Below are 51,350 nucleotides of genomic sequence, written 5' to 3' on the forward strand. Positions count from 1 at the left end.
ACAGAAACGGGGCAATCCCAAAGGTGAACGCCCCTCGTGCCGCACGATGCAGGACGAGTCCGGTCACCAGCCAAACGAGACTCGTCGGCCAAGCGCTTCTTCGGCCAAGCGCCTCTTCGGCCAAGCGCCACTTCGGCCAAGCGTTCGTCAGGTCGGCGACCGTCGGAATGATGACCCCGGCGCCGATGACACCGAGGGCCAGGGCATCGAAGAAGCCCGCGAGCAGCTTCAGCCGCTCGCTGGTGCGCTTGGCCGCGAGCTTGCGCGCCTTGATTCGGGCCGCCTCGTCCAGAGCCTACACCGCCACCCCGTGCAGGTCGTAGGCATCCGCCGACTCGATCTTCACCGTCACGATGTCGCCGACCCGGACCGGGCGGCGGAAGGCGACGTGGACGTTGCCGTCGATCTCGGGCGCGTCGTATTTCGAGCGGCCCTTGGCCACCGTCGGGCCGGCGGCGTCGATGATGACCGGCAGGCGCTTGCCGACCTTGGCCTTCTGCAACCGCAGCGAGACGGCCTGCTGCGTCTCCATGAACCGGCGCTGGCGCTCGGCCTTGACCGCGTCCGGCACCGCCTCGGCGACCGCATTGGCCGGAGCGCCGCGGACCGGCTCGTACTGGAAGCAGCCGACGCGCTCGAGCTTGGCTTCCTTGAGCCAGGTCAGCAGCTCCTCGAACTCCTCCTCCGTCTCGCCCGGGAAGCCGACGATGAAGGTCGAGCGGATCGCGAGGTCCGGGCAGGTGGTGCGCCAGGAGCGGATGCGCTCCAGCATCTTCTCCTGGTTGCCCGGGCGGCGCATGCGCTTGAGCACCGCGGGGCTCGCGTGCTGCAGCGGCATGTCGAGGTAGGGCAGCACCTTGCCCTCGGCCATCAGCGGGATGACCTCGTCGACGTGCGGGTAGGGGTAGACGTAGTGCAGGCGCACCCAGGCGCCGAGCTCGCCGAGCTCCTTGGCGAGGTCGTAGAACCGGGCCCGCACCTCGCGGTCGCGCCACGGGCTCGTGGCGTAGCGGGTGTCGATGCCGTAGGCGCTGGTATCCTGCGAGACGACGAGCAGCTCCTTGACGCCGGCCTTCACCAGCTTCTCGGCCTCGCGCAGCACGTCCGCGGCCGGGCGGCTGACGAGGTCGCCGCGCAGCTGCGGGATGATGCAGAAGGTGCAGCGGTTGTTGCAGCCCTCCGAGATCTTCAGGTAGGCGTAGTGCCGCGGCGTCAGCTTGACGCCCTGGGGCGGGACGAGGTCGAGGAACGGGTCGTGCGCCGGGGGCACCGCCTCGTGCACCGCCGCCACCACCGATTCGTACGCCTGCGGCCCGGTGACCGCGAGCAGGTTCGGGTACTTCTCGCGGATCTCCTCCGGCTGCGCGCCCATGCAGCCGGTGACGATGACCCGGCCGTTCTCCGCCATCGCGTCGCCGATCGCCTGCAGCGACTCGGCCTTGGCCGAATCGAGGAAGCCGCAGGTGTTGACGATCACCACGTCGGCGCCGTCGTGCTTGCGCGCCAGCTCGTAGCCCTCGGCCCGCAGGTGCGTGAGGATGCGCTCGGAATCGACCAGGGCCTTGGGACAGCCGAGCGACACGAAGGAGATTTTCGGAGCAGGTGCGTTCATGGCGGGGGCGGGAATGCGGGCCGGCCCACCGCCGAAGGAGGCTGCGAGCGGGATCAAGGATTTAGGGAAGGGTGCTGGGGCAGGCCCATAGCACGGGGGAGGACGGGCGTCACGGGGCGGTCGGGATGCGGCGCGCCGCCGTTGCCCGGCGACGCCGCAGATCGCCGGCCCACGATGTTGGGACTTCTTGTCGCGTTTGCGCTACGGAACCTTTTGTAATTCACCTGAAAGCTTCCCGTGCCGACGCCGTGATTTTGCGCTTGCCGTCAATTATTTCATAGTTCGCTTTGAGATCATGCAAAAACACCAGCAATAAGATAGTACGTCCGCGCCTCGAAAAGGGCTGGACGATCCGCGATACTTGGATCTAGATTGTCAAATCCTACGCATTCGACGTAGCCTGCAAACCGCGGAAACTTTCGTACACCAGAGACATGCGATGAGCTCAGATCACGACGGCCATATTTCCTCGAATCGCTTTATAGAAACCGAACTGTGTACAAAGATCAAGGATATCGGAGATTATATCAAGGCCGATGTCATCAGCCTAATGGCGCCGATGCAGCACAATATCGTCGAGTGGGTGCGAGAGTGCATCGAAGAAATCAAGGAAAAAAGAGATAGACTGATCGTCATCCTCGAGACGGAGGGCGGATCGATCCAGGTCGTGGAGCGAATCGCCGACCTCCTGAGGCATCACTACCCGAACGAGGTATCGTTCCTGATCCCGAGCCACGCGATGTCGGCCGGCACCGTTCTCGCCATGTCCGGCGACAACATCTACATGGATTACTTCTCGATTCTCGGCCCTATCGATCCGCAAATCGTCAGCAGATCAAAGGGCGACATATATATTCCGGCGCTTGGATATCTTCAAAAATACGAAGAACTGATTTCAAAATCCAAGAAAAATACTATCACTGATGCAGAAATAGCGTTCCTGATTGCAAAGTTCGATCCCGCGGAGCTGTATCATTTCGAGCAGGCCCGGGACTTGTCCGTGGAACTCTTAAAGAAATGGCTGGTTAAATACAAATTCAAAAACTGGGTTACGACCCGGACGAAGAAGATACCGGTCACCCCGGATATGAAGGAAGAGATGGCGGACTCGATTGCAAAGAAACTTAACGATATTCGCAGATGGAAATCGCATGATCGCGGCCTGACGATGCGAGTTATCGATAAAGAGATAAATCTTTCGATCGAGGATTTTGGCCTAGATAAAGATCTCAACGATAAAATTAGATCTTATTATCGACTGCTTCAGGATTATATGATAACCGTACGGCAATCGATGGCCATCCATACCGCCGAACGATACAGAGGAAATTGACATGATTCACAAATCAGGAATGGAAAGAATGATCCGAAAAATCAAGGAACAGCCATCGGGACATGAAAAAATAGAACGCGCGATAAAAATCGTCGAGAAATTACGCGCAACTGGTGTCAAGCTACATACATACGATCTGCGCCATCCCTTCAGCAGTGATGTCCAACCCAATACACGATCGATCAATACATTCAAAGTCAATCGGAAAAAGATCTAGGAGCATCGACAAGGATTCACCCTGGCTTTTCATCCGGCGTGCCATGAGCTGAACTGCTCGATGGGCCTCGCCGTCGATCGTGCGCGGGTGCGCATGTCCCGGTCATCGTCTCGGCCCGACCCTGCCTATCGTCCGCCTTCAGTCCGAACACCCGCTCGGCTATGAAGGCCGCCATGTGGAGCCGCCCTCTCTCGCCCCTCGATCCCGCCGCCGCGGCCGCCCGCCTGCGCGGCCGCCACGCCGGCCTCGCGCTCCTCGACAGCGCCATGCGGCACGATGCCCTCGGGCGCCACTCCTACCTCGCCGCCGACCCGTTCGGGACCTTCCGGGTGCGGGGGCCCCAAGCGTATTGGAACGGCGCCCCGGTGCCGGGTGCGCCGCTGGCCGCGCTCCGGGCGGTGCTGGCGCCCTACCGCACCGCGCCCGATCCCGACCTGCCGCCGTTCCAGGGCGGGGCGATCGGGTATGTCGCCTATGATTTCGGCGCCAGCCTGGAACGGGTGACGCCGCCCGCACGCCGGGCCGGCCTCACCGACGACCTCGCCGTCAACCTCTACGCCTCCGTCGTCGCCTTCGATCACCGCACCGGCACCTGCCGGCTGATCGCCACCGGCTTCCCCGAGACCGACCCGGCCGCCCGCGCGCGACAAGCCGCCGCCGACCTCGACGCCCTGGAGGCGGCGCTCGCCGGGCCGGAGCCGGCGACGGAGACCGCGCCGGTGCCGCCCCTCGACTGGCGCTCGAACTTCACGCCCGACGCTTACGCCCGCGCGGTCGAGCGGGTGCGGGACTACATCCGGGCCGGCGACATCTACCAGGCCAACATCGCCCAGCGCTTCGAGGCGGCCCTGCCGCCGGGCTTCGACGCCTTCGCGTTCTACCGCCGCCTCAGGGCGCGCAACCCGGCGCCGTTCGCCGCCTATCTCGAGGTCGACGGGCTGACGATCGCCTCGTCCTCGCCCGAGCGCTTCCTGCGCCTCGACGGCCGGTCGGTCGAGACCCGGCCGATCAAGGGCACGGCGCGCCGCTCGACCGATCCGGCCGAGGACCGGGCCCGGGCCGAGGCGCTCCGCACCGACGCCAAGGAGCGGGCCGAGAACGTGATGATCGTCGATCTCCTGCGCAACGACCTGTCGCGGATCTGCGCCCCCGGCAGCGTCGCGGTGCCGAGCCTGTGCGGGCTCGAGACCTATGCGGGGGTCCACCACCTCGTCTCGGCGGTGACCGGCACGCTCAAGGACGGGGCGGACGGGCTCGACCTCCTGGCCGCGACCTTCCCGGGCGGCTCGATCACCGGGGCGCCGAAGCTGCGCGCCATGGACATCGTCACGGAGATCGAGGGCGATGCCCGCGAGGCCTATTGCGGCGCGATCGGCTGGATCGGGTTCGACGGCAGCCTCGACACCAGCATCGCCATCCGCACCGTGCTGATCGACGCAAGCCGCGCCGTGCTCCAGGCCGGCGGCGGGGTCACGCTCCTGTCGGACCCGGAGGCCGAGTACCGCGAGACCCTGACCAAGGCCGAGCGGGTCTTTTCCGCCTTCGCGACCGGGGAGGGCGCATGATCCTCGTCATCGACAACTACGATTCCTTCGTCTTCAACGTCGTGCGCTACTTCGAGGAACTCGGCGCCGAGACCCGGGTCGTGCGCAACGACGCCCTCGACGTCGCGGGGATCCGGGCCCTGGCGCCGCAGGCGGTGGTGATCTCGCCCGGGCCGTGCAGCCCGGCCGAGGCCGGGGTGTCGCTCCCGGCGATCCGCGCGCTGTCGGGGGCGATACCCCTGCTCGGGGTCTGCCTCGGGCATCAATGCATCGGCGCGGCCTTCGGCGGCCGGGTCGCGCGGGCCATGCGCCCGCTCCACGGCCACGCGACGCCGATCGACCATGACGGGCAGGGGCTGTTCCGCGGCCTGCCGGCGCCGCTCACCGTCGGGCGCTACCACTCGCTGATCGTGGCGCCCGAGCCCGGCATGGCGGAGCACCTGCGCGTCGACGCCGTCTCGCCCGAGGGCGAGGTGATGGCGCTCTCCCACCGCCGCCACCCGACCTGCGGGGTACAGTTCCACCCGGAATCGGTGCTGACCGAGCACGGCCACGCCCTGTTCGGCAATTTCCTCGAACTGGCCCGGCGCTGGCACGACGAGGGCGGGGCGCATCGTGCTGTGGCGTGACGGGCGCCTGCAGGAGGACACGGTCGCGCCCTTCGACCTCGCCGACCGCGGCCTGCTGCTCGGCGACGGGGTGTTCGACACCGCGATGGCGCTCGGCGGCACGGTGGTGGCGGAAGCGGCGCACCTGGCGCGCCTCGCGGCCTCCGCCGCCGCCCTCGGCTTCGCCTTCGACGAGGCGGAGGCCAGGGCGGGGATCCGGGCGCTCGCGGCCGCCCTGCCGCGGGCGGCGATCCGCACCACCGTGACCCGTGGGCCCGGCCCGCGGGGCCTGCGCCCGCCGGCCGAGCCCCGCCCGGTCCTGTGGGCCAGCGCCGCGCCGCTGCGGCCCGGCACGGCGTTCGCCGAGCTCTCCCTCGGCTGGAGCGCGATCCGCCGCAACGAGACCTCGCCGGCCGCGCGCCACAAGACGCTCGGCTACCTCGACGCGGTCATGGCCGCCGAGGCGGCCGCGGGCCAAGGCCACGACGAGGCGATCTTCCTCACCATGCAGGGTCGCGTGGCCTGCGCCGGCACCGGCAACCTGTTCGCGGTGTCCGGCCGCACGATCGTCACGCCGCCGCTGGAGGACGGGGTGCTCGCCGGGATCGTGCGCGCCCGGGTCCTCGCCCTGGCCCCGCGCCTCGGCCTCGCGCCGGCCGAGCGGCCGCTGACGCCCGACGCCTTGGCGGGAGCCGAGGCGGTGTTCCTCACCAATTCCCTGCGGCTGGTCGCGCCGGTGCGGCGGATCGGGGAGCGGGACTATGCGAGCGCTGGGCATCCGGTGGTATCGGCTTTGCGCTCTGCGTTGTCGCGGGAGATCGCGGAGGCCTGCGGGATGGCGGTGGAGGGCTGACGGCGCCACGCCCCCGAACCCTCCCCCGCAGAGGGGGGAGGGTTCGAGCGTACAGCTCAACTCAGCCCGCCTGTGCGTCCGATTCGCCAAGGCCTTGCGGAAACGCGCGGAAACCCGCCAGAAGGAGCGCGAGCCGGGCGCCCGCCCGCGAGACCTGGAGAGCAGAGCATGAAGCGCGCGTCCCTGGCGGTGGTTCTCGGTGCCGCGACCGCCCTGGCGGCAAGCCTGCCGGCCGGCGCCAAGACGCTGGTCTACTGCTCCGAGGGCAGCCCGGAGAACTTCTACCCGGCGGTCAACACCACCGGCACCTCGTTCGATGCCAGTTCCCAGATCTACTCCAACATCGTCAATTTCGAGCGCGGCACCACCAACGTGGTGCCGGACCTCGCCGAGAAGTGGGACGTCTCCGCGGACGGCAAGACCTACACCTTCTCTTTGCGCAAGGGCGTGAAGTGGCACTCCAACAAGGCGTTCAAGCCGACCCGCGACTTCAACGCCGACGACGTGATGTTCTCGTTCGAGCGGCAGTGGAAGGAGAGCAACCCGTTCTTCCGGGTGACCAGCTCCAACCACACCTACTTCAACGACATGGGTCTGCCGAAGCTGCTCGCGTCGATCGACAAGGTCGATGACTATACCGTCCGCTTCACCCTGACCCAGCCCGAGGCGCCGTTCCTCGCCGATCTCGCGATGCCCTTCGCGGCGATCCAGTCGAAGGAATACGCCGACGCGATGATGAAGGCCGGCACGCCGGACAAGCTCGACCAGGAGCCGATCGGCACCGGCCCGTTCTACCTGCTGCAGTATCAAAAGGACGCGATCGTCCGCTACCGCGCCTTCCCGCAATACTACGCCGGCAAGGCCGCCCTCGACGACCTCGTCTTCGCCATCACGCCGGACGCCTCGGTGCGCTGGGCCAAGCTCCAGAAGGGCGAGTGCCACGTGATGCCGTACCCGAACCCGGCCGACGTCGACGCGATGCGCAAGGACGGAAACGTCCAGGTGCTGGAGCAGCCCGGCCTCAACATCGGATATCTGGCCTACAACACCAAGAAGAAGCCGTTCGACGACGTGCGCGTGCGCAAGGCGCTGAACATGGCGATCAACAAGAAGGCGATCATCGACGCGGTCTACCTGTCGACCGGCGTCGCGGCCAAGAACCCGATCCCGCCGACGATGTGGTCCTACAACGACGCGATCAAGGACGACCCCTACGATCCGGAAGGAGCCAAGAAGCTGCTCGCCGAGGCCGGCTTCCCGAACGGCCTGTCGACCGACCTGTGGGCGATGCCGGTGCAGCGGCCCTACAACCCGAACGCCCGCCGCATCGCCGAGCTGATGCAGGCCGACCTCGCCAAGGTCGGGGTGAAGGCCGAGATCAAGTCCTACGAGTGGGGCGAGTACCGCAAGCGCGTCCAGGACGGCGAGCACCAGACCGCGATGCTGGGCTGGACCGGCGACAACGGCGATCCCGACAACTTCCTCCACACCCTGCTCGGCTGCGCCGCGGCGGAGAAGGGCGGCGGCAACACCGCCAAGTGGTGCGACAAGACCTACGACGACCTCGTCAACAAGGCCAAGACCGTCACCGACAAGGCCGAGCGCACCAAGCTCTACGAGCAGGCGCAAGTCGTGTTCAAGGAGCAGGCGCCCTGGTTCACCATCGCGCACGCGGTGCAGCTGAAGCCGATCCGCAAGGAGGTGGTGGACTTCAAGCTGTCGCCGTTCGGCCGCCACACCTTCTACGGCGTCAGCCTCAAGTAGGGGCCGGCCCGTGCTCCGCTTCCTCCTGACCCGCGCGTCCCTGGTGATCCCGACCTTCCTCGGGATCACCCTGGTGGCGTTCTTCCTGATCCGCCTGGTGCCCGGCGACCCGATCGAGACGATGGCGGGGGAGCGGGGCATCGACCCGGCGCGGCACGAGGCCCTGCGCACCGAGTACGGCTTCGACAAGCCGCTGCTCGTGCAATACGGCATCTACCTCGAGCGGCTGGCCCACGGCGACCTCGGCCGCTCGATCAGCACCAAGGAGCCGGTGATCGCCGAGTTCGCCAGCCTGTTCCCGGCGACGATCGAGCTCGGTGCCTGCGCGATCCTGTTCGCGCTCCTCGTCGGCCTGCCGGCCGGCATCCTGGCGGCGCTGAAGCGCAACTCGGTCTTCGACCACGGGGTGATGGGGCTGTCGCTCACCGGCTACTCGATGCCGATCTTCTGGTGGGGCCTGCTCCTGATCCTGCTGTTCTCGGTGCAGCTCGGCTGGACGCCGGTCTCGGGCCGCATCGACGTGCAGTACTTCATCGAGCCGGTGACCGGCTTCCTCTTGATCGACAGCCTCCTGTCGGACGAGCCCGGCGCCTTCGCCTCGGCGCTCTCCCACCTCGTCCTGCCGGCGATCGTACTCGGCACGGTGCCGCTCGCGGTCATCGCCCGCATGACCCGCTCGGCGATGCTCGAAGTGCTCGGCGAGGATTACATGCGCACCGCCCGGGCCAAGGGCCTGCCGGCCTGGCGCATCGTCGGGCTGCACGCGCTCCGCAACGCCCTGATCCCGGTCGTCACGGTGATCGGCCTGCAGGTCGGCGTGCTGTTCACCGGCGCGATCCTGACCGAGACGATCTTCTCCTGGCCCGGCATCGGCAAGTGGCTGATCGAGGCGATCGGCCGGCGCGACTATCCCGTCCTCCAGGGCGGCATCCTGTTGATCGGCGCGGTGGTGATGGCGGTGAATCTCCTCGTCGACTTAGGCTACGGCCTCGTGAACCCCCGCATCCGGCACGCCCGATGAGCGCCGAACTTCTGGACACCCCCGCCGCCTCGGCGGCCCCTGCCGGCCCGCCGCACCCGCTCGCCGAGTTCTGGACGAGCTTTCGCGCCAACACGGGCGCGGTGATCGGCCTCGCGCTGATCGTCGCGGTGCTGCTGATGGCGGTCTTCGCCGACGTCATCGCGCCGCACCCGCCGAACCTCACCGACAACGCCGCCTTCCTCAAGCCGCCGTTCTGGCAGGAGGGCGGCTCGCTCACCTATCCCCTCGGCACCGACGCGATCGGCCGCGACATCCTCTCGCGCCTGATCTTCGGCGCCCGGCTGTCGCTCTCGATCGGCATCGCGGTCGTGGCGGTGTCGATCCTCGTCGGCACGATGCTGGGGCTGGTCGCCGGCTTCGTCGGCGGCGCCACCGGCATCGTCATCATGCGGGTGATGGACATCATCCTGACCCTGCCGTCGCTGCTGCTTGCCATCGTCATCGTGGCGATCCTCGGCCCCGGGCTGATGAACGCGATGCTGGCGGTCGCCGTGGTGGTGCTGCCGCATTACGTCCGCATCGCCCGCGCGGCGGTGATCGCGGAAAAATCCAAGGACTACGTCACCGCGGCCCGGGTCAGCGGCGCCGGCCCCTTGCGGCTGATGGTGGGGGAGGTGCTGCCGAACTGCGCCGCGCCGCTGATCGTCCAGGCCTCCCTCGGCGTCTCGACGGCGATCCTCGACGCGGCGGCCCTCGGCTTCTTAGGGCTCGGCGCCCAGCCGCCCTCGCCGGAATGGGGCACGATGCTGGCGGATGCCCGCGAATTCGTGCTGCGGGCCTGGTGGGTGGTGACCTTCCCGGGCCTCATCATCCTGGTCACCGTGCTCGCCTTCAACCTCGTCGGGGACGGTCTTCGCGATGCCCTCGACCCCAAGCTGAAGCGGTGAGGCGCACCATGCCGCTCCTCGAGATCGACAACCTCTCCGTCGAATTCCCCTCCGCCGGCGGCACGTTGCGCGCCGTCGACGGCGTCAGCCTGACCCTGGAGGAGGGGGAGGTGCTCGGCGTCGTCGGCGAGTCGGGCTCGGGCAAGAGCGTGACCATGATGGCGCTGATGGGCCTCGTCGCCTATCCGGGCCGGGTGTCGGCCGACCGCCTCGCCTTCGCCGGCCGCGACCTGATGGGCATGCCGGCCCGCGAGCGCCGCCGCCTCACCGGCCGCGACGTGGCGATGATCTTCCAGGAGCCGACCACCAGCCTGAACCCCTGCTTCACGATCGGCTTCCAGATCACCGAGTCCCTGCGCCAGCATCTCGGCCTCGACCGCAAGGCGGCGAGGAGGCGGGCGATCGAATTGCTGGAGCAGGTCGGCATCCCGGCGGCCGAGAGCCGGCTGTCGGCCTATCCGCACCAGCTCTCCGGCGGCATGAACCAGCGGGTGATGATCGCCATGGCGATCGCCTGCAACCCGAAGCTCCTGATCGCCGACGAGCCGACGACGGCCCTCGACGTCACGATCCAGGCCCAGATCCTCGACCTCCTGCTCTCGCTCCAGCGCGAGCGCGGCATGGCGCTCGTGCTCATCACCCACAACATGGGCGTCGTCGCCGAGACCGCCGACCGGATGATGGTGATGTATGCCGGCCAGGTGATGGAGGAGCAACGCGCCGACGCGCTCTTCGCCGCGCCCCAGCACCCCTACACCGCGGCGCTGCTGGCGGCGCTGCCGGAGCGCAGCGAGGGCGGGCGGCTCGCCACCATCCCGGGCGTGGTGCCGGGGCTGTACGACCGGCCGCGCGGCTGCCTGTTCTCGCCGCGCTGCGCCTACGCCACCGACCATTCGCGGAGCGAGCGCCCGGCCCTGCGGCCGTGGCAGGACGGCTTCGTGCGCTGCCACTACCCCTTGGGCGATCCGTCCCGCGACGCCCGCATCCGCCAGGATCATCCTGTCTCGATTGCGGAGGCCGTCCGGTGAGCGCCCCCGTCGTCGTCGCCGACACCCTCCGCCAGACCTACGAGATCCGCCGCGGCCTCTTCCGCGCGCCTGCCCGGCTCCAGGCGGTGGGCGGCATCTCGTTCGCGATCGAGCCCGGCCGGACGCTGGCGGTGGTCGGCGAATCCGGCTGCGGCAAGTCGACCCTCGCCCGGATGGTGACGCTGATCGAGCCGCCCTCCGACGGCGACCTGACCCTCGACGGGATCGACGCCGTCGACACGCCGTCGCCGGAGCGCCGCCGCCTGCGCCGCACGGTGCAGCTGGTGTTCCAGAACCCCTACGGCTCGCTCAACCCGCGCAAGCGCGTCGGCGCGATCCTGGAGCAGCCGCTCGCCATCAACACCGGCCTGTCGGCGAGCGAGCGCCGCGAGCGGGTGCGGGCGATGATGGCGAAGGTCGGCCTGCGCCCGGAGCACGACGCGCGCTACCCCCACATGTTCTCCGGCGGCCAGCGCCAGCGCATCGCCATCGCCCGCGCCCTGATGCTGTCGCCCAAGCTCGTGGTCGCCGACGAGCCGGTCTCGGCCCTCGACGTGTCGATCCAGGCCCAGGTGCTGAACCTGCTGGCCGACCTGCAGGGAGAGCTCGGCCTCGCCTACCTGTTCATCTCCCACGATCTCGGCGTGGTGCGCCATATCGCCCACGACGTGCTGGTGATGTATCTCGGCCTGGCGATGGAGCAGGGGCCGAAGGAGTCGATCTACGCCCGTCCCCTCCACCCCTACACCCGGGCCCTGATGGCGGCGACGCCGGGCGTCGGCCCGCGGACCCGCGAGCGGATCGTGCTGCGGGGCGAATTGCCCTCGCCGCTGAACCCGCCAGCCGGCTGCGTCTTCTCCACCCGCTGCCCCCACGCCGCCGCCCGCTGCCGCGAGGAGCGGCCGCAGCCCCGCCCGCTCGCCGGCCGGGCGGTGGCCTGCCACTACGCCGAGGACTTCCTGGAGGGCGCGCCCGAGACCGGCCACGCGCTGGCGGGGTGACGCTCACGGCCTGTTCAACCCCGGGGGGCTTCGCGGCGCTGGCGCACGCCCTACCTTGCAGGGGGAGCGGGAGCCCGGCGACCGATCCGTGAGTGAGCCCATCGCGGCGGCCGAGCCGCCGTCCCAGCCCTTCCTGAAGACCAAGGCTCCCGGCCTCGCCCGCGCCGGGTTCGCCCGCGTGCTCGCCTTCCGCACCGGCCTGCGGGCCGCGCGGCTGCGCCACTGGCTCGCCGGCCGGCTGCCGCCGCGGCCCCGCGGGCGGATGGCCGAGAACGTCCGCGCCGCCGAGCTCGCCGGCCTCGCCTTCGCGTTCCGGGCCCGCGCCGTCGCCATCGTGGTGGTGTCGCTGTGGCTGCTGGTGCTGGTGCCCTGGCCGCGCGACCTCTACTACCTGGCGAGCGCCGGCCTGTTCTTCGTCCTCGGCACGATCCCCTTCGCCCTGCGCCACCACCGCCACGCCTGGGCGATCAAGCTCGGCTTCACGGTGCTCGACGTCGCGCTGATGACCGCCGTCATCATCCTGCCGCCGCCGGCGGGCCTCGGGGTCGACTGGCCGATCCAGACCCGGCTGCGCACCCCGGAATTCGTCTACCTGCTGCTGCTGCTCGGCGAGGCGGCGCTGACCTACCGGCCGCTGGCCGTGCTGTGGACCGGGGGGTGGATCGCGGCATTGTGGTCCCTCGGCGTCTGGCTGGTCTATGCCCGCGCCGACACGGTCCGCTTCGCCGACATCCCCCGCGACGGGCCCTTGAGCGCCGAGGCGTCGCTGCGGATCTTCCTCGATCCGGCCTATGTCGGCCTGACCCCGCTCTGGACGCAAGGGATCGCCACCGGCCTGTTCACGCTGCTGCTGGCCATCGCGGTCTGGCGCGGGCGGGGGCTGCTGCTCGCCCAGGTGCGCGCCGAGGTGGTGCGGGCCGACCTCGCCCGCTACGTCTCGCCCGACGTCGCCGACGCGCTGAGCGCGCGCGCCCATGCCGGCTTCGGCGCGCCGCAGACCCGGGTGGTGGCGGTGCTGTTCGCCGACGTCGTCGGCTTCACCGGGATGAGCGAGGATCTCGGGCCCGAGCGCGCCTTCGCGCTGCTGCGCGGCTTTCGCGAGCGCAGCTGCAAGGTGGTCTTCCGCCACGCCGGCACCCTCGACAAGTTCATGGGCGACGGCTTCATGGCGACCTTCGGCGGCCTCGACGGGCGCGGCGACGCCGCCGCCCGGGCGGTCGCCTGCGCCCTCGACCTCCAGCACGAGATCGACGCCTGGAACGCCAAGCGCGCGGCCCGCGCCGCCGCCCCGGTGCGGGTCGCGGTCGGGGTGCATTGCGGCCCGGTGGTGATCGGCAATATCGGCGCCGACCAGCGGGTGGAGTTCACGGTGATCGGCGACGTCGTCAACGTCGCGAGCCGCCTCGAAGCCGCCACCCGCGAGCTCGGCGGCCGCATCGTCGCCTCGGAATGCTGCCTCGCCGCCGCGGGACCCGGGGCGGCGCGGCACTTCACCCGCACGCTGCCCCTGACCCTGCGCGGCCGCACCCGGCCGATCGTGGTCCACGTCGCCGAGTAGGGGTATGTCTCGTCGCGCCGGCGGAGCCGGGAGGGCCGTCAGCCCCGCTGCAGCACCTCGATGCGCACGCCGTCCGGCCCCTCGAAGAAGGCGATGCGCAGGCCCGGCCGCACATCGGTGATGCCCGAGACCAGCGGGATGCCGCGGGCGGCGAGATCCGCCACCGTCGCCTCGATGTCGTCGACCCGGAAGCCGAGATGCTCGATGCCGCGATGCGGCGGCACCGCCGCCGGCGCGAGGCCCTCGGGCGCCTGCTCGATGAACAGCGTCAGCCCGCCGACATCGAGCATGATCCGGCTCGGCGTCTCGCCCCCGTCGCGCCCCGTCTCCCGCGCCCCCAGCACCTCGCCGTAGAACCGCGCCGCCGCCACCGCGTCCCGGCTGCGCAGGTGGATGTGGTCGTACCGATAGCCCATGCGGCTCTCCCTCGCGGGGGACCTAAGCCCCGCCGTCACGGCCTGCAGGTTACGGTGCGCGGGCGCGGCGCGATAGGCGCTCGGGGCCGGGCCCACAGACCCCCGGCCGCGGTTGACGCGCCAGCCCGCACCGCCCTAGAGAAGAGGCACCCGGACCTGCGCGCGTCCGCGGCCGGAAGGGTGGCCGAGTGGTTTAAGGCAGCGGTCTTGAAAACCGCCGTGGGGGCAACTCCACCGTGGGTTCGAATCCCACCCCTTCCGCCAAAGCCTGATTTTCAATGTTCATGTGTATTATCAACTGCCATCGCCGGAATGGCTGAAATTCATACTATCAAAACAGAAATATCTTACGAATAATGGTATAATTTCGCCTTTATTTTCAGTGCCGATCGGAGCTCGAGATCGCAGATCTAATACCTGGAAACGTGATATACAACCCAACGATTCTGAAGAAGATCAACAATAAGATATACGTTCAGGCTGCGAAGATCGTGCAGGATTTCGTAATTATTTATTACACTCAAAGACAAATATGGAAATATTCAAAAATATAAAAATCTTCTTCACTTGCAAGCCTCTTAGGCGTCGAGAGAACTCAACAAGGCTTGTTAGCTGTTGGGCAGGGAGCCTGGCGTAAATTAGCGCTTGTGCACCGCTCCGAACGGGCCTTCCCGGCAACTTCCGATCCGGTTATAAGCAATTCTATGGTAGGTCGGTTTGCGACAAAGCCGCTGTGAGTGAGTCGTGTGAATAGATTGGCTGACGACGCACTGCAAAGACGCATAGCCCGTTTCGTAGCGGAAGCGCCGGAACGCAAGGCCATTAATAGATATGTATCATTGACGGCCGCGACAGATATTGGGCAAACCCGAAAATCCAATCAGGATCGATCGATAGTGATCACTGCGAGTTATTCATACGCGCCGGAGCGAAATTTCAATCTTGCGGTTGTGTGTGATGGTGTTGGTGGACTTGCGCGCGGCGACGAGGCAGCAACACTTGCTCTAAGCACTTTCGCGTCAGCGGTAATCCGAACAACATCAATACCGGCCACAGACAGACTTGTAAGAGGTGCCACTGCAGCAAATGATGCTGTAGCAAATAAATTCTCTCAAGGATCAGGCACCACTTTATCATCCGTATTGATCACAAAAGACCTATTCGCGCATTGCGTTAATGTAGGAGACAGCCGAGTTTATGGCATAACTGAGAATCGCAAAATTGTGCAGCTAACCGTGGATGACACACTCAAAGCGCATCAACGAAATATAAATCAAGAAAATAATGCATTGAGCAATCATTTGCTACAATACATTGGGATGGGCGACGAATTAATAGCAAATATTTATTCATTCTACAATGATGATTATGAGAGCATACTACTCACAACAGATGGAATTCATTCCGCGCCCGATGTCGTTTTAGATGCAGTTGTAAAAAGAGCGTCCACTAACAGAGATATGGTAGATAGGTTTTTTTCCGTCAGTGAGTCGCTAGGTGGACGCGATAATGCCACACTCGTTCTGATTGAGAACCCGTTTCAACCCCGCCCGTCTTCAGAACAAGGCCTAACTTTGACTCTGCTCTCGCCCAGCGATCGACTAGAAATTTGGATCCCACGTCCAAGTCACGAAAATCGCGAAGAGAGCCTTCCCGAGGCTCTAGCAGAGGCTGGGATTACGACTAATCACCCCTCCGATCATAGGTCAGGGGATTATAGTAACAAGAAAAAAAATAAATCACGTCGCAAATCGAGGCAGCCATCTGCACAGGATCGGATGCGCTTTCATGAACAACACCATCAAGAAAATACAACAAGCAATGATGAGCAAAAGCCTGCGCTAGACATAACCTTTCCTGAAGATTCCAAGGATTGAGATATGCCTATTCCGAATCGGTATGTTTACATGGACGACCGCTTTGCACATGGCGGCATGTCTCGCGCCAGTGTATTTAACGATACTCATCTCGATCGCAATGTCGTGATTAAAGCGCTTCTTCCAGGGAGGGATCACAGACGATTGCTTGACGAAATCCGGGCTCTCCAAAGCATACGATCGCGACATGTGGTTCAAATATACGATATATATAACGACGAGAATGGCGTCATCCAAGGCTTGGTAGAAGAGCTAGTCTCGGGACCGCAGTTTGCCGAGGGTGAAGTTCCGAAGGATGCCGCGAGCTTTATGAAGCTCATATATCCACTCGCCAAAGGCATATATGACATTCACTCTTCTGGGATTATTCATAGAGATATAAAACCAAGCAACATTAAATTCGATGGCGAAGGGTGTCTAAAAATATTTGATTTCGGCTTGGCTCGTGATGAAGAGGCGGATGCATATACCAAAGGAGCCGTCGGTACATTAGGATATATGGCACCCGAATTATTTTATGACCACGCTGGCGGAAATGTTTATTTTAGCACTGCAGTTGATACATATGCGTTTGGTGTCACAGCTTATTATACTTATAGTAGATCCGTTCCTAAGCCCATGCGTCAATTACCACCCGTACTTCCATGCGAGGAGGCTGATTTTTCAAAATCACATTTGAATTTGCCAGAAGATATCTCAAACATTTTAAATCGATGCTTAAGTGAGCGCCCCAGTGATAGGCCGGAGATGCGTGATGTATGCACCATACTGGAGAAGTATATATTACATGGACAACATAGGGCCTTGATAACATATGGCAGTACAAATTACTATCTTAGTGCGGCGAGCAAATCTGTAAGACTTGCTGTGCAGGATAAAGGTCAGGTAAACATAACTTATAATGACCTCGAATTCGTTATCGGCAACGTATCGGGTGATGTCGTCGTTAACAATATACCTGCAAAAAATGGTGATATCCTGCCAGGGTCTTGTGTCGTTGCGCTCGGGGACCCCACGAAGCCATCTGCTCGAGTGTTTATTACAATTGATGTCTCCCACCCGGAGGTCACCCTATGAGATCGGATCGTATACAAACGGTAGGTGACATCGTAGGAGGCAGATATGAGGTTAAGGGGTACCTGAATCAGGGAGGCATGCAAGAAGTATATACGGCATACGACAAACTGCTACTGCGCGATGTTGCGCTGAAAGTTCCCAAAAACGAATCTGCAATCAAACGCTTCAAGCGAAGCGCTGTCGTAAGCGCGCGCATTAACCATTCAAATGTTGCAAAAACGCTCGACTATCTTGAGACTGGCGATCATTCTTATCTTATTGAAGAGTTGATTGACGGCATCGACTTGAGCAGGGTTATCAAAGAACGACTTTTATATTTAGATCCACATTTGGCTGCATGGACGTTTCACCGTTTAGCGAAGGGAGTCGCCGCCTCGCACCATGCCGGCGTCATGCATCGCGACCTCAAACCCAGCAACGTAATGGTGGAGGGCGTTGAGGCGATGACTGGTATTAAAATCACCGACTTTGGCATCGCAAAGATGGCGGAAGAAGAGCTAGCTGAAGCAATAGCAGGTGGCGATGAAAGCTTGACTGCATCACAAACTGCCATCGGCGCCCTACCTTATATGGCACCAGAGATGATAGATGATATAAAGAGCGTTACTACATCTGTAGATATTTGGTCTCTTGGTGCGATGATTTACGAATTACTCGTTGGCAAAAAGCCCTTTGGTTCAGGACTAAGAGCTGTAAATGCTATTCAGAATCGCGATCCCCTGCCTATAAACCATCTGCCAGGTCGGAAACCGCAATTTAAAAATAACTTTGACGAGCTGATAGAGATTGTTCGTCTTTGCTTGAATAAAGATCCCTTAAAAAGGCCAACGGCCGATGATCTTGTTGTAAAGTGCGAGTCATTGTGTTATCCTAGAATTACTCGCGAATTCGGCGTTGTCTCGAAATTTGAAAATGGTTTTTGGGGATTCATAACTCCTACAGTAGGGAGAAGTGTCTTTTTCCATATTGACAGTGTTTACTCGGAAACCGTATTACGTACTGGCGATAAAGTGAGTTTTGCTAGACACTCCGGTGGGGGAAGTGATCGAGCATTTCCGATCATGAAGGTTCATTAATAGTCACTAAAAGTAGGTAATCTTATAAATCTGTAAATTAATTCAAAACTCCATTCCCCCTCAACCGCCCTACCGCCATCTCAACGAACGTCCTGACCTTCACCACCGCATCCCGCCCCTCCGGAAACACGACATGAACCGGCAGCCGCGGCTCCTCGTACTCGCCCAGCACGATCTGCAGGCGCCCGTCGGCGAGGGCCGGGGCGATCTGGTAGTGCAGCACCCGGGTCAGGCCCCAGCCCGCCAGGGCCGCGTCGATCGGGGCCTCGTTGGTGTTGCACTCCAAAGCCGGGTGGAGCGTCACGCGCTCGTCGTTGCGAAAGCGCCATTCCGGCGAGGGCCAGGAGCCGGTCGAGACGGCGATGCGGTGCTCCTTGAGGTCGGCGGGGGTTTTCGGAACGCCGTGGCGGGCGAAGTAGCCCGGCGCGCCGCAGACGACGCGGCGCACCGTGCCGACCCGGAGCGCGGTGAGGCCGGAATCGGCGAGGTGGCCGATGCGGATCGCGACGTCGATGCCCTCCTCGACGAGGTTCACCGGGCGGTCGACGAACAGCGTGCGGGCGGTCATCGCCGGGTAGGCGTCGAGGTAGTCGGCGAGGATCGGCAGGACGTGGAGCCGCCCGAACAGCACCGAGGCGGTGACCGAGAGCGTGCCGGTCACCATGCCCGTGTAGCCCGCCGCCGCGGCCTCGGCCTCGGCGATCTCGACGAGGATCCGCCGGCACTCCTCGACGTAGCGGCTCCCGGCCTCGGTCAGCCGCACCGTGCGGGTGGTGCGCAGGAACAGCCGGGCGCCGATCGTCGCCTCGAGCGCCGCCACCGCCCGCGTCACCGCCGGCGGGCTCATGTTCAGGTGGCGCGCGGCCTTGGCGAAGTTCATCGTCTCCGCGACCTTGGCGACGATGCGCATGGCGTGCCAGCGATCCATGGCTCTCCCTTCCGGTTCCGGCCACGCTAGCACGGCGCCGCACCCGGAGGGTCGTGCGGGGCGGCGCGTCAGAGCGCGAGGCTGACCCGGTCGGCGCCCGTCGCCGGCACCGCGCAGCAGGGCAGCACCTCGCCCTCGGCGATCGCCGCGGCCGGCGCGCGCGGATAGGTCACCGCGCCGGCGACGAGCCGGGTCCGGCAGGTGCCGCACCAGCCCTCCCGGCACGCGAAGGCCGGGGCGAGGCCCTGCGCCTCGGCGAGGTCGAGGAGGCTGCCCGCTTCCGGGGTCCAGCGCGCCTCCCGGGCCGCGTCGAGGAAGGCCACCGGGACCGGCCCGGTCGCCGGGAGCTGTCGCGGCGCGGCGCCGGTCCGGACCAGGGCGGCGGGGCCGAACGCCTCGGCGCGGATCCGCGCATCGGGCACGCCGCGGGCGCGCAAGGCGTCGTAGAGGGCCTGGGTGAAGGCCGCCGGCCCGCACAGGAAAACCTCCGCCTCGGCGAGCGGCGCGTGGCGCGCGACGAGGGCGGCGTCGATGCGGCCCGCCGCGTCGTAGTCGCGGCCGGCGCGCGCGCCGGCGACGTCGCCGAGCACCCGCACCAGCCGCACCGCGCCGTGCGCGGCTGCCACGAGGGCGGCGAGCTCGCCGTCGAAGGCGCGCTCGGCCAGGGAGCGGGCGGCGTAGACCAGGGTGACCGGGCGGGTGCGGCCGGTGCGGGCGCCCTCGTGCACGACGTGGCGCAGCATCGCCAGCAGCGGCGTGATCCCGACGCCGCCGGCCTGCAGCACCGCCGGGCGCGCCGCGCCGGCCGCGATGGTGAAGCGGCCGGCGGGCGCCCGCGCCTCGATCCCGTCGCCGACCCGGATCGCGTCGTGCAGGTGGCGCGACACCGCGCCCTCGCGCTTCACGCTGAGGCGGTACCCGTCGTCCGAGGGCGCGGCCGACAGGGTGTAGGTGCGCGCGACCGGCGCGTCGGCGCCCGGCAGCGTCACGCGGATCGGCAGGTGCTGGCCGGCGAGGAACGGGTCCGGGCCAGCGCCGTCGGCGGGGGCGAGGTGGAACGAGCGGATCGTGCGGCTCTCCTCGACGATCCGGGTCACCCGGTAGGGGCGCCAGCCCGTCGCGGCGGCGTCCGGCCAGGCCCCGGTCGCGAGCGCCTGGGGCGAGGCGCCCGCCGGCCGGTCGCTCCAGCGCATCGGCAGCGCGCCGCGCCGGCGCACCACCCGGTGCGGGCGGACCCGCCACAGGCGCTCGGCGCCCCGGACGGCCGCGATCTCGGGCGAGTCGAGGATCACCTCCGCCGCGCCGGTCAGCTGCAGGAGGTCGCCGGTCGCGAAGTCGGGGAAGACCAGCCCGGCCCGGCCGTTGAGCCAGATGTTGCCGAGGGTGGCGAAGAACAGGTTGCCGGAGAAATCCGGGACGGTCAGCGTGCCGTCCGGATCGACCCGGACGAAGCCGGGTCGGCCGCCGCGATGCGAGACGTCGACCTGCCGGCCCCCGTCGGTGTCGGCGTAGGTCGCGACGAAGAAGGTGTCGGCCGCCGCGATCAGGGCCCGGGCCGCGGCGTCGAGCCCGGCGCTCTCCTCGACCGGGCCGGCGCGGGATTCCCCGGGATCCGCCGCCGGGATCGTGTCGCGCAGCGTAATATATTGCGGGCAATTGCCGAAGCTCTGGGTGACCGCGATGCGCAGGGAACCGTCGGCGGAGGGCACGAGGACCCCGTTCGCCCGGTTGCGGCGGCGGGTGTCGAGCGCGATGCCGAGGAGGCCGACCGCCTCGCCCGGGCGCAGGCCCTCCGCCGCCGGGTCGGCCGGATCGGGCCGGGCGGCGAGGGTCAGTTCCGTCGGCGTCGGGGCGGCGAGGAAGCCGGGCGGGCCGGCGAGCAGGGTCGCCCAGACCGCGCCCCCGGCATCGACGCTGCCGGCGACGACGACGGGGAGCTGCGCGAAGAAGGCCCGGTGCTGGTCGGGCATGGCGGTCCGCACCACCCGGCGGCCGACCTCCGCCATGCGCTCGACGGCGCCGACCGTCGCCTGGATCGCCGTCTCGCCCGGGTGCCAGGGTGAAGGCTCGCTCATCTCGTCCTCCCGTCGGTTCGATCCCGGAGGTGCCGGGCTCCCTTGAAGGCCGGGCCGGGGTCAGGCGGCGGCCGAGAGGCCGGCTTTCGTCTCGGGGATGGGGAGGAAGCCCGGCAGCGCCTCGATCCGGCGCAGGTACGCGACGACCCCCGGATAGGGGGCGAGGTCGACGTTGCCCTCCGGCGCCCGCGCCAGGTAGCTGTAGAGCGCGACGTCGGCGATGGTCGGCCGGTCCGCCGCCAGCCAGTCCCGGCCGGCGAGATGCGCCTCGAGGCGCCGCAGCAGGACATGCGCCCGGGCGATCACCTCCTGCGGATCGAAGGCGGCGCCGAACACCGTGACGAGGCGCGCGGCGGCCGGGCCGTAGGCGAGCTCGCCGGCCGCGACCGAGAGCCAGCGCTGCACGCCCGCGGCGCCCTGCGGGTCCTCGGGCAGCCAGTCGGTCCGCCCGAGCGTCTTCGCCAGGTAGACCAGGATGGCGTTCGAATCCGCCACGAGCGTGCCGTCGTCGTCGAGCACAGGCACCTGGCCGAACGGGTTGAGCGCCAGGAACTCCGGCGCCGTGTGGGCGCCGGCCGCGAGATCGACCGCGATCGCCTCGTGCGGCACGCCGAGGAGCGACAGGAACAGCCGCGCCCGGTGGGCATGGCCGGAAAGGGGATGGTGGTAGAGCTTCATGGTCGTGCTCCCTGGGGGGCGGGGCGTCGTCGGCCCCGCGTCGCCCCCCGAGATGGCCACACCCACCCCACAACCAGAACACTCATTCTCGACAGTTCAACCTTGCGTAGAGCGAAATTATCCCGCCCGCGGAAAGGTGTTTTCCCGAAAACGGCTCACCCGGCGGCGACCCGCAGGGTGAACCGCGTCATCTCGGAGGGCCGGCCGAGGCGCAGCGCGAAGCCGGGCCAGATCCCGGTGCCGTTGCCGACGTGGAGGGTCATGCCGCCGACCGCGTAGGTGCCGGAGACGAAGCCGTTGTTGCCCCGCGCCACCAGCCGGTCGAGGCCGAGGATCATGCCGCCATGGGTGTGGCCGGAGAGCTGGAGCGCGACGCCGCGCGACGCCGCGCGCTTGGCCGCCCGCGGCTGGTGGTCGAGGAGCACGACCGGCGCGCCGGGGGGTGCGCCGGCGAGCGCCGCCGCGAGGTCGGGCCCGGGCTGTCCCGCGCCGGGCGCCGAGGCGTCGGTGACGCCGGCGACGACGAGGCGGGAATCGCCGCGGGCGAGCACCGCGTGGGCGTTCGGCAGCAGGGTCAGGCCGAGGCCGGCGAGATGGCGCATCCAGGCCGGGTAGTCGAAGAAGTACTCGTGGTTGCCCGGAATCGCGAGGACGCCGTCCGGGGCGCTAAGGTCGGCGAGCGGCGCGACGTCGTCCCGGCGCATCGCGACCGAGCCGTCGATGAAGTCGCCGGTCACCACGATCAGGTCGGCGTTCGCCCCGTTGGCGCGCGCGACCACGGCCCGGGCCCAGGGGGCCGGGAACAGGCGGCTCAGGTGCAGGTCGGTGAGCTGGAGCAGCCGGTAGCCCTCGAAGGCCGGCGGCAGGCCGGGAATCGCGACCGCGACGTCCCGGACCGGCGGCACCCGCGCGGCCTGGGCGACGCCGACGACCGCGAGCAGGACCGCGAGCCCGGCGGCGGCGAGGCGCACGCCGTCCGGGATCGCGACCGCGCTGCGCTGCACCAGGGCGGTCGCCAGGGCGCCGAGATCGAGCGCGATCTGCAGCACGGCGAGCAGCGCGATCGCCCCGAAGGCCCCGTTGAGGAGCAGCACCACCGCGCGCGGGAATTCGGGTGCGAAGACCGAGCCGGAGGAGAGCCGGTTCCAGAGATGGAACTGCGAGGCGAGGAGCAGCAGGATGGCGAGCGCGGCCTTGGCGGCGAGGGGCAGCCCGAGGGGGAGAAGCCAGCGGGCGATCACCACGAGGGCGGGCGTCGCGAAGATGAGGTGGAAGATGGCGGGCTCCTGTCGTCGGTCGGCGCGCCAATGCCACGACACGCGGTGCTTGGCACGTGTTCCTTGGCACGCGCCGCCGCCCGCGACGCGACGGCGCCCGCCCCGCGCGGGGCGGGCGCGGCCGCTCAGCCCAGCATCTCCCGCACCAGCGGCGCCACCCGGGTGCCGTAGAGCTCGATCGAGCGCATCAGCCGCTCGTGCGGCAGCGGGCCGGCGCTGTACTTGAGCTGGAAGCGGCCGAGGCCGAGCCCCCGCACCGTCGCGGCGATCTTCCGCGCCACGGTCTCCGGGCCGCCGATATAGAGCGAGCCGTGATCGGCCTCGCGGTCGAATTCCTGGCGCGTCATCGGCGGCCAGCCGCGCTCGGCGCCGATGCGGTCGCGCATCCGCTTGTAGTCGGCGAAGAACTCGTCGCGCGCGCCGGCATCGGTCTCGCCGACATAGCCCGGCGAGTGGACGCCGATCGGCCGCACCGTCCGGCCGAGCTGGGCGCAGGCCCGATGGTAGAGGTCGACGTAGGGGCGGAAGCGCTGCGGCTCGCCGCCGATGATCGCGAGCATCAGGGGCAGGTCGTGATGGACCGCCCGCACCACCGAGTTCGGGCTGCCGCCGACCCCGATCCAGGTGGTCGGCGGCGTCTCCGGCACGGGGAAGACGGACTGGTTCTCGAGCGGCGCCCGGGTGGTGCCCTGCCAGGTCACCGGCCCGCCGGCGAGGAGCTGGGCGAACAGCGCGAGCTTCTCCTCGAACAGGGTCTCGTACTGGTCGAGGGGGTAGCCGAAGAGCGGGAACGACTCGGTGAACGAGCCGCGGCCGAGGATCACCTCGGCGCGGCCGTTCGCGATCCCCTGCAGGGTCGAGAAGCGCTGGTAGACCCGGACCGGGTCGTCGGAGCTCAGCACCGTCACGGCCGAGCCGAGGCGGATGCGCTCGGTGCGCGCCGCGATCGCCGCCAGCACCATCTCGGGCGAGGAGACGGCGAAGTCCTCGCGGTGGTGCTCGCCGATGCCGAAGAAGTCGAGCCCGACCCGGTCGGCCAGGATTCCTTCCTCGACGACGTCGCGGATCACCTGGCCGTGGGGCAGGAGCTCGCCGTTGCGGGCGGTGACATCCCCGAACGTGTCGAGGCCGAATTGCAGAGTCTGTGTCATGACCGGCAAGATGGACGCGCGAGGCTCCGTTTGAAATGCGCAGGCCTGCAAGGACGGGCTTGCAGCCGCGCATGGGAGGGGTCAGAGCCGGAACAGCCCGACGGCGTCCCGCACCGCACCCAGGGTCTCCGCGGTCAGGGCCCGCGCCCGCGCCGTGCCGGTGCGCAGCACGTCCCTGACGGCGTCCGGGTCGCGGGCGATCCCGGCCCGGCGCTCGCGGATCGGCCCGAGGAGGTCGCGCAGCACGCCGGCGAGGCGCTCCTTGAGCGCGGCATCGCCGAGGCCGCCGCGGCGGTAACGGATCTTGAGCGCCGCGACCGCCTCCGGGTCGGGGTCGAAGGCGTCGAGATAGGTGAAGACCACGTTGCCCTCGACCCGGCCCGGATCGGAGGCGCGCAGGTGGCCGGGATCGGTGTACATCCGCTGCACGAACGCGGCGATCTCGGCATCCGGGGCGGAGAGCGGCAGGGCGTTGCCGCCGGACTTGCTCATCTTCGCCCGCCCGTCGGCGCCCGGCAGCCGCCCGACCTCCGGGATCAGCGCCCGCGCCTCGGGCAGGAGGTCGTATCCCACCTGACGGTTGAGGCGGCGGACGATCTCGTTGGCCTGCTCGATCAACGGCGCCTGGTCCTCGCCCACCGGCACCAGGGTCGCCCGGAACGCCGTGATGTCGGCGGCCTGGGCGGCGGGGTAGCACAGGAAGCCCGCCGGGATGTCGCGGCCGAAGCCGCGGGCCTGGATCTCGTCCTTGATCGTCGGGTTGCGCTCCAGCCGCGCCACCGTGACGAAGTTCAGGTAGAGCAGGGTCAGCTCGGCGAGCGCCGGCAGGGCGGATTGCACGCAGATCGTGGTGAGCGCCGGATCGATGCCGACCGCCAGGTAGTCGGTCGCGACCTCGATCACGTTGCGGGCGATGCGGGCCGGATCGTGGGCGTTGTCGGTCAGGGCCTGCGCGTCGGCCAGCAGCAGAGTCTGGCGATGGCCGTGCTGCAGCGCCACGCGGTTGCGCAGCGAGCCGGCATAGTGGCCGAGATGCAGGGGACCGGTGGTGCGGTCGCCGGTCAGGATGACGGGGAGGGACGGCATCGGGGGGCTCTCCGGGGGAAAGCCGCCGCGCTGAGGGGTGCCGGGAAACCACGAACGACCGAGCCCACCAGACGGCGGCATCGGTCGTGACAGGACGACGACGGCCGCTTCCTCAGAGGAAGCGCCACCAGAAGGTCGCAGCGAGGGAGCGGCGGTCGGTCATCGCCGCGAAGCTTAAGCGGTCGTCCCGCTCCGCTCAAGCGGGATCGGCGGCCGCCTGCGGCGCCCCGGCCGCGGCATCCGCCTCCGCCATCTCCTCCACCCCGACCCACAGGTTCCAGGCCGGCGCCAGGCTCCACCCCGGCAGGCCCACATGCGCCTGCGGCATCCGGTAATGCAGCACCGGCCGCGGGCTCACCTTCTCGTCGGGCGGCAGGGCCGCCCGCACGCCGGCCTCGTCGCGATGCGCCAGGAGCGGCAGCAGGTCGAGGCCGCGGTGGCGGGTCGGGTTGGCGGCGAGGTAGTCGCGGGCCAGCGCGTCGAGGTCGGGGCGGTAGGCCTCGTCGAGCACCTTGGCGACGTAGGCCGCGGGGAAGGGCGGCGGCAGGCCGCGGGCGGCGAGGAAGCCGCCGGCGGCGGTCGCCCGGCGCAAGGCCGGCTCGGAGCGGAGATAGGCCTTGAGCAGGCCCGCGATCGTGCCGGCCTCGAGGTCCGGCGGCTCGACGTTGAAGTGCAGGCCGAGCGAACCGAGCAGCACCGCGCCGCGGCCGCGCCCGCCGGCGCCGTGCAGCAAGGCGGCGAGGCGGTCGACCTCGGGCAGGCGGTCGAAGGCGAGGGGGCCGGTGATCGCCTCGCGCGGCACAACCGGGCTGAGCAACGCCGCCAGCGTGCGCCCGGCGGCGCGGACCGGCAGGCGGGGCGGCATCGCGCCCGGATCCGGAACCCGCCGCTGCGGATGGGCGGCGCGCAGGTCGAGCTCGACCCGGACGTCACCGAGGGACGAGCCTTCGAGCGCGAAGGCGTGCGGGTCCTCCTCGGCGACCCGCCCGCCGAGGCCGGCGGCGAGCGCCGCGGCGGCGATCCGGGCCGAGGGGCCGATGAACTCGATCTCGACGCCGACCCGGCGCGGCGTCCCGTCGGCCCGCAGGGGCCGGGGCGGCAGGCGGAACCCGGCCCGGGACGAACCGGCCGCAGAGGAATCTGCCGAGAGAAGAGACCCGGTCTTGCGAAGCTCGGTCATGGAGGAGACGCTCACGACGCGACGGCCGGCAGGGGCGAGGGGGCGGGCGCGGCGGCGGGCCCGGGCAGGGGATCGAGCCCGAACAGGTCCGGGCAATCCTCCTCGCCGGGGCGGCGCGGCAGCCGGAATCCCGCCGGCGCGGCGGGGCCGAGGAGCCGCATCACCCGCTTCGAGACGGCGAGGGAGAGGTTCTCGCGCTTGGCCCGGGCCTCGACCCGGGCAAGCGCGTTCATCGCCGGGCCGAGCACCGTGAACTCGGCCCGCGCGCCGTCGTCGAGCACCCCGACCAGCACCTCGCCGGCATGCAGCGAGGCGGTGAGGGCGAGGGCGGGCAGGCCGTCCCGGCGGCGCGCCGCGTTCATCCGATGCATCCGGACCTCGATCTCCCGCACGCAGGCGAGCGCCGCCGCGGCCTGCCCGGCCGGCGCGCCGTCGACGAACTGGGCCAGGATCCCGTCGCCGACATACTTGTCGACGAGGCCGCCGCGCTCCGTCACCGCGGCGTGGGCCAGCGCCCGCACCGCCAAAAGCCAGTCGACCACCCGGGCCTCGCCCCACTCCCGGGTCAGGGCCGAGAAGCCGCGGATGTCGAGGGCGAGCAGGCAGGCGTGGCGGGGCTGGAGCGCGGTGGCACCGTCGCGCCGCACCAGGTCTATGCCGGCCGGCACGAAGCGCGCCAGGGTGGCGCGCTCGTGCTCCAGGCGCAGCATCGTGGCGACCCCGCGGCGCAGGCGCGTCACCCCCTCGATCACGAAGACGCTCGCCACCACGAAGGACAGGAGCCCGAAGACGTGCGGCCCCGGCGGCGGCAGGCCGAGCCCGGGATGGAGCAGCCCGAGGCCGAGCGCCCCGGACCACACCCCCGCCACCACGGCGGCGAACACCGCGGTCTGGCGCGGGCGCAGGGTCAGGCCGGATTCGAGCAGCAGCAGGAAGGCCGGCAGCCGGCTCGCCAGCGTGCCCGGCTCGTCGGCGGCCTCGGACGCGGCCATCATGTATTCGAGCACGATGTAGGCGGCCAGGGCCGCATCGAGCAGGGTGGCGATCCAGGCCAGCCGCCCGCCGTTGCGCCGCCGCGCCGTCAGCGCGATCCAGAGCGAGGACACCGCGTAGCCGCCGAGGATGAACCAGTGGCTGCCGGCATGCAGCACGCCGTCGCTGAGATGGGCCGAGATCCCCAGCACCCCCAGCATCACCAGCCGCATCGCCAGCACCCGCGCGGCGGTGGCGGCGGCGAGCCCGTCGGCCAGGTTGAGCCCGTCGTCGCGCCCGTCCGGCGCGAGGCGGGGCGCCGTGTCCCTGTCCGTCGGGCTCGGATGTCGTGTGGTCATGCTGGCGGCAAGCCTTACGCGCGGGACGCGGATGCGTCGAGGCCGGGCGGTCTCCGGACGGTCCGGGCCGCGACGGGCCGGCCGGGCACCGGGGATTGAACGGGGCGGCGGCCCCGGCGTTCCGGCACCCGGGGCCCTTGCGCATGGCATACCCCATCTCCATCCTTATACCATCCTGTTGGATGGTCTGAGGATGGTAACCGGATGGCAGACACCGTTCACGAGCTGCGGCCGAAGGTGCCCGACAGCGAGAAGGTCACGGTCAATCTCGGCTTCGTCGATCTCGGCCGCATCGACCTGATGGTGCGGGACGGCTTCTACGCCAACCGCGCCGACTTCATCCGCACCGCTGTGCGCAACCAGCTCGACCGCCAGGAGGAGGCCGTGCGCCAGTCGGTGGCGCGCCGCCAGCTCAGCCTGGGCCTGACCCACATCACCCGGGCCGAGCTCGAGGCGGCGCGGGATGCCGGGACGCCGCTGCGCATCCAGGTCCTCGGGCTCGCCACCATCGCCGACGACGTCACGCCGGAGCTCGCCCGGGCGGCCATCGCGTCGATCCAGGTGCTCGGTGCCTTCCACGCCGGCGCCGCCGTGAAGGCCGCGCTCGCCGACCGCATCGCCTGACCGCTCCCTCCCGCAGGACCCGACCCCATGAAAGCCGATCCCATGAACCCGTTCGACACGATGCCCAAGGGCGGCCCCCTCGCCGACATGGCCGAGGTGACCCGCCTCACCCGCGCTGGCCGCCTCGCCGAGGCGGTGGCGCTGATCCAGGGCCGCGCCCCGGCGCCCGCAGACCGCGCCGCGGCGACCGAACCCGCATCGGCCCCGGCGGCTCCGTCGCCGCGCAGCCCGGAGCCGGCCATCGACCTCGTGGCGCCCACCGAACCCGACGGGGCCTGGACGGCGCCGGCGGAGGCCGCCGCGACGGGCACCTCCGGGCAAGCCACTTCCGGAAAGGGCGCCGACCGACCGGCTTTCCCCGACCTGGACCTCTCCGGTCTTCCCGGGGCGCTGAAGACGCTGCGCGAGGCCGGGTCCGGCCTGGGCGAGAGGCTCCGCGAGGGCCTGCACGGCCTGAGCGAGGGTCTCGGCCAAGGTTTCGGCAAGGGTTTGGGCGAGGGCCTTCCGGGCCTCGGTCCGACGCCGCGCCGGCCCGTGCCGGTGCCGGAGGGCGCCCGGTTCGAGGAGCGGACCTTCGCGAGCGCCGCGGGCAGCCGGACCTACAAGGTCTATGTGCCAAGCGGCCGGCAGGGCGAACGGCTCCCCGTCGTGGTGATGCTGCACGGCTGCACCCAGGATCCCGACGACTTCGCCCTGGGCACGCGGATGAACGACCTCGCGGAACGGGAGGGCGCCCTCGTCGTCTATCCGCGCCAGGAGCGTTCGGCCAACGCGCAGAAATGCTGGAACTGGTTCCAGCCCGGCGACCAGGGCCGGGGTGCCGGCGAGCCGGCACTGATCGCCGGGATCGCGCAGGCGGTGGTGGCGGAGTTCGGGGCCGACCCGGCCCGGGTCTACGTCGCCGGGCTCTCGGCCGGCGGCGCGGCGGCGGCGATCCTGGCCGCGACCTACCCGGACGTGTTCGCGGCGGCCGGCATCCATTCGGGCCTCGCCTGCGGCGCGGCGCGGGACCTGCCCTCCGCCTTCGCGGCGATGGGCCAGGGCGCGGCCGCCCCGAAGCGGGGCGGGGACGGCACCGTGCCGACGATCGTCTTCCACGGCGACGCCGACCGGACCGTGCATCCGCTCAACGGCGCGCACGCGGCCGCCCAGGCGATGCCGGGCTCCGGCCTGACCGAGACGGTGACGCGGGGCGCGGCGCCGGGCGGGATCGCCTATACCCGCAGCGTCCACGCCGACGCTGCGGGGCGGGCGATCGTGGAACGCTGGGTGCTGCACGGGGCCGGCCATGCCTGGTCGGGCGGCAGCCCGGACGGCTCCTACACCGAGCCGCGCGGCCCCGATGCCAGCGCGGAGATGCTGCGGTTCTTCCTGGAGCGGGCCCGGGCGGCCTGAAGGCCTTGTACCGCCGCGCCTGCGAACGGACCCGTTCGCAGGCGCGGGGCAAGCCCGCGCGATCGCGGTGTCCCCGCGCCGGCGCCGATGCGCCGGACGCCCCCGCATCGACACGCCGATGGATCAGCGCGGGGGTATTACGCCTTCGGCGTCGAGACCCGCAGCAGCAGGGCCACCGGCAGGAGCCCGACCGCGACGATCAGCAGGGCGGCGACCGCGCCGTCCTCGTAGGTGCCGCGGGCGGCCTCGCCGTAGAGGTGGGTCGCCAGGGTCTCGACGTTGAGCGGGCGCAGGATCAGGGTCGCCGGCAGTTCCTTGACGCAGTCGACGAAGACCAGGAGGGCGCCGCCGAGGAGCGCCGGCCAGGTCAGCGGCAGGTGGACCCGCGCCAGGGCGCCGGCCGGGCCGCGGCCCAGCACCCGGGCGGCGTCGCCGAGCGAGCGCGGCACCCGGGCGAGCCCCGCCTCGCTGCTGCCGGCGGTGACGGCGAGGAAGCGCACCACGTAGGCGTAGACGAGCGCCGCCCCGGTGCCGAGGCCCATCGCGGCGAGGGAGGCCCCCGTCAGCGCCCGGCTCGCGGCGTCGAGCAGGCCGTCGAGGGCGGCGAGCGGCGGCAGCAGGCCGATCGCCAGGATCGCGCCCGGCACCGCGTAGCCGAAGGTGGCGCAGCGCAGGAGAACCCCGCGCCAGCGCCCGCCGAGCACCCGGGGGCCCGCCGCCACCACGAGGCCGAGGACCGTGGCGATCACCGTCGCCACCCCGGCATACGCGAGGGTGTTGAGGCTCTCCGAGAGGATCGCCCCGGACAGGCCGGCCCGGTGCAGGCGCCGGCCCGCCTCGACCGCGAGGTAGCTCGCCGGCGCCAGGAAGCCGAGGGCGACCGGCACCAGGCCGAGGCCCAGGGCCGCGAGCGCCGCCGGCCCGGCGAGGACCGCGCGCGTCATCCGCCGCGGGCGCTGCGCCGCCCCGGCATAGCCGCGCCCGCGCCGGGCCCGGCGCTCGACCGCGATCAGGCCGAGGCAGGCGGCCAGCATGACCAGCGCCAGGCCGGCCGCGCCCGGCAGGTCGGAGCGGTTGACCCAGGTGTCGTAGATCGAGACCGTGAGGGTGCGCACCCCGAGGAATTCCGCCGCCCCGATGTCGTTGAGCGCCTCCAGCAGCGCCAGGCTGGCGCCGAGCGCGATGGCCGGGCGGGCGAGCGGCAGGGCGACCCGGCGGAACACCGCCCCCGGCCCGGCCCCGAGGCTGCGCCCGGCCTCGACCAGCGTCGCCGACTGCATCAGGAACAGCGCCCGGGTCGGCAGGTAGACGTAGGGGTAGAGCACGAAGCCGAGGAGCAGGATGCAGCCAGGCAGCGAGCGCAGGTCCGGCAGGATCAGGTCGCGCGGGCGGGCATAGCCGAGCACCGCGCGGATCGCGCTCTGGACCGGGCCGACCGGGTGCAGCAGGTCGAGATAGGCGTAGGCCGCGATATAGGTGGGGACGGCGAGCGGCAGCAGCAGCGCCCAGTCGAGCAGGCGCCGGCCCGGGAACTCGTAGGCCGCGACGAGCCAGGCCGCCCCGGTGCCGATGAGGACGACGAGGGCGCCGACCCCGGCGAGCAGCAGGCCGGTCTCGGCGAGGGCCGGCGGCAGGACGTGGGCGAGGAGGTGGGGCCAGAGCCCCCCCGAGCCCTGCAGCGCCTCGACCGCGAGCGCCGCGACCGGGGCGAGGACCAGGAGGGCGACGAGGCCGGCGGCGAGCGTCCAGGCGGAGGGCCGGGCGAAGGACCAGGGGCGCCGCGCGCCCGCGCCGGATGCCGGACGCGGCGTCGCCGCCCGGCGCGCGGGCGGGCCCGACGGCACGAAGGCTCCTCCCTCCACGGCGGTCGCTCGCTCCGGTCTCTGGGTCGGGGGACGGCCGCGGGGCCGGGGGCCTTACCGGTCGAACCCGACCTTGTCGACGAGCAGGCTCGCCGCCTTGCGGTTGCGGGCGATCTCGACCAGCGGGGTGGTGTCGACCGTGAGCGGGCCGAGCGCCGCGAGCAGCGGGTCGGCGGCGACGCCGGGCTTCACCGGGTACTCGTAATCGGCCTTGGCGTAGAGGCCCTGCGCCTCGTCGGAGGCGAGGTACTCGAGCAGCTTGACGGCGTTGTCGCGGTTCGGGGCGTTCTTCGCCACCACGGCGCCCGAGACGTTGATGTGGGTGCCGCCGCCCTGGAACGTCGGCAGCACCACCTGGATGCCCTCGCCCCACTTCTTCTGCTCGGGGCCGCCGCGGCCGCTGCGCATCAGGCCGACATAGTAGGAATTGCCCAGGCCCACGTCGCAGAGGTCGGCGACGATGTCGCGGGCGACGTCGCGGTCGCCGCCGGCGGCCTTGCGGGCGAGGTTGTCCTTGACGCCCCGCAGCCAGGCCTCGGTCTTCGCCTCGCCGTGCTTGACGAGGTAGGCGGCGATCAGCGCCGTGTTGTAGGGATGCTGGCCCGAGCGCAGGCAGACCTTGCCCTTCCATTTCGGGTCGGCGAGGTCCTCGTAGGTCAGCCCGGCGAGGTCGCGCAGGTCGGGATCGGCGTAGGCCACCCGGGCGCGGGTCGAGAGGGCAAACCAGCGGCCTTCCGGATCGCGCAGGCTGGCGGGGATCGCCGCCTCGAGGGCGGGGGAGCGCACCGGCTGGGCGAGGTCGCGGTCGACGAGCTCGATCAGGTTGCCGATGTCGACCGTCATCGCGACGTCGGCGGCGGAACGGGCGCCCTCGGCGGCGATCCGCTCGGCCAGCCCCTTGTCGACGAACACCGTGTTGACCTTGACGCCGCTCGCCGTCGTGAAGGCGTCGAGGAGCGGGCGGATCAGGCCGGGCTCGCGAGTGGTGTAGAGGTTCACTTCACCCTCGGCCCGGGCCGGGGCGACGAGCGTGACGAGACCGAGGAACGCGAGCGCGGTGCGTGACAGGGACAAGGGGCGTCTCCCGAAGGTGGCGCCTCCTTGAGAAGCAATCCCGAAACAAAAGCAAGCGCGATAGATTTTAGTCGTTTCAATGTAAAACTGTGCAAGTCCGCGGATCAGGCCGCCTCCTCGTCGGGCAGGACCAGCACCGCCTCCGGCACCAGCGTCACCCCGACGGCGTCGCCGGGCCCGTAGGCGCCCGGATCCGGCAGGCGGGCGCGCAAGGGTCCCTCGATGCCCGGCAGCCGGAGATGCAGCACGCTCGCCGCCCCCAGGAAGGTGCGGCGCAGGACCTGCGCGGCGAGGCCCCGGCCGGGGGCGCAGACGGCGAGCGCCTCGGGGCGCAGGCAGACCCGGACCGCCGCGCCCTCGGGCAGGTGCGGGGCGGGCACGGTCCCGAGGGGCGTGTCGGCCCGGCCGGCCGCGACCCGGGCCGGGATCTCGACAGCGTCGGCGAGGAAGCGGGCGGCGAACAGGCTCTCGGGGCGGCGGTACAGGGCCTCGCCGGTGGCGACCTGGACGATGCGGCCGCGGCGCATCAGCGCGATGCGGGTCGCCACCGCCAGGGCCTCCTCGGGGTCGTGCGTCACCATCAGGGCGGTGGTGCCGGTGCGGCGCAGGAGCGCCACGGTGTCCTCGCGCACCCGGTCGCGCATCCGCCGGTCGAGGTTGGAGAACGGCTCGTCGAGGAGCAGGAGCCGCGGCCCCGGGGCGAGGGCCCGCACCAGCGCCACGCGCTGCTGCTCGCCCCCCGACAGGGTCTGGGGATAGGACTCCGCGTGAGAGGCGAGGCCGACCTGTGCGAGGAGGTCGTCGGCCGCCTCGCGGACCGCTTGCGGCTGGCCCTTGAGCCCGAAGCGGATGTTCTCGCGCACCGTGAGATGGGGGAAGAGCGCGTAGTCCTGGAACATCAGCCCGACGCCGCGGGCCTCCGGCGGCACCCGCGCGCCCCCGCCGGCGACGAGGCGCCCGTCGAGCCGGACGGTGCCGGAATCCGGCGCCTCGAGCCCGGCCACCACCCGGAGCAGGGTGCTCTTGCCGCAGCCCGAATCGCCGAGCAGCGCCATCACCTCGCCCGGCCGCACGGCGAGCGAGACCCCCGCGAGGGCCTGCACCCGGCCGAAGCGGCACGCCAGGTCCTCCACCGCCAGGGCGGGCGCCGGGCGGGACGGGGCCGGATCGGTCATGCGGGAATCCTTGCGGGGCATGTCTGGCGGGGCGTGTCTGGCGGGCGGGCCGGGACGCCGGGCTCATACACGCCGGCGCCGCCGCGGGCGAGGGAGGCGCCGTGCACCGATCCGGCACGGGGCACGCCGCCACAGGGTCAATCGGGCGTTAAGCCGATTCATCGAATCCTGCGCATCGCCGCGCTGCCCTCAGGCAGCCGGCGCCGGATGTGGCGTAAGGGTATCGGGCGTATGCGTAACCTGTCGGGCGAGAGCGGAACGGTCGTGGCGTTCCGGCGCAAGGAGCGGGCCGCGCCGGTGGATCACGAGCTCGCGCCGAGCCCCCGGGTCGCCGCCGCCCGGCGCGACCAGCGCAGCCTGATGGACACGGTCTACGAGGCCGGCACCCTGCCGGTGGCGGCCGGCGACCGCGAGACCAAGCTGCTGGCCTCGCGCCTGCTGGTCTACGGCTTCCTCACCATCGACGAGGTCGGCGAGGACGGCGCCACCCGCTCCCTGCGCCCCTCCGAGGCGGTCCGCGCCGGCCGCGAGCGCCCCTGGCGCCTGTCCCGGGCCTCGCGCGGGGTGAGCCTGTCGGTGCCGATTCCCGCCCGGGACGGGTTCCTGTTCGAGATGGCGTGAGGGATTTTTCAGCCGCCCGCGCTCTTCGAGCCGAGATAGAAGCCGATCGCCGAACCGACCAGGCCGACGATCGGGGTGAAGATCAGGCCGACCGTGGAGCCCAACAACGCGAACGCCTCCTTGGCCTCGCCGCAGGTCCTGCCCGCATAGCAGGTCAGCGCGAGGTAGGAGCCGACCGCCAGGATGCAGCACACGGCGAGGCCGAGCATCGCGAGCAGGATGTACGCGATCCGGACCCGGGCCCTCTCCTGGTCGCGGCCGGGATTGTAATTTTCCTGAACCGAGATCGCGGTGCCGATGGCCGGCGACCGAGCGGATGAGATGGCATCGGTGGTCTGGGCACCGGCCGCGACGGCGGCCTGACCGAACTTCTTCAATGCGCCGCCGATGGACTTGAGGCTGATGGGCGGATCGCCCTGCCCGGTATTGTCAGCCATGGCGGAGCCCGATCGATGAAAGAATGTCGCGATTCTAAAAAAATCAGACTGTCGATGAATTATTTACTGAAGATGACCCGCGCATAGGTCTTGTTGGGACGCTCGATGAGAACCTTGTCATCGACGCCGACATGATCGGACAGCAACTTCTCCGTCTCGATCGCCTGCTGCAGGACGGTGTTCGCGTCGACGCCGCGCCTCTCGGCCAGTTCCTTGAGGGCGTCGAACGTCGATTTCGGCAGTTCGGCCTGCACGTTGACTGTATTTTTGGTGTTTGGGTTCGATCCGTCGGCCACTGCGTACCCCAACCACAATGGCGGCAAACCTACCATGTCGCCGATCGGGACGCCAGATCCCGGCGCCGGGCCACGCGATCGGCGAGCCTGCCCGCAGAGGCATCCGCCGCGGCCCTGCCCCGACCCGGCGAAAATTGACTTTCCGACCCGGATCACCGACACGGGCGCCCGCCGCGGGCGTCGGTTTTCCCGGTTCGGAGCAGTGCATTGACGAGCCTTGCCGCCGGGCGCCGCCCCGGCCGCGCCGCCTCCCTGGCGTCCCTCGCGGAGCGTCTCCTCGATCTCGGGGCGCGCAGCCACGGCGCGGCCTGCGCGCTGCTCGTCGTCCTGTCGCTGGTCTGCTTCCTGCCGGGCTTCGCCTCGCTCCAGCCGATGGACCGGGACGAGCCGCGCTTCGCCCAGGCCTCGAAGCAGATGCTCGAATCGGGCGAGTTCGTCGACATCCGCTTCCAGGGCGAGGCCCGGCACAAGAAGCCGGTCGGCATCTACTGGGCCCAGAGCGCGGTCGTCGCAGCCGGCGAGGCCCTCGGCGTGCCGGGCGCCCGCACCGCCATCTGGCTCTACCGCATCCCCTCGCTCCTCGGCGCCGTCGCCACGGTGCTGCTGAGCTACTGGGCCGCGCTCGCCTTCCTGCCGCGGCGCGGGGCCTTCCTCGCCGCCGCCCTGGTGGGCGCGAGCGTGATGCTGTCGGCCGAGGCGCGCCTCGCCAAGACCGACGCGCTGCTCACCGCCTGCGCGGTCGCCGCCATGGGGGGGCTCGCCCGGGCGTGGCTCACGCGGGCCGCGACGACCCGCCTGCCTGCCCCGACGGTCCTGACCTTCTGGCTCGCGGTGGCGCTCGGCATCCTGGTCAAGGGCCCGATGGTGCCGATGTTCGCCGGCCTCGCGGCCCTGTGCCTGTCGGTCTCGGTGCGCTCCGGCGCCTGGCTGCGGCGCCTGCGGCCGGGCCTCGGCCTCGTCCTGGTGCTCGCCCTCGTGGCGCCGTGGTTCGTCGCCATCACGCTCAAGAGCGGCGGCGCCTTCTACGGCGAGGCGGTCGGCCACGACATGCTCGGCAAGGTCGGCACCGCCCAGACCCAGCACTGGGCGCCGCCCGGCACCTACCTGCTCGTGATCTTCGCGACCTTCTGGCCGGCCGCCGCCTTCGCCGCCATGGCGATCCCCTTCGCCTGGACGAACCGCCGCGACGACCGGGTCGCCTTCCTGGTCGCCTGGGTGCTGCCGTCCTGGCTGGTCTTCGAGGCGGTGCCGACGAAGCTCCCGCATTACGTGCTGCCGCTGTGCTCGGCCCTGGCGATCCTCGCCGTCATGGCGGTCGCCCGCGGCGCGGTCCATCGCGACCGGCCCGGCGCGCGCTGGGTCGCCTTGCTGGTACCGTTCATCCCCGCCGGCCTGACGGTGGGTCTCTGCGTCGCCGCCTGGCGCCTCGACGGGGTGATCCCGTGGGCGGGGCTGCCGCTGCTGCTCGCCGCGAGCGCGGTGGCGTTCCTGGCCTGGCGCGCCTTCGTCGACGGCTGGCCTGAGCGGGCGCTCGCGGTCGCGGTGCTCGCCGGCGGGCTGCTCGGGCCGGCGGTGTTCGGGCTGACCCAGCCGGCGCTCGCCGCCCTCAAGGTCTCGCCCCGCCTCGCGGCCGTCCGCGACGCGCTGCCCTGCCCGAGCCCCAAGGTCGCGACGCTCGGCTACCGCGAGCCGAGCCTGGTCTTCCTGATCGGTACCGACCTCGCGATGCTCGATTCGGCCGAGGAGGCCGCCGCCTTCCTCACGGCGGGCGGCTGCCGCCTCGTCTACGTCGAGGACCGCTTCGCCAAGGCCTTCGCGGACGCCGAGGCCGGCGCAGCCCCGCGGCCGGTCGGCCGCGTGACCGGCTTCAACATCAACGGCGGCAAGCCGGTCGGCCTGTCGGCCTATGCGGTGATGCCGTGACCCAGACCCAGCATGAGAGCGCGCACGTGACAGCGGACCGGGAGGCGATCCGCCTCAGCGTCGTGGTGCCGGTGAAGAACGAGGCCGGCAACATCGCGCCCCTGCTGGCCGAGATCGCGGCGGCCTGCGCCCCCCTGCACCCGTTCGAGATCGTCTACGTCGACGACGGCTCGACCGACGCCACCCCGGCGGTGCTGGCCGACGCGCGGGCGCGCCATCCGGAATTGCGGGTGCTGCGCCACCGCGAGAGCTGCGGCCAGAGCGCGGCGGTGCGCAGCGGGGTGCTGGCGGCCCGCGGCGAACTGGTCGCGACGCTGGACGGCGACGGCCAGAACGACCCGGCCTTCATCCCGGCGCTGGCCGCGGCCCTCGTCGCCGCCGGCCCGGGGGCGGGGCTGGCGCAGGGGCAGCGGGTCGGCCGCAAGGACGGCCGGGGCAAGATGATCCAGTCGCGCATCGCCAACGGGGTGCGGGGCCGCATCCTGAAGGACGCCACCCGGGATACCGGCTGCGGCCTCAAGGTCTTCCGCCGGGCGGTGTACCTGCGGCTGCCGTATTTCGACGCGCTGCACCGCTTCATGCCGGCCCTCGTCGCCCGCGAGGGGTTTTCCGTCGTCCACGGCGACGTGGTCGACCGGCCGCGGCTCACCGGGCACTCGAATTACGGCCTGTTCGACCGGCTCTGGGTCGGCATCCTCGACCTCGCCGGGGTGTGGTGGCTGATCCGCCGCCGGCGCCGGGTGCCGCATGTCGAGCAGGGCGGGCAAGTCGTGCAGGGCCAGCAAGTCGAGCAGAGCAAGGCGGAGTAGCCCGATGGTCGCCGACATCATGCACGGGCTCAGCGCCTATTTCTGGTCGCTGTTCACCGGCCCGGTCGACCTCGTTCTCCTGATCGGCCTCGTCGGGCAGGGGCTGTTCACCGCCCGCTTCCTGGTCCAGTGGATCGCCAGCGAGCGGGCCGGGCGCAGCGTGATCCCGCTCTCGTTCTGGTTCCTGTCGCTCGGCGGCTCGGCGGTGCTGCTCGGCTACGCGCTCTACCGGCGCGACCCGGTCTTCATCCTCGGCCAGAGCCTCGGCACGGTGATCTACCTGCGCAACCTCTCCCTGGTGTTCCGCGAGCGGCGGAACAAGGGCGCGTGAGGGGCGCCCCGGGCTCGCCGGGGCGCGGGATCGTCAGCTCTTCTTCTTGTAGTCGAAGGCCGGGGCCTTGTTCAGCTCGTCCTTGGTGGCGTTCACGGTCGCCTTCCAGCTGTCGCCGTCCCGGGTCAGGACGACGCTGTCGGGATTGACGGCGACGTAGCGCTCGCCGATGCCGAGGAAGCCGCCGACGCCGAGGATCACCGCCTGCACGGTCTTGCCGTCGACGATCACGAGGTCGGCGATGTCGCCGATGGACTCGTTCTGGGCGTTGGTCACCTTGGTGCCGAGGATGCGCGAGGTCACCGCCGCCGTGGGCTGGAGGGTGATGAACTGCACCGTCGCGGTCTTGACCTGCTGGGTGGTCATCGCGCCGGTCGCGTCCTGCTGCGTCGCGGTCTGGGCCAGGGCGGGCAGGGACGCCAGCACGAGGGCGGCGGTCGCGAAGGCGGTCTTCAGCGTCATGGGATCGAACTCTCCGAGGGGACCCGCGCCCGTGGGGCGGCGCGGGCCGTGCGCAGAACGGGCCCGAACCGCCAAGGTTCCCGGCGAAGGTTCCCCATCGTCACGTTTCCGCCGCCCGAAGCGCGGCCGCATGGTGCAACGCGGCCGTGCCGCCCCTATCTGGGGGTTTCGGCCGCGAGCGGCGGCGGGACAGGGGAACAGCATGGACGGTCACGTGTACGGAGCGCTCGGTCAGCCGGGCGTCGGCCTCCTCATGGCCATCGTCATCGGCGCGCTGGCGGGCTGGCTGGCCGAGCGCTTCATGAACTCGAGCATGGGCCTCCTCGGCAACATCGTGCTCGGCATCATCGGCGGCGTGGTCGGCAACTTCCTGGCGGCCCAGCTCCACATCCCGATCTTCGGGTTCTGGCGCAACCTGATCTCCGCCACGGTGGGCGCGGTCATCATCATCGCGGTGGTGCGGGCGGTGCGGGGCGAGCGGCGCTACTGACGCGCCGTCGCGGCGCGCGCGACGGCAGGCCCGACCGGGCGCCGTCGCCGGCCGGCCAGGGCCCGAATGCATGGCGCGCCGCGCGGCGGCGCGTCACGCCCCATTTGCCCCGGCGGCCCGGACATCTTAAGTCACCTCTGCGCCGCGAGGGGTTCGCGGGCGCTTCTTCGTCTCGAAACCCCTTGCCGCCCCGGATCCCATGGCCGTCGTCCTCGATCTCCTGCGCAACGACCAGCGCCCGCGCCACCCGGAGAAGGCGCACCGGCCCGACCAGCCGATCCTGCGCAAGCCGGACTGGATCCGCGTCAAGGCGCCGGGCTCGCCGAAATGGGCCGAGACCCAGGCCATCGTGCGCGAGAACAAGCTCGTGACGGTGTGCGAGGAGGCCGGCTGCCCCAATATCGGCGAGTGCTGGGAGAAGAAGCACGCCACCTTCATGATCATGGGGGACACCTGCACCCGGGCCTGCGCGTTCTGCAACGTGCGCACCGGGATGCCGGAGGCCCTCGACGCGGCCGAGCCCGAGCGGGTGGCGGAGGCCGTGGCCAAGCTCGGCCTGCACCACGTCGTCATCACCTCGGTCGACCGCGACGACCTCAAGGACGGGGGTGCGGCGCATTTCGCCGCGGTGATCGGCGCGATCCGGCGCCTGAGCCCCTCGACCACCGTCGAGATCCTGACCCCCGACTTCCTGCGCAAGGACGGCGCCCTGGAGATCGTGGTCGCGGCCCGCCCCGACGTGTTCAACCACAACCTCGAGACCGTGCCGTCGAAGTACCTGACGGTGCGCCCCGGTGCCCGCTACTTCCACTCGATCCGCCTGCTGCAGCGGGTCAAGGAGCTCGACGCCACCATCTTCACCAAGTCGGGCATCATGGTAGGCCTCGGCGAGGAGCGCAACGAGGTGCTCCAGCTGATGGACGACCTGCGCTCGGCCGAGGTCGACTTCCTGACCGTCGGCCAGTACCTGCAGCCGACGAAGAAGCACCACCCGGTCCTGTCCTTCGTGACGCCGGATGCGTTCAAGGCCTACGAGACCACGGCCTACGCCAAGGGCTTCCTGCTCGTCTCGGCGACGCCGCTCACCCGCTCCTCCCACCATGCCGGCGAGGATTTCGCCCGGCTCAAGCAGGCCCGGCTCGACCGGCTGGGGACCGTCTGACCCGATGCCGAGCTTCCGCACCACCCGCACCGTCCGCCACAGCCCGACGGAGATGTTCGACCTCGTCGCCGACGTCGAGCGCTACCCCGAATTCCTGCCGCTCTGCGACTCGCTGCGCGTGCTGCGCCGGCAGGAGGGCGAGGACGGCACCGAGACGCTGGTTGCCGACATGGGCGTCGGCTACAAGGCGATCTCGGAGCACTTCACCACCCGGGTCCGCCTCGACCGCCCGAACCTGAAGATCGTCGCCGAGTACATCGACGGCCCGTTCCGGCACCTCGAGAACCGCTGGACCTTTCGCGAGGCCCCGAACGGCGGCTGCACGGTCGAGTTCTTCATCACCTACGAGTTCAAGAGCCTGGCGCTCGGCCTGCTGATGGGGAAGATGTTCGATCGCGCCTTCCGCAAGTTCACCGATGCGTTCGAGAGCCGAGCGGACAGGTTGTACGCGCGGGCGTGACGGCCCATCGATTCGATTTGTCCGACAGACACCCACACTCCGCGTCATTCCGGGACCGCACGGCGGAGCCCGGAAGCCAGGGGCATGAGCGAAACACAAATAAAAATATCATGCAACCAATGTACGCCGCCGTGCAGGTATAATTCCCCTTGGGAAGAGCTAAAACGTCAGCTTATGTCTGACATTATAGCTGAAGACATCTATGAACACCGACAAAAATCTTCTCTGCAATCCAAGACGCCGACATAGTTGCTTCTTGGCGAGCATCGCATCTCACGTAGCGACCATTGGGAACTGAGTGGTCAGCCCTTTTGCTCAGCGAACAAGCTTAGCCATTGCGGCAAGCCAGCATTTCGCTACGATGCAGGCCATGGGGGCGTTCAAGTACGATGAACCACCGTTGCTAGCGCCGGGGCGGCATTTTATGACGCTGTCGGCGCTTGAGCGCATATGCGTGTTACCATTTGCCGCCCCTGAGATGCGGCGGCGGCTATTTCAGCAACTATGCATATTTGTGAAATGCTTTGATGCTGCAGGCATTCGTTGTGAGATGCTAATTAACGGCAGCTTTCTAACTAGCAAGCCCGACCCCAAAGATGTTGATGTTGCCATTATCTTAGACCCTGACGTCACCGAATTGCTTACGGTTGAGCAAGAGTTGCTTGTAGATGCTGTCAACGACGACATGAATATTTTTATTGACGGCGTTGACGGTTTCGTAGAAACTGTATTCCCCATCGGCCATTCTTCATTTCGCGCTGATGGGAATGAGATGCTGTGGAGTGAACAGTATGGCAGACAACATGATGGTGCATGGTTAAAGGGGGTCGCTGTCCTTAGGTTGGGTGAAACAGATGTCGGATTACGCATCCGTCGCTGAAGAGGCAAGGCGCGCCTTTGCCTCGGTTGCAAGGCTCGAACTGGCTTCTATGCGTGAGCCAGAAAGCAAAGCCTTGCGCATAAACCTAGCAGCAAAGCAAAAACTTGCAAATCAGCTTCGCGCTCGACTGCTTGAGGCCGCCGAAGAGTCTAATGTCGAAATATGCAACTATCGCTTAGTCCGAGCTGAAGGAAACCAGTACGGACTTGCTTATGTTTCCGAATCAATGCTAGGATTTCAGTATCTTTTCACGCAGATTTATGACTCAAAAAAAACGCACCCTAAGTCGAAAGCTACATTTGGCACCGAGTCCCTGACGGAAAGCTTGCTAGAACTTGGATATACATATAGTGGATCCCTGGGCGTAGTACTAATGGCCCCGACGAAACGAGATCTTTTTTCGCGCAATTTGGATAGCTCAATTGAAGAATTGTTTGATGTCGTTGAAGTAAATAGCGCCGCATCAGTTAAGGAAGTAGCAAACAAACTTGGAAATGCTGTTGTAAAACGGCTTCTCGACTGGTCGAAGGCGAATGTTCGCGGTGGGTTTGATGCTGATGTTCGCTGGAACCGGTCAGATGGCCGCCAGTTAGGACAATTTATTGACAAACAAAGAATGGAGAAGATATCCAATATTATAGAGGCAACCTCCGATGTCTCTCGCGAAACCGTTACAGCTAGAGGAACCCTCGTCGGTATAGATGTGAAAGCTGGGAATTTCCATCTAGTGGTTCCGAACGGAGAGGATTATCGAGGAAAATTGTCTGATTCATTCAGCAGAGATAGAGTTGTTCAGGTTAATCACGCCTATAACGCGACAATAATAGAGGAAAAAATAACGACATATGCAACCGACAAGACTGTTAAAACGCATACCCTGGTCTTATTGAATGAAATAAATTCTTAGTATAATAATAAAAAATAATAATATGTAATAAATTTATATATGTGTTAATTTAATAAGATTAAATTTCTAGATTTTTAATTTTATACGCTTTAGCAGCCTTATCAATCGTCAATCCTCTACCGCCCCTTCAGCACCACCCCGAGATCGATCCCGCTCCCCATCGCGACGTAGCCCGCCCGGTTCGGGTGCAGGCGGTCGCCCTTGCCGCCGGTGGTGCTCTCCGGAACCATCTCGGGGCGCAAACCGCCGGTCGCCGGATCGAGGGTGGCGGCGTCGAAATCCACCACGCCGTCGAACACGCCGGACTCCCGGATGAAGGCGTTGAGCCCGCGGCGCTTCTCGTCCTGCTCCGGATGGCCGTGGGCGGGGCTGGAGCTGCCCTTGGCCGAGGTCAGGGTGGCGCCGATCACCCGCACTCCGGGGATGCCGGCGCGCAGGCGGGCGACGCCCTCGCGCATCCCGGCTTCGACGGCCTCGAGCGAGGCCTCGCCGTTGCGGCTGAAATCGTTGATGCCCTCGAGCCAGATCACGCTCGCCACGCCCGACAGCCCGATCACGTCGCGGTCGAGCCGGGACAACGCCGAGGGCCCGCCCGGAAACGGCTTCTGCGCATCGTACGAAGCCGGGCCGACCACCTGGTTGCCGCCGATGCCGGCATTGACCACCGCGACCCGGTTGCCGAGCTGCGCGTGCAGGCGGCGCGACAGCACGTCGGGCCAGCGGTCGTCGCCGTTCATCGTCGAGGCGGTGCCGTCGGTGATCGAATCGCCGAAGGCGACCACGACCGGGGTGGGCACGCTCACCGACATGTCGAGCGCGTCGAGGAAGAACCACGAGGCGGTGGAGAACAGGAAGGCCGCCTCGCCCTCGTCCGCCCCGCGGGCGCCGGCACCGGGCGCCGTGGCGTAGGAGGTCTGCAGCGCCTTGGCGTGCCAGGTCATCGGCCCGCTCGCGCCGACCACGTGGAGCGAGACCGCGAGCTTGCGCCCGGCGAGCAGCGGCAAATCGGGATCGGCCGCGAAGGGCAGGGCGACCGGGTCGGACCAAGCCTCGCCCCCGGGCGGGACCGTGATCCGGTCCTTCCCGGAGAACCGCACCGGGCGGTTCGTCCCCGGCACCAGGGCGGCGGCGCCGAGCTGCAGCCCGGCATGGACGCCGTCGAGAGTGAGAGGCCGGGTGCCGAAGGCGTTGGAGATCCGCAACCGGGCCTCGCGGCCCCACACGTCCGGCCGCAGCACCAGGCGCAGGGTCTGGTCGCGGGCACCCTCGGCGGGGTCGGGGAACGCGAAGCTCTGGTCGGGCTGGGCCGAGGGGTTGCCGACCGGGTAGGGGCCCTGGACCGAGCCGGCCCAGGCGGTCGCCCAGCGGCGCGGCTCCTGCGCCCGAATGTCCTGCGCCCGAATGTCCTGCGCTCTGGCCGGCACGGCCCAGAGGAGCCCGAGACAGAGAGCGGCCGTCGCGTCGCGCCAGCGCATCGCAGATCCTCCCGTTCGCGGGCGTCGTCGCGCCCCTTTCGGCCGCGCGCCCCTTCGGCCGCGCTTCCTGCCGACAGGCAGAGCATGCCGACCGGAAAATCGCCAGCGTCTGCGCGCGGAATGTGCGCTGGAGCACGCCGGGGGCGGAGGCCTTGCGCCTACCTTGCTGCCACTTCGCGAGGTTCCGATGCCGCCGCAGAGCGTTCGGCGATCGGCCGCGGCTCCTGTGGTCCTGCCGCGACCCTCCCCGACGACCCGGCACCTTAAGATCGCCCGCGCGAGGCTCCGGAGTCCCACCCTGACCCGAGGGGGTGCTCGATGACGCATCCGTGGCCCCATCATCACACCGACGGTTCGGTGCACTACACCCATTGCCACCCCGAGACGGTCGAGGTCCTGCCGGCCTCCGAGCCGGCCAGGCCGGACTGGGGCCGGCGCCTGCGCGGCGCCGCCGGCATGATCGGCGCCTCCGGCCTCGCCGCCGGAGCGATCTGGTTCGCCGTGCTGTGCGATCCGACCGTCTCCCGCGCCGCCCTGCCGCCCTCGGCCGACGTCTGCACCAATGCCGGCCACGCGGTCCGGGTCTGGTTCGACGCCGAGACCGAGCGGCGCGCCCGCGTCGCGGCGCCGGCCCACCAGCACGCCTTCAACAGCATGCTGCTGTGGTACCGCTCCGCGGAGGGCAAGTGCGCCGCCGGCCGCACCCAGGAGGCGGTGCGCAGCTTCCAGTCCCTCGAACGGATGATCGCCGGCTTCGACGCGAACCGCCACGACCGGGACGAGGCCGGGGACTGAGGCCTCTTGCACGCCGGCCTCTTGCACGCCGGCCTCTTGCGCGCCGGGGCCGTTCGCGCTTGGCTCCCCCGGATCGGACGGGAGGGGCGTGAATGAGCGACGGGCTGACCTTCGTGCTGGTGCACGGCGCCTGGCACGGCGGCTGGTGCTGGGTCCGGGTCGCCGACCGCCTGCGGGCGCAGGGCCACCGGGTCTTCACCCCGACCTGCACCGGCCTCGGCGAGCGGGCGCATCTCCTCTCCGCCACCCTCACCCTCGACACCTTCGTGCGCGACGTCGCCGGGGTGATCGCCGCGGAGGAGCTGACGGAGGTCGTCCTCGTCGGGCATTCCTTCGGGGGGCTCGCCATCAGCGGCGTCGCCGAGGCGATGCCCGAGCGGCTGGCCCACCTCGTCTATCTCGACGCGCTGATCGCGGAGCCCGGCCGCGCGCCGTTCGACGGGCTGCCGCCCGCGGTGGTGGCGGCCCGCCGCCGCGCCGCCGCGGAATCGAGCCGGTCCTTGAGCCTGCCGCCGCCGCCGGCCGCGGCCTTCGGGGTGCTCGATCCGGCGGACGCCGCCTGGGTCGAGCGCCGCCTGACCCCGCATCCCCTGAGCACCTACGAGAGCCCGCTGCCGATCCGCGGCCCGGTCGGCAACGGTCTGCCGCGCACCTACGTCGACTGCACCGCGCCGTCCTACGCCACCCTCGACGGCGTCAAGGCGTGGGTGCGGCGCCAGCCCGGCTGGGGCTGGCGCGACCTCGCCACCGGCCACGACGCGATGGTGAGCGCGCCGGGCCCGCTCGCCGACCTCCTGGTCGAGCTCGGCCGGTCGTGACGGCCCTTACGCCATCGCGCGATGGCGCTATGCCATCGCACGATGGCGCTACGCCATCGTCACGACGGTGCGGCCGGGATCGATCTCGATCAGCCGCAGGCCGAAGCTGCGGCCCTCCTGCGCCTCCCAGTCGGCCAGCACGGCGTTGACCCGCTCGGGTCCCTGCTCGGCCAGGGTGCGGGTGCCCACCGGCTCCTCGATGGCGTGCATGATCTCGTCCATCAGCCGGGCGCGGGCCCGGCCCTCCGCGGGCCCGGCGGCGTCGCAATAGGTCGCGACGATCTGCTCCGACAGCGCCTCGATCACGGCCTGGTTCACCGAGGTCATGCCCATGCTGCGCTCTCCCGTTCGGCAGGGTTGTACCCCTTGGACCGGGACAACGCAGCCGGGCGCGAGCGGTGCCGTCGTCCCGATAGCCGCTCACCCCGCCTGCTGCTGGCCGGCGGCGCGGTGGGCGGCGAGCGTTACCACCTCGGCGGAGGGAGCCTCGCCCTTCTGGTCCCGGCCCATCATGAAGATCACGGGGTTGCGCGGCATGTAGCCGGGATTGCGGCGCAGGTTCAGCAGCGGCTGCAGCTCCACCGCGGTCAGGTCCTTCGGCGTGGCGTCGCGCCAGACATGGCCCGGCGAGGCCGCCCGGGCGAAGGGCCACCAGGCGCGGCGCGCGGTCTCGACCTGCAGGACGAGCTTGCCGGTGAGGGTCTTGCGGAAATTGAAGCGACCCGTGATGGCCATGACGCGCCCTCCATTCCCGGACAACCTGGACCTGTACCGCTTAGCACGGCACTAACATGGGGCGGCAGGCGCGGCGGGAAACCCGATCGGTCCCGATCGCATCCCCGGCCGCGCTGCCGCACCCCACCGGACTAACGGTTGCGATGCCCAAACGCTCCCTCACGCTCGACGCCGCGCTGATCGCCCGGGCCCATCCGCACCCCGTGACCGCCGACGGGCGCGGCCCGGGCTACGGCATGGCGCTGATGGGCGAGGCGGAGGCCGATGCGCGCCTCGACGCGGCCTTGGCGGCGCAGCCCGGCGGCGCGCAGGCCCTGTGGCTGTTCGCCTACGGCGCCCTGATGTGGCGGCCGGAATTCCCCTTCGCCGAGCGGCGCGAGGCCCGGGTGCGGGGCTGGCACCGCCGCTTCTGCCTGTGGCAGCCGGGCTTTCGCGGCACGCCGGACTGCCCGGGCGTGATGCTCGCCCTCGACCGGGGCGGGCAGTGCCGGGGGCTGGCCTACCGCATCGCCGGCGAGGACGTGCGGGAGGCGGTCCGGCCGGTCTGGCGGCGCGAGATGCGCGGGCGCGGCTACGCCGCGCGCTGGCTCCCTGCCGAGACGGCGGACGGCCCGGTCCCGGTCCTCGCCTTCGTGGCCGACCGGGCCGGCGCCCGCTACGCCGGGCGGCTGTCGGACGAGGCGATCGCCGCGCGCATCGCCGCGGCCTGCGGCCCCACCGGCCCGAGCGCCGAGTACCTGCTCAACACGGTGGCGGCCTGCGAGGCGATGGGCATCCGCGATCGCCACCTCTTCGCCATGCAGGCGCTGGTGGCCGCGCGTCTCGCGGCCCGCGACGGTCAGAACAGCCCGACGCCGATGCCGGGCTCGCGCCGCGGCGGGTAGCCGTAGGGCCCGGTCGAGACGCCGTAATAGGGCAGGACCGGCGCGTAGCCGAAGCCGAGGAGCCGGTGCGGCGGGGGCTCGGCCACGATGACGTCCGCCTGGACCTCGGCCTCGACCGCGACGGGCGGCGGCGGGGGCGGCGGCGCGCCCCAGCCGGCGGAGAACCCGGCCGCGCCGCGGGCCGCGTACCCGGCCGGCAGGTCGGCGGCCATCGCCGGCAGGGCCGTGAGGGCGGCGGCCAGGGGCAGCCAGGCCAGCGTCGCGCGGAGCGTCATGGGTCGAGAACCTCGGCAGGAACGGTCGTACGGACAAGCTTCGCCGGGGCATCCCGGTTCCCCGGATCGTGACCTAGATTGGTGAACGAACCGGAGAGTCGAACCGCGCATGACCGAGCCGCCGCCGTTCTACGACGACCTCGCCGGCTGCCTCGACGAGACCTGGCGCCGGCTGGAGGAGGGGGCGGCGCACCAGAGCGGCTTCCACACCCCGGCCCTCGCCACGATCGGCCGCGACGGCGCCCCGCGCCTGCGCACGGTGGTCCTGCGCGGGGTCGACCGGACGCTTCGCACCTTGCGGGTCCATTGCGACGCCCGCTCCGGCAAGGCGGCCGAGATCGCCGCCGATCCCCGGGCGGCCCTTCACGCCTACGATCCCAAGGCCAAGCTCCAGGTGCGGATCGAGGGCACGGCCCGCCTGCACGGGCAGGACGCGGTCGCCCGCGCCGCCTGGGCGGCGTCGCGGCCGATGAGCCGGGTCTGCTACGCCACCAGCCCCGGCCCCGGAACGCCCCTGGCCGAAGGCGGCGCCACCATCCAGCCGCGGGACGACGAGGCCGTGGAGGCGGGGTTCCCGGAGTTCCGGGTGATCGTGCTGACGGCCGCCCGGCTGGAATTCCTGTATCTCGCCCGCCAGGGGCACCGGCGGGCGCTGTTCACCTGGGACGGGGAGGCCGAGGCAGCGACGTGGCTGGCGCCGTGACGGCGGGACGTCTCACGACGTCGCCCGCAGCCGCGCGAACCCGGCCTCCAGGTCCCGCGTCAGGTCGTCGAGGTCCTCCAGCCCGACCTGGAACCGCAGGCCCGGCCCGCCCGGGGCCCAGGGCGTGGCGGTGCGGTAGGGCGCGCAGTCGAACGGGATCACCAGGCTCTCGAAGCCGCCCCAGGAGAAGCCCATCCCGAACAGCTCGAGCCCGTCGAGCATCGCCGCCACCGCGGCCTCGGGGCAGGGCTTGAGGATGATCGAGAACAGGCCGGACGAGCCGAGGAAGTCGCGCGACCAGATCGCGTGGCCGGGATCCTCCGGCAGGGCCGGGTGCAGCACCCGGGCGACCTCGGGCCGGCCCTGGAACCAGCGCGCGAGTTTGAGCGCCTGCTCGCCGTGCTCGCGCAGGCGCAAGGGGAGGGTGCGCAGGCCCCGCAGCGCGAGGAAGACGTCCTCAGGCCCCGCGCACATCGCGAACTGATCGAAGGTCCGCCGCAGGGCCGGCCAGTACCGCGCGTTGGCCGAGGTGAGGCCGAGGAGCAGGTCCGAGCCGCCCGACAGGTACTTGGTACCGGCCTCGATGGCGATGTCGACGCCGCGCTCGTGCGGCGGGAACAGCAGCGGCGTCGCCCAGGTATTGTCCATCAAGACGCAGGCGCCCCGCGCATGCGCGGCCTCCGCGATGGCCGGGATGTCCTGCATCTCGAAGCTCTGCGAGCCCGGCGCCTCGGTGAGCACGCCCGCCGTGTTCTCGCGCATCAGGTCGGCGATGCCGGCCCCGACCGTCGGGTCGTAATAGGTCGTCTCGACCCCGAACCGCGCCAGGAACCCGTCGCAGAACACCCTCGTCGGGCGGTAGGCGGAATCGCTCACCAGCAGGTGGTCGCCGGCCTTGAGGCAGGACAGGAGCCCGACCGTGACGGCGGCGAGGCCCGACGGCGTCAGCACCGTGCCGGCGGCCCCGGCGAGCTCGGTCCAGGCGGATTCGAGGGCGCGGATCGTCGGGGTGCCGGCGGTGCCGTAGGTATACTCGGCCCGCCGGTTCCTGAGCGCGTCGTAGCTCTCGTAGAGCACGGTCGAGCCGCGATAGATCGGGGTGTTGACGAAGCCGTGCTGCTGCGACGGGTCGCGGCCGGCATGGACCAGGCGGGTGCGGGTGGCGAGGCGGCTCTTGTCGCGGGGCGGGGTGATGCTCATCGAAACCGTGGCGTGAGGAAACCGGGGGGATACCGGAGGCGAGCACATCCCGCGCCACCCGCCGCCGTCATGTAGGACGCTAGATCAGATGGCAGAACCGGGAATGTCCGGGATTGGCCGGGTCCTAGCGGGATATGCTCTTCGTTTTCAAGCTGTTTTCAGTCTCACGGCATCTAAGGTGGGCGGGGGTGTCGCGCAGGTTCAGATGGCATAACAAGGCTTATCCAGAAGCTGGCGCGCAGTATCAACTGTCACAGTCTCGCCGAGCCAGCGGCCCAGAAGAACAGTCCAGCGGCCACGACAACGGACAGCAGGATGCAGCCGACCGCGGGCCTCGACGTCCAAACCCGCACGCCGGATGCGTCGCGGCTGATGCCGGCGACGAGTAGCCAACCCATTGCCATATTCAGCGTCAGCGCTACGGCGATTGCCGCGGTAACCGTTCGGTCGAGTAGAAACCAGGCCGATAGAGCATAAAACGCCAGCATATTAATTAGCGCAATGAAGCAGCAAAATCTCTCAAAAGGGCTGTTTCTCATTGTGCATAACCCTGGTAATTGCTTATCGAAGCGCGTGATTTATCAAATGTAGCGCAGGAAACCGCCCACGCGACCGACGATGCGGACTTGATCGCGCTCCGCAGCCGGCACGATCGCGTCTTCGTAATGGCCGCCCTTGTTGTCGCTGATCACCTTCAGGCCGCCGTCCAGCTGAGGACGGATGCGTTTGATCAGCACGGCATCGCCGTAGGCAAGAGCGTATATCTCCTCGTCACGAACGCGGTTCTGCGACGTATCAACAATGACGAGATCTTTATCCAACAACGTAGGCGCCATTGAGTGGCCGCTTAGACGCAACACATGTGCGTAGTGTGGGTTGATACCCACCTCCCGTAAGTAGCGCCTACTAACTGACAAATAGTCCTCGATTTCCCCCCTTGTCGGAATTAGCCCATGACCCGCCGAACCGTCAATGGTGAGCCGCGGCAGGGCGATAGCATCTTCGCTGCCCTCAACCGGCATGGAACCTTGCATTAGCGACGCCCCCGTGTGTTCCCTTTTCGTTCTCATAACGGTTAGGGCATCATTGGGTTGCGCGGCAGGGTGGTATTCGCCTTTTGCGAGCCAATCCACAGTTTCCCCTGCGGCCTCGCACAAGCGGATCAGCGCGAAGAAATCCGGCCTGGTCCGACCGAGCCGCCACGAGGTCAGCTGATCGACCGAGCCGCCCGTCAGGTCCGCCGCAGCTTGTCCGCCGCCAATCCGATTAATCACGGACTCAAGCCGGTCCCTGAAGCCGCTTGTGAAACCGGGAACCGGCTTCCCAGTTTCCTTGATCGGCCTTGCCATCGTCTAAGCCACTGATTTAAAAGCAGAAACTATCATTATTCCGTGAAAATACGGATATCGAAGTGGGAAACCGATTTCTCACTTCCAAAACCGTGAAATCACGGATACGATCGTTCTACCAACTGTTGCAACGCGACCCGAGAGGCCGGCCTGCCAGCCGGCGGTTCCCAGGAGCCAGAATGTGACCCAGGCCGTGACCCCACAGCCCGCCCGGTGGACGCCGGACCGCATCCGAGATGAAGTCCGGCGCCGAAACCTGACACTCCGGGGGATCGCGCTCGCCGCTGGCCTCCACGAGGCGTCCTGTCGCCAGGCGCTCCATGGGATCAACCGGAAGGGCGCCGATGCGCTCGCTGAAGCGCTCGACATCCCGTTCGACACGCTCTTCCCCGAGGGGTTCGTTCAGAGCCGGCGCCAAGCTAGCGTGAAGCAGCTGGCAGAGTCCCGGCAAAAGCGCGCCGCCCCCGCTGACAAGATTGCAGCCCGGGCCTGAGTGCCCTGGCAGCCTTAACCACGATCGCTGACGGCCAAGCCTCGCGACGTTCGCAGCTCCCCCACCAGAGCAGGACCACCCTGTGATGAACGTGTGCTGGGATTGCCCCGGATCGG

The 51,350-nt window shown here is 69.1% G+C and carries 52 protein-coding genes and 1 tRNA gene; 30 read left to right on the forward strand and 23 right to left on the reverse strand.

Features of this window, described 5'->3' with window-relative positions:
- Nucleotides 1-295: 295 nt before the first annotated feature.
- A complete protein-coding gene (gene rimO, locus A5481_RS16050) occupies nucleotides 296-1,612 on the reverse strand; it encodes a 30S ribosomal protein S12 methylthiotransferase RimO (RefSeq protein ID WP_048437098.1) in 1,317 nt (438 codons plus the stop codon).
- Nucleotides 1,613-2,051: 439 nt separating this feature from the next.
- On the opposite strand from rimO, the gene A5481_RS16055 reads away from it, so the two are divergent.
- The 10 genes from A5481_RS16055 to A5481_RS16100 all read left to right on the forward strand — a co-directional run bounded on the left by A5481_RS16055 (nucleotide 2,052) and on the right by A5481_RS16100 (nucleotide 13,447).
- A complete protein-coding gene (locus tag A5481_RS16055) occupies nucleotides 2,052-2,945 on the forward strand; it encodes an SDH family Clp fold serine proteinase (protein ID WP_082173566.1) in 894 nt (297 codons plus the stop codon).
- A gap of 390 nt (nucleotides 2,946-3,335) precedes the next feature.
- Nucleotides 3,336-4,727 (forward strand): aminodeoxychorismate synthase component I, encoded by a 1,392-nt coding sequence (pabB, locus tag A5481_RS16060; RefSeq protein WP_048437113.1) that lies wholly within the window; start codon nucleotides 3,336-3,338, stop codon nucleotides 4,725-4,727.
- Nucleotides 4,724-5,335 carry an anthranilate synthase component II gene (locus tag A5481_RS16065; RefSeq protein ID WP_048437099.1) on the forward strand — a complete coding sequence of 204 codons (612 nt, stop codon included), beginning with the start codon at nucleotides 4,724-4,726 and terminating at the stop codon, nucleotides 5,333-5,335. The genes pabB and A5481_RS16065 overlap by 4 nt, the downstream gene beginning before the upstream one ends.
- Nucleotides 5,322-6,167: an aminotransferase class IV gene (locus tag A5481_RS16070; protein WP_048437100.1), complete on the forward strand. Its 846-nt coding sequence runs from the start codon at nucleotides 5,322-5,324 to the stop codon at nucleotides 6,165-6,167. Before A5481_RS16065 ends, A5481_RS16070 begins: the two co-directional genes overlap by 14 nt.
- 168 nt (nucleotides 6,168-6,335) lie before the next feature.
- Nucleotides 6,336-7,931 (forward strand): ABC transporter substrate-binding protein, encoded by a 1,596-nt coding sequence (locus A5481_RS16075; RefSeq protein WP_048437101.1) that lies wholly within the window; start codon nucleotides 6,336-6,338, stop codon nucleotides 7,929-7,931.
- 10 nt (nucleotides 7,932-7,941) lie between these two features.
- Complete coding sequence (locus tag A5481_RS16080; protein WP_048437102.1) at nucleotides 7,942-8,952, forward strand: ABC transporter permease subunit; 1,011 nt, start codon at nucleotides 7,942-7,944, stop codon at nucleotides 8,950-8,952.
- Nucleotides 8,949-9,860: an ABC transporter permease subunit gene (locus A5481_RS16085; protein ID WP_048437103.1), complete on the forward strand. Its 912-nt coding sequence runs from the start codon at nucleotides 8,949-8,951 to the stop codon at nucleotides 9,858-9,860. Before A5481_RS16080 ends, A5481_RS16085 begins: the two co-directional genes overlap by 4 nt.
- An 8-nt stretch (nucleotides 9,861-9,868) precedes the next feature.
- Nucleotides 9,869-10,888 carry an ABC transporter ATP-binding protein gene (locus tag A5481_RS16090; protein ID WP_048437104.1) on the forward strand — a complete coding sequence of 340 codons (1,020 nt, stop codon included), beginning with the start codon at nucleotides 9,869-9,871 and terminating at the stop codon, nucleotides 10,886-10,888.
- Complete coding sequence (locus A5481_RS16095) at nucleotides 10,885-11,889, forward strand: peptide ABC transporter ATP-binding protein (protein WP_048437105.1); 1,005 nt, start codon at nucleotides 10,885-10,887, stop codon at nucleotides 11,887-11,889. Before A5481_RS16090 ends, A5481_RS16095 begins: the two co-directional genes overlap by 4 nt.
- An 88-nt stretch (nucleotides 11,890-11,977) precedes the next feature.
- Nucleotides 11,978-13,447, forward strand: coding sequence for an adenylate/guanylate cyclase domain-containing protein (locus tag A5481_RS16100; protein ID WP_053082589.1), 1,470 nt, complete (start codon nucleotides 11,978-11,980; stop codon nucleotides 13,445-13,447).
- Between the two features lie 38 nt (nucleotides 13,448-13,485).
- Here the strand turns inward: A5481_RS16100 and A5481_RS16105 are convergent, their stop codons facing one another.
- Nucleotides 13,486-13,863: a VOC family protein gene (locus A5481_RS16105; RefSeq protein ID WP_048437106.1), complete on the reverse strand. Its 378-nt coding sequence runs from the start codon at nucleotides 13,861-13,863 to the stop codon at nucleotides 13,486-13,488.
- 174 nt (nucleotides 13,864-14,037) lie between these two features.
- Between A5481_RS16105 and A5481_RS16110 the strand changes: the two genes are divergently transcribed.
- From A5481_RS16110 to A5481_RS32535, 4 genes are all read left to right on the forward strand, one after another.
- Nucleotides 14,038-14,127: transfer RNA gene (locus tag A5481_RS16110), tRNA-Ser, on the forward strand.
- A 491-nt stretch (nucleotides 14,128-14,618) separates the two neighbouring features.
- Nucleotides 14,619-15,740, forward strand: a complete 1,122-nt coding sequence (locus A5481_RS32525) for a PP2C family protein-serine/threonine phosphatase (protein ID WP_167350099.1) — start codon at nucleotides 14,619-14,621, stop codon at nucleotides 15,738-15,740.
- Between the two features lie 3 nt (nucleotides 15,741-15,743).
- On the forward strand, nucleotides 15,744-16,817 hold the full coding sequence (locus A5481_RS32530; RefSeq protein ID WP_082173567.1) for a serine/threonine protein kinase: 1,074 nt from the start codon (nucleotides 15,744-15,746) through the stop codon (nucleotides 16,815-16,817).
- On the forward strand, nucleotides 16,814-17,893 hold the full coding sequence (locus A5481_RS32535) for a protein kinase domain-containing protein (RefSeq protein ID WP_082173568.1): 1,080 nt from the start codon (nucleotides 16,814-16,816) through the stop codon (nucleotides 17,891-17,893). The genes A5481_RS32530 and A5481_RS32535 overlap by 4 nt, the downstream gene beginning before the upstream one ends.
- Before the next feature lie 37 nt (nucleotides 17,894-17,930).
- Here A5481_RS32535 and A5481_RS16115 read toward each other — a convergent pair whose 3' ends face one another.
- The 8 genes from A5481_RS16115 to A5481_RS16150 all read right to left on the reverse strand — a co-directional run bounded on the left by A5481_RS16115 (nucleotide 17,931) and on the right by A5481_RS16150 (nucleotide 27,599).
- Nucleotides 17,931-18,821: a LysR family transcriptional regulator gene (locus A5481_RS16115; RefSeq protein ID WP_048437107.1), complete on the reverse strand. Its 891-nt coding sequence runs from the start codon at nucleotides 18,819-18,821 to the stop codon at nucleotides 17,931-17,933.
- Nucleotides 18,822-18,889: 68 nt separating this feature from the next.
- Nucleotides 18,890-20,896, reverse strand: coding sequence for a 2Fe-2S iron-sulfur cluster-binding protein (locus tag A5481_RS16120; RefSeq protein ID WP_048437108.1), 2,007 nt, complete (start codon nucleotides 20,894-20,896; stop codon nucleotides 18,890-18,892).
- 60 nt (nucleotides 20,897-20,956) lie between these two features.
- Nucleotides 20,957-21,574, reverse strand: a complete 618-nt coding sequence (locus A5481_RS16125) for a glutathione S-transferase family protein (RefSeq protein WP_048437109.1) — start codon at nucleotides 21,572-21,574, stop codon at nucleotides 20,957-20,959.
- A gap of 155 nt (nucleotides 21,575-21,729) precedes the next feature.
- Nucleotides 21,730-22,851, reverse strand: coding sequence for a metallophosphoesterase (locus tag A5481_RS16130; protein ID WP_048437115.1), 1,122 nt, complete (start codon nucleotides 22,849-22,851; stop codon nucleotides 21,730-21,732).
- Nucleotides 22,852-22,976: 125 nt separating this feature from the next.
- Nucleotides 22,977-24,002 (reverse strand): LLM class flavin-dependent oxidoreductase, encoded by a 1,026-nt coding sequence (locus tag A5481_RS16135; RefSeq protein ID WP_048437110.1) that lies wholly within the window; start codon nucleotides 24,000-24,002, stop codon nucleotides 22,977-22,979.
- Between the two features lie 81 nt (nucleotides 24,003-24,083).
- Nucleotides 24,084-25,088 carry a tryptophan--tRNA ligase gene (trpS, locus tag A5481_RS16140; protein WP_048437111.1) on the reverse strand — a complete coding sequence of 335 codons (1,005 nt, stop codon included), beginning with the start codon at nucleotides 25,086-25,088 and terminating at the stop codon, nucleotides 24,084-24,086.
- A gap of 196 nt (nucleotides 25,089-25,284) precedes the next feature.
- Nucleotides 25,285-26,268, reverse strand: a complete 984-nt coding sequence (locus A5481_RS16145; RefSeq protein ID WP_082984926.1) for an amidoligase family protein — start codon at nucleotides 26,266-26,268, stop codon at nucleotides 25,285-25,287.
- 11 nt (nucleotides 26,269-26,279) lie between these two features.
- The gene (locus tag A5481_RS16150) at nucleotides 26,280-27,599 is read right to left on the reverse strand and encodes an adenylate/guanylate cyclase domain-containing protein (protein ID WP_064504044.1); all 1,320 of its coding nucleotides are present in this window, start codon (nucleotides 27,597-27,599) and stop codon (nucleotides 26,280-26,282) included.
- A gap of 204 nt (nucleotides 27,600-27,803) precedes the next feature.
- Here A5481_RS16150 and A5481_RS16155 point away from each other — a divergent pair, with 204 nt between their 5' ends.
- Both A5481_RS16155 and A5481_RS16160 read left to right on the forward strand, forming a co-directional pair.
- Nucleotides 27,804-28,223, forward strand: a complete 420-nt coding sequence (locus A5481_RS16155) for a CopG family transcriptional regulator (protein WP_048436412.1) — start codon at nucleotides 27,804-27,806, stop codon at nucleotides 28,221-28,223.
- Between the two features lie 42 nt (nucleotides 28,224-28,265).
- Nucleotides 28,266-29,618, forward strand: coding sequence for an extracellular catalytic domain type 1 short-chain-length polyhydroxyalkanoate depolymerase (locus A5481_RS16160; RefSeq protein ID WP_048436413.1), 1,353 nt, complete (start codon nucleotides 28,266-28,268; stop codon nucleotides 29,616-29,618).
- 137 nt (nucleotides 29,619-29,755) lie between these two features.
- On the opposite strand, the gene A5481_RS16165 is transcribed toward A5481_RS16160, so the two are convergent.
- The 3 genes from A5481_RS16165 to A5481_RS16175 form a co-directional block, all read right to left on the reverse strand.
- Nucleotides 29,756-31,462, reverse strand: a complete 1,707-nt coding sequence (locus A5481_RS16165) for an ABC transporter permease (protein ID WP_197514197.1) — start codon at nucleotides 31,460-31,462, stop codon at nucleotides 29,756-29,758.
- 72 nt (nucleotides 31,463-31,534) lie between these two features.
- Nucleotides 31,535-32,554 carry an extracellular solute-binding protein gene (locus tag A5481_RS16170; RefSeq protein ID WP_048436414.1) on the reverse strand — a complete coding sequence of 340 codons (1,020 nt, stop codon included), beginning with the start codon at nucleotides 32,552-32,554 and terminating at the stop codon, nucleotides 31,535-31,537.
- A gap of 104 nt (nucleotides 32,555-32,658) precedes the next feature.
- Entirely contained in the window at nucleotides 32,659-33,729 is a 1,071-nt protein-coding gene (locus A5481_RS16175; RefSeq protein WP_048436415.1) for an ABC transporter ATP-binding protein, read from the reverse strand.
- Between the two features lie 231 nt (nucleotides 33,730-33,960).
- On the opposite strand from A5481_RS16175, the gene A5481_RS16180 reads away from it, so the two are divergent.
- Nucleotides 33,961-34,350 (forward strand): hypothetical protein, encoded by a 390-nt coding sequence (locus tag A5481_RS16180; RefSeq protein WP_048436416.1) that lies wholly within the window; start codon nucleotides 33,961-33,963, stop codon nucleotides 34,348-34,350.
- A gap of 8 nt (nucleotides 34,351-34,358) precedes the next feature.
- Here A5481_RS16180 and A5481_RS16185 read toward each other — a convergent pair whose 3' ends face one another.
- Together A5481_RS16185 and A5481_RS33595 are read right to left on the reverse strand one after the other, a co-directional pair.
- Nucleotides 34,359-34,787, reverse strand: coding sequence for a hypothetical protein (locus A5481_RS16185; protein ID WP_048436417.1), 429 nt, complete (start codon nucleotides 34,785-34,787; stop codon nucleotides 34,359-34,361).
- Nucleotides 34,788-34,846: 59 nt separating this feature from the next.
- A complete protein-coding gene (locus tag A5481_RS33595; protein WP_156312051.1) occupies nucleotides 34,847-35,245 on the reverse strand; it encodes a hypothetical protein in 399 nt (132 codons plus the stop codon).
- 45 nt (nucleotides 35,246-35,290) lie between these two features.
- Here A5481_RS33595 and A5481_RS16195 point away from each other — a divergent pair, with 45 nt between their 5' ends.
- The 3 genes from A5481_RS16195 to A5481_RS16205 are packed head-to-tail and all read left to right on the forward strand — an operon-like array spanning nucleotide 35,291 to nucleotide 38,146.
- Nucleotides 35,291-37,006, forward strand: a complete 1,716-nt coding sequence (locus A5481_RS16195; protein WP_048436419.1) for an ArnT family glycosyltransferase — start codon at nucleotides 35,291-35,293, stop codon at nucleotides 37,004-37,006.
- 26 nt (nucleotides 37,007-37,032) lie between these two features.
- Nucleotides 37,033-37,815, forward strand: a complete 783-nt coding sequence (locus A5481_RS16200; protein WP_048436420.1) for a glycosyltransferase family 2 protein — start codon at nucleotides 37,033-37,035, stop codon at nucleotides 37,813-37,815.
- 4 nt (nucleotides 37,816-37,819) lie between these two features.
- Nucleotides 37,820-38,146: a lipid-A-disaccharide synthase N-terminal domain-containing protein gene (locus A5481_RS16205; RefSeq protein WP_048436421.1), complete on the forward strand. Its 327-nt coding sequence runs from the start codon at nucleotides 37,820-37,822 to the stop codon at nucleotides 38,144-38,146.
- 33 nt (nucleotides 38,147-38,179) lie between these two features.
- On the opposite strand, the gene A5481_RS16210 is transcribed toward A5481_RS16205, so the two are convergent.
- The gene (locus A5481_RS16210; RefSeq protein WP_048436422.1) at nucleotides 38,180-38,608 is read right to left on the reverse strand and encodes a PRC-barrel domain-containing protein; all 429 of its coding nucleotides are present in this window, start codon (nucleotides 38,606-38,608) and stop codon (nucleotides 38,180-38,182) included.
- A 202-nt stretch (nucleotides 38,609-38,810) separates the two neighbouring features.
- Here A5481_RS16210 and A5481_RS16215 point away from each other — a divergent pair, with 202 nt between their 5' ends.
- The 5 genes from A5481_RS16215 to A5481_RS33605 all read left to right on the forward strand — a co-directional run bounded on the left by A5481_RS16215 (nucleotide 38,811) and on the right by A5481_RS33605 (nucleotide 42,507).
- Nucleotides 38,811-39,098, forward strand: a complete 288-nt coding sequence (locus tag A5481_RS16215) for a GlsB/YeaQ/YmgE family stress response membrane protein (RefSeq protein WP_048436423.1) — start codon at nucleotides 38,811-38,813, stop codon at nucleotides 39,096-39,098.
- Nucleotides 39,099-39,297: 199 nt separating this feature from the next.
- Entirely contained in the window at nucleotides 39,298-40,260 is a 963-nt protein-coding gene (lipA, locus tag A5481_RS16220) for a lipoyl synthase (protein WP_048436424.1), read from the forward strand.
- A 4-nt stretch (nucleotides 40,261-40,264) separates the two neighbouring features.
- Nucleotides 40,265-40,720, forward strand: coding sequence for a type II toxin-antitoxin system RatA family toxin (locus A5481_RS16225; RefSeq protein ID WP_048436425.1), 456 nt, complete (start codon nucleotides 40,265-40,267; stop codon nucleotides 40,718-40,720).
- A 370-nt stretch (nucleotides 40,721-41,090) separates the two neighbouring features.
- Nucleotides 41,091-41,600, forward strand: a complete 510-nt coding sequence (locus tag A5481_RS33600; RefSeq protein ID WP_156312054.1) for a DUF6932 family protein — start codon at nucleotides 41,091-41,093, stop codon at nucleotides 41,598-41,600.
- Nucleotides 41,575-42,507 (forward strand): hypothetical protein, encoded by a 933-nt coding sequence (locus A5481_RS33605; RefSeq protein WP_156312056.1) that lies wholly within the window; start codon nucleotides 41,575-41,577, stop codon nucleotides 42,505-42,507. Before A5481_RS33600 ends, A5481_RS33605 begins: the two co-directional genes overlap by 26 nt.
- A 116-nt stretch (nucleotides 42,508-42,623) precedes the next feature.
- Here A5481_RS33605 and A5481_RS16230 read toward each other — a convergent pair whose 3' ends face one another.
- A complete protein-coding gene (locus A5481_RS16230) occupies nucleotides 42,624-43,982 on the reverse strand; it encodes a GDSL-type esterase/lipase family protein (protein WP_053082549.1) in 1,359 nt (452 codons plus the stop codon).
- 318 nt (nucleotides 43,983-44,300) lie between these two features.
- Between A5481_RS16230 and A5481_RS16235 the strand changes: the two genes are divergently transcribed.
- Nucleotides 44,301-44,777, forward strand: coding sequence for a hypothetical protein (locus A5481_RS16235; protein ID WP_197514198.1), 477 nt, complete (start codon nucleotides 44,301-44,303; stop codon nucleotides 44,775-44,777).
- Nucleotides 44,778-44,869: 92 nt separating this feature from the next.
- Nucleotides 44,870-45,595: an alpha/beta fold hydrolase gene (locus A5481_RS16240; protein WP_048436426.1), complete on the forward strand. Its 726-nt coding sequence runs from the start codon at nucleotides 44,870-44,872 to the stop codon at nucleotides 45,593-45,595.
- A gap of 48 nt (nucleotides 45,596-45,643) precedes the next feature.
- Here A5481_RS16240 and A5481_RS16245 read toward each other — a convergent pair whose 3' ends face one another.
- The gene (locus tag A5481_RS16245) at nucleotides 45,644-45,928 is read right to left on the reverse strand and encodes a hypothetical protein (RefSeq protein WP_048436427.1); all 285 of its coding nucleotides are present in this window, start codon (nucleotides 45,926-45,928) and stop codon (nucleotides 45,644-45,646) included.
- Nucleotides 45,929-46,015: 87 nt separating this feature from the next.
- Nucleotides 46,016-46,330 carry a hypothetical protein gene (locus A5481_RS16250; RefSeq protein WP_048436428.1) on the reverse strand — a complete coding sequence of 105 codons (315 nt, stop codon included), beginning with the start codon at nucleotides 46,328-46,330 and terminating at the stop codon, nucleotides 46,016-46,018.
- 143 nt (nucleotides 46,331-46,473) lie between these two features.
- Between A5481_RS16250 and A5481_RS16255 the strand changes: the two genes are divergently transcribed.
- Nucleotides 46,474-47,214, forward strand: coding sequence for a gamma-glutamylcyclotransferase (locus tag A5481_RS16255; protein WP_048436429.1), 741 nt, complete (start codon nucleotides 46,474-46,476; stop codon nucleotides 47,212-47,214).
- Here the strand turns inward: A5481_RS16255 and A5481_RS16260 are convergent.
- On the reverse strand, nucleotides 47,169-47,489 hold the full coding sequence (locus A5481_RS16260; protein ID WP_048436430.1) for a hypothetical protein: 321 nt from the start codon (nucleotides 47,487-47,489) through the stop codon (nucleotides 47,169-47,171). The genes A5481_RS16255 and A5481_RS16260 overlap by 46 nt on opposite strands.
- A 109-nt stretch (nucleotides 47,490-47,598) precedes the next feature.
- Here A5481_RS16260 and A5481_RS16265 point away from each other — a divergent pair, with 109 nt between their 5' ends.
- Nucleotides 47,599-48,192, forward strand: a complete 594-nt coding sequence (locus A5481_RS16265) for a pyridoxamine 5'-phosphate oxidase family protein (RefSeq protein ID WP_048436431.1) — start codon at nucleotides 47,599-47,601, stop codon at nucleotides 48,190-48,192.
- Between the two features lie 12 nt (nucleotides 48,193-48,204).
- On the opposite strand, the gene metC is transcribed toward A5481_RS16265, so the two are convergent.
- The 3 genes from metC to A5481_RS32540 form a co-directional block, all read right to left on the reverse strand.
- Nucleotides 48,205-49,392 (reverse strand): cystathionine beta-lyase, encoded by a 1,188-nt coding sequence (gene metC / locus A5481_RS16270; protein ID WP_048436432.1) that lies wholly within the window; start codon nucleotides 49,390-49,392, stop codon nucleotides 48,205-48,207.
- Nucleotides 49,393-49,643: 251 nt separating this feature from the next.
- Nucleotides 49,644-49,931: a hypothetical protein gene (locus tag A5481_RS16275; RefSeq protein ID WP_156655629.1), complete on the reverse strand. Its 288-nt coding sequence runs from the start codon at nucleotides 49,929-49,931 to the stop codon at nucleotides 49,644-49,646.
- Nucleotides 49,932-49,973: 42 nt separating this feature from the next.
- The gene (locus tag A5481_RS32540) at nucleotides 49,974-50,741 is read right to left on the reverse strand and encodes a S24 family peptidase (protein WP_082173443.1); all 768 of its coding nucleotides are present in this window, start codon (nucleotides 50,739-50,741) and stop codon (nucleotides 49,974-49,976) included.
- 181 nt (nucleotides 50,742-50,922) lie between these two features.
- On the opposite strand from A5481_RS32540, the gene A5481_RS16280 reads away from it, so the two are divergent.
- Nucleotides 50,923-51,234: a helix-turn-helix domain-containing protein gene (locus A5481_RS16280; protein WP_053082550.1), complete on the forward strand. Its 312-nt coding sequence runs from the start codon at nucleotides 50,923-50,925 to the stop codon at nucleotides 51,232-51,234.
- The last annotated feature ends 116 nt before the right edge of the window (nucleotides 51,235-51,350 follow it).

It is taken from the genome of Methylobacterium platani (assembly GCF_001653715.1).
GTDB lineage: Bacteria > Pseudomonadota > Alphaproteobacteria > Rhizobiales > Beijerinckiaceae > Methylobacterium > Methylobacterium platani.

Coding starts and splice junctions, on each gene's coding strand:
- rimO (WP_048437098.1), bottom strand. CDS start 1,612: ATGAACGCACCTGCTCCGAAAATCTCCTTCGTGTCGCTCGGCTGTCCC.
- A5481_RS16055 (WP_082173566.1), top strand. CDS start 2,052: ATGAGCTCAGATCACGACGGCCATATTTCCTCGAATCGCTTTATAGAA.
- pabB (WP_048437113.1), top strand. CDS start 3,336: ATGTGGAGCCGCCCTCTCTCGCCCCTCGATCCCGCCGCCGCGGCCGCC.
- A5481_RS16065 (WP_048437099.1), top strand. CDS start 4,724: ATGATCCTCGTCATCGACAACTACGATTCCTTCGTCTTCAACGTCGTG.
- A5481_RS16075 (WP_048437101.1), top strand. CDS start 6,336: ATGAAGCGCGCGTCCCTGGCGGTGGTTCTCGGTGCCGCGACCGCCCTG.
- A5481_RS16085 (WP_048437103.1), top strand. CDS start 8,949: ATGAGCGCCGAACTTCTGGACACCCCCGCCGCCTCGGCGGCCCCTGCC.
- A5481_RS16090 (WP_048437104.1), top strand. CDS start 9,869: ATGCCGCTCCTCGAGATCGACAACCTCTCCGTCGAATTCCCCTCCGCC.
- A5481_RS16105 (WP_048437106.1), bottom strand. CDS start 13,863: ATGGGCTATCGGTACGACCACATCCACCTGCGCAGCCGGGACGCGGTG.
- A5481_RS32530 (WP_082173567.1), top strand. CDS start 15,744: ATGCCTATTCCGAATCGGTATGTTTACATGGACGACCGCTTTGCACAT.
- A5481_RS32535 (WP_082173568.1), top strand. CDS start 16,814: ATGAGATCGGATCGTATACAAACGGTAGGTGACATCGTAGGAGGCAGA.
- A5481_RS16115 (WP_048437107.1), bottom strand. CDS start 18,821: ATGGATCGCTGGCACGCCATGCGCATCGTCGCCAAGGTCGCGGAGACG.
- A5481_RS16120 (WP_048437108.1), bottom strand. CDS start 20,896: ATGAGCGAGCCTTCACCCTGGCACCCGGGCGAGACGGCGATCCAGGCG.
- A5481_RS16125 (WP_048437109.1), bottom strand. CDS start 21,574: ATGAAGCTCTACCACCATCCCCTTTCCGGCCATGCCCACCGGGCGCGG.
- A5481_RS16135 (WP_048437110.1), bottom strand. CDS start 24,002: ATGACACAGACTCTGCAATTCGGCCTCGACACGTTCGGGGATGTCACC.
- trpS (WP_048437111.1), bottom strand. CDS start 25,088: ATGCCGTCCCTCCCCGTCATCCTGACCGGCGACCGCACCACCGGTCCC.
- A5481_RS16145 (WP_082984926.1), bottom strand. CDS start 26,268: ATGACCGAGCTTCGCAAGACCGGGTCTCTTCTCTCGGCAGATTCCTCT.
- A5481_RS16150 (WP_064504044.1), bottom strand. CDS start 27,599: ATGACCACACGACATCCGAGCCCGACGGACAGGGACACGGCGCCCCGC.
- A5481_RS16155 (WP_048436412.1), top strand. CDS start 27,804: ATGGCAGACACCGTTCACGAGCTGCGGCCGAAGGTGCCCGACAGCGAG.
- A5481_RS16160 (WP_048436413.1), top strand. CDS start 28,266: ATGAACCCGTTCGACACGATGCCCAAGGGCGGCCCCCTCGCCGACATG.
- A5481_RS16175 (WP_048436415.1), bottom strand. CDS start 33,729: ATGACCGATCCGGCCCCGTCCCGCCCGGCGCCCGCCCTGGCGGTGGAG.
- A5481_RS16180 (WP_048436416.1), top strand. CDS start 33,961: ATGCGTAACCTGTCGGGCGAGAGCGGAACGGTCGTGGCGTTCCGGCGC.
- A5481_RS16185 (WP_048436417.1), bottom strand. CDS start 34,787: ATGGCTGACAATACCGGGCAGGGCGATCCGCCCATCAGCCTCAAGTCC.
- A5481_RS16205 (WP_048436421.1), top strand. CDS start 37,820: ATGGTCGCCGACATCATGCACGGGCTCAGCGCCTATTTCTGGTCGCTG.
- A5481_RS16210 (WP_048436422.1), bottom strand. CDS start 38,608: ATGACGCTGAAGACCGCCTTCGCGACCGCCGCCCTCGTGCTGGCGTCC.
- A5481_RS16215 (WP_048436423.1), top strand. CDS start 38,811: ATGGACGGTCACGTGTACGGAGCGCTCGGTCAGCCGGGCGTCGGCCTC.
- lipA (WP_048436424.1), top strand. CDS start 39,298: ATGGCCGTCGTCCTCGATCTCCTGCGCAACGACCAGCGCCCGCGCCAC.
- A5481_RS16225 (WP_048436425.1), top strand. CDS start 40,265: ATGCCGAGCTTCCGCACCACCCGCACCGTCCGCCACAGCCCGACGGAG.
- A5481_RS33600 (WP_156312054.1), top strand. CDS start 41,091: ATGGGGGCGTTCAAGTACGATGAACCACCGTTGCTAGCGCCGGGGCGG.
- A5481_RS33605 (WP_156312056.1), top strand. CDS start 41,575: ATGTCGGATTACGCATCCGTCGCTGAAGAGGCAAGGCGCGCCTTTGCC.
- A5481_RS16230 (WP_053082549.1), bottom strand. CDS start 43,982: ATGCGCTGGCGCGACGCGACGGCCGCTCTCTGTCTCGGGCTCCTCTGG.
- A5481_RS16235 (WP_197514198.1), top strand. CDS start 44,301: ATGACGCATCCGTGGCCCCATCATCACACCGACGGTTCGGTGCACTAC.
- A5481_RS16240 (WP_048436426.1), top strand. CDS start 44,870: ATGAGCGACGGGCTGACCTTCGTGCTGGTGCACGGCGCCTGGCACGGC.
- A5481_RS16245 (WP_048436427.1), bottom strand. CDS start 45,928: ATGGGCATGACCTCGGTGAACCAGGCCGTGATCGAGGCGCTGTCGGAG.
- A5481_RS16250 (WP_048436428.1), bottom strand. CDS start 46,330: ATGGCCATCACGGGTCGCTTCAATTTCCGCAAGACCCTCACCGGCAAG.
- A5481_RS16255 (WP_048436429.1), top strand. CDS start 46,474: ATGCCCAAACGCTCCCTCACGCTCGACGCCGCGCTGATCGCCCGGGCC.
- A5481_RS16260 (WP_048436430.1), bottom strand. CDS start 47,489: ATGACGCTCCGCGCGACGCTGGCCTGGCTGCCCCTGGCCGCCGCCCTC.
- A5481_RS16265 (WP_048436431.1), top strand. CDS start 47,599: ATGACCGAGCCGCCGCCGTTCTACGACGACCTCGCCGGCTGCCTCGAC.
- metC (WP_048436432.1), bottom strand. CDS start 49,392: ATGAGCATCACCCCGCCCCGCGACAAGAGCCGCCTCGCCACCCGCACC.
- A5481_RS16275 (WP_156655629.1), bottom strand. CDS start 49,931: ATGAGAAACAGCCCTTTTGAGAGATTTTGCTGCTTCATTGCGCTAATT.
- A5481_RS32540 (WP_082173443.1), bottom strand. CDS start 50,741: ATGGCAAGGCCGATCAAGGAAACTGGGAAGCCGGTTCCCGGTTTCACA.